The organism is Deinococcus sp., assembly GCF_025362455.1.
Taxonomy (GTDB): Bacteria; Deinococcota; Deinococci; order Deinococcales; family Deinococcaceae; genus Deinococcus.
The window spans coordinates 1-47,960 of sequence record NZ_JANYGJ010000139.1 but is presented as its reverse complement, the minus strand read 5'-3'; the positions used below and the strand labels follow the sequence as shown (position 1 = coordinate 47,960).

The 47,960-nt window shown below is 65.8% G+C and carries 38 protein-coding genes and 1 pseudogene; 16 read left to right on the top strand and 23 right to left on the bottom strand.

All coding sequences use genetic code 11. The features are described 5' to 3' along the window. Positions 1-343 precede the first annotated feature (343 nt). Positions 344-1,636, top strand: a pseudogene (locus Q0R23_RS11155) (transposase); the annotation flags it as partial. A gap of 266 nt (positions 1,637-1,902) precedes the next feature. Here Q0R23_RS11155 and Q0R23_RS11150 read toward each other — a convergent pair. From Q0R23_RS11150 to Q0R23_RS11115, 8 genes are all read right to left on the bottom strand, one after another. Beyond that, positions 1,903-2,835, bottom strand: a complete 933-nt coding sequence (locus tag Q0R23_RS11150) for an endo alpha-1,4 polygalactosaminidase (RefSeq protein ID WP_293913035.1) — start codon at positions 2,833-2,835, stop codon at positions 1,903-1,905. 2 nt (positions 2,836-2,837) lie between these two features. Continuing rightward, positions 2,838-4,979 carry a hypothetical protein gene (locus tag Q0R23_RS11145; protein ID WP_293913033.1) on the bottom strand — a complete coding sequence of 714 codons (2,142 nt, stop codon included), beginning with the start codon at positions 4,977-4,979 and terminating at the stop codon, positions 2,838-2,840. Next, positions 4,957-6,003 carry an NAD(P)-dependent oxidoreductase gene (locus tag Q0R23_RS11140; protein WP_293913031.1) on the bottom strand — a complete coding sequence of 349 codons (1,047 nt, stop codon included), beginning with the start codon at positions 6,001-6,003 and terminating at the stop codon, positions 4,957-4,959. The genes Q0R23_RS11145 and Q0R23_RS11140 overlap by 23 nt, the downstream gene beginning before the upstream one ends. Before the next feature lie 104 nt (positions 6,004-6,107). Next, the gene (locus tag Q0R23_RS11135; protein ID WP_293913030.1) at positions 6,108-6,881 is read right to left on the bottom strand and encodes a sugar phosphate nucleotidyltransferase; all 774 of its coding nucleotides are present in this window, start codon (positions 6,879-6,881) and stop codon (positions 6,108-6,110) included. A gap of 84 nt (positions 6,882-6,965) precedes the next feature. Continuing rightward, the gene (locus tag Q0R23_RS11130; RefSeq protein ID WP_293913029.1) at positions 6,966-7,961 is read right to left on the bottom strand and encodes an SDR family NAD(P)-dependent oxidoreductase; all 996 of its coding nucleotides are present in this window, start codon (positions 7,959-7,961) and stop codon (positions 6,966-6,968) included. Positions 7,962-8,047: 86 nt separating this feature from the next. Beyond that, on the bottom strand, positions 8,048-9,610 hold the full coding sequence (locus Q0R23_RS11125; RefSeq protein ID WP_293913027.1) for a hypothetical protein: 1,563 nt from the start codon (positions 9,608-9,610) through the stop codon (positions 8,048-8,050). Beyond that, positions 9,607-11,118 carry a GT4 family glycosyltransferase PelF gene (pelF, locus tag Q0R23_RS11120; protein ID WP_293913025.1) on the bottom strand — a complete coding sequence of 504 codons (1,512 nt, stop codon included), beginning with the start codon at positions 11,116-11,118 and terminating at the stop codon, positions 9,607-9,609. The genes Q0R23_RS11125 and pelF overlap by 4 nt, the downstream gene beginning before the upstream one ends. 36 nt (positions 11,119-11,154) lie before the next feature. After that, entirely contained in the window at positions 11,155-11,364 is a 210-nt protein-coding gene (locus tag Q0R23_RS11115) for a hypothetical protein (protein WP_293913023.1), read from the bottom strand. A 408-nt stretch (positions 11,365-11,772) separates the two neighbouring features. Here Q0R23_RS11115 and Q0R23_RS11110 point away from each other — a divergent pair, with 408 nt between their 5' ends. The 3 genes from Q0R23_RS11110 (at position 11,773) to Q0R23_RS11100 (ending at position 17,183) form a co-directional block, all read left to right on the top strand. Next, complete coding sequence (locus Q0R23_RS11110) at positions 11,773-11,979, top strand: hypothetical protein (RefSeq protein ID WP_293913021.1); 207 nt, start codon at positions 11,773-11,775, stop codon at positions 11,977-11,979. A 387-nt stretch (positions 11,980-12,366) separates the two neighbouring features. Then, the gene (locus tag Q0R23_RS11105; RefSeq protein ID WP_293913019.1) at positions 12,367-14,904 is read left to right on the top strand and encodes a hypothetical protein; all 2,538 of its coding nucleotides are present in this window, start codon (positions 12,367-12,369) and stop codon (positions 14,902-14,904) included. Between the two features lie 767 nt (positions 14,905-15,671). After that, positions 15,672-17,183, top strand: a complete 1,512-nt coding sequence (locus tag Q0R23_RS11100; RefSeq protein WP_293913017.1) for an endo alpha-1,4 polygalactosaminidase — start codon at positions 15,672-15,674, stop codon at positions 17,181-17,183. A 271-nt stretch (positions 17,184-17,454) separates the two neighbouring features. Here Q0R23_RS11100 and Q0R23_RS11095 read toward each other — a convergent pair whose 3' ends face one another. The 4 genes from Q0R23_RS11095 to Q0R23_RS11080 all read right to left on the bottom strand — a co-directional run bounded on the left by Q0R23_RS11095 (position 17,455) and on the right by Q0R23_RS11080 (position 21,686). Continuing rightward, a complete protein-coding gene (locus Q0R23_RS11095; RefSeq protein WP_293913016.1) occupies positions 17,455-18,651 on the bottom strand; it encodes a lipid-A-disaccharide synthase-related protein in 1,197 nt (398 codons plus the stop codon). Between the two features lie 363 nt (positions 18,652-19,014). Further along, a complete protein-coding gene (locus Q0R23_RS11090) occupies positions 19,015-19,425 on the bottom strand; it encodes a hypothetical protein (RefSeq protein ID WP_293913014.1) in 411 nt (136 codons plus the stop codon). Between the two features lie 192 nt (positions 19,426-19,617). Continuing rightward, positions 19,618-21,030 carry a HAMP domain-containing sensor histidine kinase gene (locus Q0R23_RS11085; protein ID WP_293913012.1) on the bottom strand — a complete coding sequence of 471 codons (1,413 nt, stop codon included), beginning with the start codon at positions 21,028-21,030 and terminating at the stop codon, positions 19,618-19,620. Continuing rightward, positions 21,027-21,686, bottom strand: a complete 660-nt coding sequence (locus Q0R23_RS11080) for a response regulator transcription factor (RefSeq protein WP_293913010.1) — start codon at positions 21,684-21,686, stop codon at positions 21,027-21,029. Before Q0R23_RS11080 ends, Q0R23_RS11085 begins: the two co-directional genes overlap by 4 nt. A 364-nt stretch (positions 21,687-22,050) precedes the next feature. Here Q0R23_RS11080 and Q0R23_RS11075 point away from each other — a divergent pair, with 364 nt between their 5' ends. Beyond that, positions 22,051-22,806 (top strand): Dps family protein, encoded by a 756-nt coding sequence (locus Q0R23_RS11075; protein ID WP_293913008.1) that lies wholly within the window; start codon positions 22,051-22,053, stop codon positions 22,804-22,806. Positions 22,807-22,923: 117 nt separating this feature from the next. Here Q0R23_RS11075 and Q0R23_RS11070 read toward each other — a convergent pair whose 3' ends face one another. Next, positions 22,924-24,558: a DUF4388 domain-containing protein gene (locus Q0R23_RS11070; RefSeq protein ID WP_293913006.1), complete on the bottom strand. Its 1,635-nt coding sequence runs from the start codon at positions 24,556-24,558 to the stop codon at positions 22,924-22,926. A 591-nt stretch (positions 24,559-25,149) separates the two neighbouring features. On the opposite strand from Q0R23_RS11070, the gene Q0R23_RS11065 reads away from it, so the two are divergent. Then, on the top strand, positions 25,150-26,049 hold the full coding sequence (locus Q0R23_RS11065) for an integrase (RefSeq protein WP_293913004.1): 900 nt from the start codon (positions 25,150-25,152) through the stop codon (positions 26,047-26,049). Positions 26,050-26,077: 28 nt separating this feature from the next. On the opposite strand, the gene Q0R23_RS11060 is transcribed toward Q0R23_RS11065, so the two are convergent. Continuing rightward, positions 26,078-27,196 carry a transposase gene (locus Q0R23_RS11060; protein ID WP_293913002.1) on the bottom strand — a complete coding sequence of 373 codons (1,119 nt, stop codon included), beginning with the start codon at positions 27,194-27,196 and terminating at the stop codon, positions 26,078-26,080. A gap of 434 nt (positions 27,197-27,630) precedes the next feature. Between Q0R23_RS11060 and Q0R23_RS11055 the strand changes: the two genes are divergently transcribed. The 3 genes from Q0R23_RS11055 (at position 27,631) to Q0R23_RS11045 (ending at position 29,493) form a co-directional block, all read left to right on the top strand. Next, positions 27,631-28,077: a hypothetical protein gene (locus Q0R23_RS11055; RefSeq protein WP_293913000.1), complete on the top strand. Its 447-nt coding sequence runs from the start codon at positions 27,631-27,633 to the stop codon at positions 28,075-28,077. Further along, positions 28,023-28,301 (top strand): hypothetical protein, encoded by a 279-nt coding sequence (locus Q0R23_RS11050; protein WP_293912998.1) that lies wholly within the window; start codon positions 28,023-28,025, stop codon positions 28,299-28,301. Before Q0R23_RS11055 ends, Q0R23_RS11050 begins: the two co-directional genes overlap by 55 nt. 442 nt (positions 28,302-28,743) lie before the next feature. Next, positions 28,744-29,493 (top strand): IclR family transcriptional regulator, encoded by a 750-nt coding sequence (locus Q0R23_RS11045; protein ID WP_293912996.1) that lies wholly within the window; start codon positions 28,744-28,746, stop codon positions 29,491-29,493. Positions 29,494-29,542: 49 nt separating this feature from the next. On the opposite strand, the gene Q0R23_RS11040 is transcribed toward Q0R23_RS11045, so the two are convergent. After that, a complete protein-coding gene (locus tag Q0R23_RS11040; protein WP_293912994.1) occupies positions 29,543-31,426 on the bottom strand; it encodes a glycoside hydrolase family 3 protein in 1,884 nt (627 codons plus the stop codon). Positions 31,427-31,633: 207 nt separating this feature from the next. Between Q0R23_RS11040 and Q0R23_RS11035 the strand changes: the two genes are divergently transcribed. The 4 genes from Q0R23_RS11035 (at position 31,634) to Q0R23_RS11020 (ending at position 36,504) form a co-directional block, all read left to right on the top strand. Beyond that, on the top strand, positions 31,634-33,100 hold the full coding sequence (locus tag Q0R23_RS11035) for a lyase family protein (RefSeq protein WP_293912992.1): 1,467 nt from the start codon (positions 31,634-31,636) through the stop codon (positions 33,098-33,100). A gap of 107 nt (positions 33,101-33,207) precedes the next feature. Next, positions 33,208-34,482, top strand: coding sequence for an extracellular solute-binding protein (locus Q0R23_RS11030; protein ID WP_293912991.1), 1,275 nt, complete (start codon positions 33,208-33,210; stop codon positions 34,480-34,482). 220 nt (positions 34,483-34,702) lie between these two features. Continuing rightward, complete coding sequence (locus tag Q0R23_RS11025; RefSeq protein ID WP_293912990.1) at positions 34,703-35,629, top strand: sugar ABC transporter permease; 927 nt, start codon at positions 34,703-34,705, stop codon at positions 35,627-35,629. Further along, entirely contained in the window at positions 35,626-36,504 is an 879-nt protein-coding gene (locus Q0R23_RS11020; RefSeq protein WP_293912988.1) for a carbohydrate ABC transporter permease, read from the top strand. The genes Q0R23_RS11025 and Q0R23_RS11020 overlap by 4 nt, the downstream gene beginning before the upstream one ends. A 60-nt stretch (positions 36,505-36,564) precedes the next feature. Here Q0R23_RS11020 and Q0R23_RS11015 read toward each other — a convergent pair whose 3' ends face one another. The 3 genes from Q0R23_RS11015 to Q0R23_RS11005 are packed head-to-tail and all read right to left on the bottom strand — an operon-like array spanning position 36,565 to position 41,128. Beyond that, positions 36,565-37,806 (bottom strand): VWA domain-containing protein, encoded by a 1,242-nt coding sequence (locus Q0R23_RS11015; protein ID WP_293912986.1) that lies wholly within the window; start codon positions 37,804-37,806, stop codon positions 36,565-36,567. Beyond that, positions 37,803-38,882 (bottom strand): HEAT repeat domain-containing protein, encoded by a 1,080-nt coding sequence (locus tag Q0R23_RS11010; protein ID WP_293912985.1) that lies wholly within the window; start codon positions 38,880-38,882, stop codon positions 37,803-37,805. Before Q0R23_RS11010 ends, Q0R23_RS11015 begins: the two co-directional genes overlap by 4 nt. Continuing rightward, positions 38,879-41,128: a DUF5682 family protein gene (locus Q0R23_RS11005; protein WP_293912984.1), complete on the bottom strand. Its 2,250-nt coding sequence runs from the start codon at positions 41,126-41,128 to the stop codon at positions 38,879-38,881. Before Q0R23_RS11005 ends, Q0R23_RS11010 begins: the two co-directional genes overlap by 4 nt. Before the next feature lie 18 nt (positions 41,129-41,146). On the opposite strand from Q0R23_RS11005, the gene Q0R23_RS11000 reads away from it, so the two are divergent. Then, positions 41,147-41,392: a ChpI protein gene (locus Q0R23_RS11000; protein WP_293912983.1), complete on the top strand. Its 246-nt coding sequence runs from the start codon at positions 41,147-41,149 to the stop codon at positions 41,390-41,392. Next, positions 41,389-41,736 carry a type II toxin-antitoxin system PemK/MazF family toxin gene (locus tag Q0R23_RS10995; RefSeq protein WP_293912981.1) on the top strand — a complete coding sequence of 116 codons (348 nt, stop codon included), beginning with the start codon at positions 41,389-41,391 and terminating at the stop codon, positions 41,734-41,736. Before Q0R23_RS11000 ends, Q0R23_RS10995 begins: the two co-directional genes overlap by 4 nt. A gap of 2 nt (positions 41,737-41,738) precedes the next feature. Here Q0R23_RS10995 and Q0R23_RS10990 read toward each other — a convergent pair whose 3' ends face one another. Genes Q0R23_RS10990 through Q0R23_RS10970 form a run of 5 tightly spaced genes read right to left on the bottom strand, consistent with a single transcriptional unit; the run spans position 41,739 to position 46,789 of the window. Next, positions 41,739-42,836 carry an AAA family ATPase gene (locus Q0R23_RS10990; protein ID WP_293912980.1) on the bottom strand — a complete coding sequence of 366 codons (1,098 nt, stop codon included), beginning with the start codon at positions 42,834-42,836 and terminating at the stop codon, positions 41,739-41,741. Then, positions 42,833-43,468: a hypothetical protein gene (locus tag Q0R23_RS10985; RefSeq protein ID WP_293912978.1), complete on the bottom strand. Its 636-nt coding sequence runs from the start codon at positions 43,466-43,468 to the stop codon at positions 42,833-42,835. The genes Q0R23_RS10990 and Q0R23_RS10985 overlap by 4 nt, the downstream gene beginning before the upstream one ends. Continuing rightward, positions 43,465-43,947 carry a hypothetical protein gene (locus Q0R23_RS10980; RefSeq protein WP_293912976.1) on the bottom strand — a complete coding sequence of 161 codons (483 nt, stop codon included), beginning with the start codon at positions 43,945-43,947 and terminating at the stop codon, positions 43,465-43,467. The genes Q0R23_RS10985 and Q0R23_RS10980 overlap by 4 nt, the downstream gene beginning before the upstream one ends. Beyond that, complete coding sequence (locus tag Q0R23_RS10975) at positions 43,944-45,461, bottom strand: DUF5691 domain-containing protein (RefSeq protein ID WP_293912974.1); 1,518 nt, start codon at positions 45,459-45,461, stop codon at positions 43,944-43,946. Before Q0R23_RS10975 ends, Q0R23_RS10980 begins: the two co-directional genes overlap by 4 nt. After that, positions 45,458-46,789, bottom strand: a complete 1,332-nt coding sequence (locus Q0R23_RS10970; RefSeq protein WP_293912973.1) for an SWIM zinc finger family protein — start codon at positions 46,787-46,789, stop codon at positions 45,458-45,460. The genes Q0R23_RS10975 and Q0R23_RS10970 overlap by 4 nt, the downstream gene beginning before the upstream one ends. 230 nt (positions 46,790-47,019) lie before the next feature. Between Q0R23_RS10970 and Q0R23_RS10965 the strand changes: the two genes are divergently transcribed. Then, positions 47,020-47,960: hypothetical protein (locus tag Q0R23_RS10965; RefSeq protein WP_293912972.1), on the top strand; the 941-nt coding region annotated here is incomplete at its 3' end.

Here is a 47,960-nt window from a genome sequence, read left to right as displayed (position 1 = left end):
CAGCGTCGTAGGTGGCGGCGGCCTCCACCGCCCGAACCCGCAGCGCCTGATCGGTCAGGTTGCTCAGGGCCAAAGGCGTGTGCCAGCGCTCCAGGATCATGGCACTCAGGTTAGCTCAGATCGGCGGTTTTTAACACTAACAAACATTAGTGTAGATCTGAGTTCTGACTGGCCTATCTTTGAATGCCCGCTTCTCAGGGGCATACAACACCTCTACCGACCTCCATCTTGCCCACAGAGGACCATGAGGTTTCCAGATCGCGGGGCGACAACGGGGCAAGCCCATCCAGGGTGACCTTACAGAAAAGGGTCTGGGCGGAAAGCCCACGGTTTCAACCGTGGGATGCAGAGCCCAGCCGCCCGGCAGGGCGGGGTGCTGATGCTATTCGCTAAACCGAAAGCCCTGCCGCGTTGTAATAGAGTAACAGAGCAAAACTCCGCCGCCTTTCTTGGTGGTCAGGCGCGGAGAACGGCGACACCTTTGAAGGAGGTGAACGCGAATCAAGTTTACCACGCACATAAAAGCGTTTCGCTACCGTCTGCGCCCTACGAAGGCGCAGGAAGTCGCGCTAAACGAGCAGTTGCGACTCTGCCGCAACCTCTACAACTGCGCCCTGGAAGAACGCATCGGGGCGTACAAGAAAGCGAAAAAGACGGTCACGGGATACGACCAGATGAAGGCGCTACCCGAAGTCAAGGAAGTCTTGCCAGAGTACAAGAGCGTCTACAGCCAGGTGCTTCAAGACGTTCTCAAGCGGCTAGACAAAACGTACCAGAGCTTCTTTCGGCGCGTCAAGCAGGGCGCAAAGAAGGTCGGCTTCCCGCGCTTCAAAGGTGCGGGTTGGTACGACTCGTTGACCTATCCACAGCTCGGCTTCAGCGTGACCGGGGACGTGGCGTACTTCTCGAAAATCGGCAACATTCGGCTGCGCCTGAGTCGCCCACTGGAAGGCAAGCTGAAGACAGCGACCATCACGCGGGACTGCGGCGAGTGGTACGTGAGCTACGTCTGCGAGGTGGAACCCCAGCCGCTTCCCGAAACGGGAAGCTCAGTGGGCGTAGACGTGGGGACAACGTGGTTTGCCATCACGTCAGATGGGGAATTCGTGGAAAACCCACGGTATCTCCAGGGCAGTATGAAGAAGCTCAGGGTGGTTCAGCGCTCTCTGAGCCGCAAGAAACGCGGTTCAAAGCAACGCCAGAAAGTCAAAGCGCAAGTCGCAAAGTTGCACCGCAAGGTCAGTCGGCAACGGCTGGACTTCCACCAAAGACGGCCACCAAACTCATTCGAGAAAACGATGTGGTGGCGCACGAAGAGTTGAACGTGGGTGGTTTAGGACGGGGCAATCTGGCCCGGCAGGTCCACGATGTCGGATGGTCGCAATTCTTCTCTCTCCTGTCTCAGAAGGCTGCAAGCGCCGCTCGGACTGTAGTTGCCGTGAATCCTGCGTACACCTCGCAAGCCTGCCATCAGTGCGGATATACGAGCAAAGCCAATCGGCTGAGTCAGTCTCGTTTTGTCTGCCAAAGTTGCGGGCACACAGAGAATGCGGACGTGAACGCAGCGAGAAATATCCTGGGACGGGCAGTCCCTTTAAGCCAGAACGTAGCGGCAGTCAGCGCATGCGTGGTTTAAGAATCCCACGGATGAATCCGTGGGATTGTCAACGTGGAGCAACGGGCTGACTGAAGGCGTCGTCAACACAATCGAGCCGATCAAACGACAGATGTATGGGCGTGGACCGGTTGGAACGCTCCGCCAACGGGTATTGCTCGCGGTCTAACCCCTGCACGGAATCAGCGGAAGAAGCACAAAAACGGGGCAGGCCCAGTCGGGCGCTGGCGCCCAGGCGCGGACCGTACCGGGAGGGTGACTGCTGGTGAATATGAGCTGGCTCGCGCTCAACGTGAGCCAAGAGTGCTCAACGGGCCGGAACCCAGTTCGCCGTTGCCCTCCACCTGGACTTGACCCGGCGGGCGTGACCGCAGGGCCGAGACCGCCGGGTCAGGCGGCTTCAGATTCGGCGCCACGTACCCGCCGGGCAGCGACAGGTCGCGGCTGGTGACGAAGGTGGGCAGGCCCAGCGCCGCCGCCCGGCGCAGCGCGAAGCGGCGCAGGCGCGGCGAGTCGGCGTAATCGAGCGCGTAGAGTTCCAGTTTCAGCCGCCGGGCCTGCCTGACCAGCCTCTCGGTATAGTCCAGCTCCTGACGGGAATAGGCCCGGTACTCCGGCGCCCAGGTGGTCGAACACGCCTCGATCAGTACGCCGTTGATGGTGCCGCGCAGCCGTTCGAGCAGGCCCAGACCCCGGTTGGCCAGCAGGTAGCCTGGACCGCTCCACCGGCGCACCAAGCGCATCAGTTTGAGCATGGCCCTGAACTGCCGTGGGTCGCGGCCAGCGCCGTCCAGGGTATCTAGAAAAAACCCGTCGAAGACGCTTTTATGGTGCAGAACCTGGGTCTGGATATGATCCCGCCAGTCAGGCCGCGCGACATCGACCAGGTAAGTGCCCCATTCCGGGCGGTGCTCACCCACGGCCCAGGAGACTGGGTGCGCCTGGTCGTCCGGGGCGGGCACCTCACCCAGACTCAGGTAAGCCAGCACCTGCACACCGCGCCCCTGCAACCAGGCCACCTTTTCGGGCGGAAAGTGCCCCGGCTGCACCACCACGCGCCGGTAGCGCGCCAGGGTCGGCAGCGCACCTTGGCCGTAGTAGACCGCCAGGGCGCGGCGACCCCGCTGCCCATGTTCAAGTGGCCCGATGTCCTCTGGCGCCGTGGGGCTGGATACTCTGGGGCTGGATGCTCTGGGGCTGGATACTCTGGGGCTGGGCACCATCATCTCACCGGAGCCGTGACGACCTGGCTTGCCCCCAACGTGGTCAGGCTGATGACGCCTGAGCCGTAGTTCTGGCTGTTGCCGATCAGGGCGCCGGTCACGTAGGCGCTGCCCCCGAGCGCTGAGCGCAGGGTCAGGGTGTTGGTGGCCCGGTTCCAGGTGCCGCTCAGCCCACTCTTGAGGGACGAGGTGCGGGTCTTCATGTAGGCGCCCAGATCGTCCCAGCGCAGCGTCCTGAGCGGCAGGTTGCTGTACGACGAGTATTTGCCGAGCAGCGCCGCTTCCCAGTCGTAGACCAAGCTGCGGCCCGGCGCGTACTGGCGGGCATTGTCCTGGTGCATGTAGTGCGGGTAGGCGCCGCCACTGAGGACATGCGCGAGCGCGATATCGGTTTCCTTGTCCAGAAATTCGGCGTAGCTCAGGGCGTGGTCCCAAAAGGGGAAGCTGCCGCCCGGCGCGTAAACCGAGTTGTAGGCGGCGGTGGCCTGGGCCGGGTCGGTCACGTCGTAAAACACGTTGGTGGGCCAGCGCGGCACCAAAAAGATGTTGGGGTTGAGCGGGTGGATCAGCCCGCAGTTGCTGCACGAGGCGTCCCACTGGCTGGGCACCGAATGGTTGGAGGCCAGGTACTGGGTCCCGGTGTTCTGGGCCGCCCGCAGAAACTCGACGTTGGAGGTGCCCAGGCCGTGATCGGTGAGCAGTCCGTCGCCCGCCGGGTTGTAGTAACCCAGGCCCGACATCCCGCCGCTGAGCAGGCTATGGCTGCTGAGATTCAGGTTCATCTGCACACCGATATCCAGGTTGGGTTGGAGCTGGGCGAACGAGTCGGGGTAATTCAGGAAATCCATGTAGAAATGTTCCAGGGTGTGGCTCACCCAATCGAACTCTGGAGCCAGGCAGCGCGTGACGCTGGAGAGCGGATCGGCGCTGACCACCTTGGGGTCGCAACTGACCGGTGCGGAGGGCACGGCGCCATCACCGTTGTACATCAGTGAAAGATTAAAAGCGCTCGACACCGGAAAGGCGTTTCTCAGGGCGTCTCGCTGGACGGGCAACGCCAGGGCGTCGCTGGCCGAGAGCCGGAAGGCGTCGCGCTGGAAGGTCTTGGTGGTGGCGTCGAACACGTCGCCGGGGAAAAACCAGTCGTCGATATCGAGCTGGTTGAAGCGCTGATACTCGCCCAGGTGGACGCCCCTGGTCAGCCAGTTGACCAGGCTGGACCCCAGCAGCGAGGTGTGCAGCAGATACGGATTCTGGGCGAAGGTGAGAGCCAGCCGCTCGCGTCCGTCGGCGTCCGAACGGGCCGCCAGCACCTGCCCGCCAGCGTCCGTCAGCAGCGGGGTACTCACCACGCCCGGCACGTTCACCAGGTTGGCCCGGTAGGTGTAGGCGTTGCGGATCGGCACCGCCGCGCCGGGTTTCAGGTCGCTCAGGGCAGCCTGACCATCCGCTGTCAGGCGGGCGTCGGCGCTGGCCGAGGCGCCCCCGGCGTCGCGCAGGCCGTAGTCTTCGGGCCAGGCGCTGGGATAGGTATACAGCGCGAGCTGCCGCACTTTGTAGTCGCGCTCGTACTGCCACAGCACATTCCAGCCGGTCCAGTCCAGGGCGCTTTGCCAGACGCCGGGGCTAGGCTCGTAGGCCAGGTTGCCGGTGGTGAGCAGCACGCCCTGATACTTGCCGCCGCCGCCCTCGGCCACCAGCGCGGCGGCGCTGAAGCTCCCCGGCAGCGCCGGATTGATCACGTCGTAGGGCACGCCCGACTGGTCGAGCATGGTCTTGGCGGCGCTCAGGGCGCTGTCAGTGGTGCCCGCGCTGAGAATCAGCACCTTGAGCCCCACCACAGCGGTGTTGGCATTCAGGGCCAGGGGACGCAGCAACACGGACGGCTTGGGGCCGTTAAGTTCACGCAGTGGTGTGAGGCTGCGGCCATCGGGCAGGGCGGGTGCGGCCAGGTCCACGCTGCTGCGAACGCGCTCCGTGGGGGCGCCGGTGGCCGCTTCGGCAGGCCCCGACTGGCTGACGGGCAGCGGCTGGCTGGCGCAGGCCATCAGCAGCAGCCCCGTCAGGGACAGCAGGGAGCGGCGCTTGAGGGGCACGCGAGTAAAGCTGGGCTGAGGATCAGGTCTGGAGGGCCTGTTCATGGGTCAACTCCTTGTGCGGCGCGGTCTGAGACTGGTCTGACGTAGCCGGAGCCAGCCGCGCTGTAGGGACGAGAACGGGGGCGAGTGGGTACTGGCCAGGTGGGTTCTGGTCAGGTGAGTTCTGGTCGGGTGAGTTCTGGTCGGGGGGCAGGTGACGCCACAAATCGCGCAGCGCCTCCTCGAAGGTGAAACGGGGGGACCAGCCCATCGCCCGCAGGCGCCGGGTATCTGCCGGTCGCCCGTCCAGGCTGCCGGAACGCACCGAGGGCGCTGAGGTCTCGTGAATCTGTCCGGTGAAGCCTGCCAGGTGGGCGAGCACGCTGACGACCTCGCTTGAGGTATGCGTCTGGCCCGACCCGACATTGACGATGGGCGGCGCGGCGCGGCAGCGGGCGGCCACCATCACGGCGCGGGCCACGTCGCGCACGTCCAGGTAATCGCGCCGGTTGCCCAGCGGCCCGAACGAAACCTCCCGCTGAGCACTGCGGCTGGCTTCACGCAGCAGCCTGGCCGCCCGTCCAGCCAGGCTCACCGGTCCCTGGCCGCCCCCCAGCGGGTTGAAGACGCGCAGCACCACGCCCCGCGCCGCGCGCGCCGCCAGGGCGCCGAGGACCAACTCGGTGGCCGCCTGTTTGCTCAGGCCGTAGGATGTCAGCGGCTGCCCCGGCGTGTTCTCGTGCAGCGCCTCGCCCGGCCCTCCGTCACCGTATTCCGCCGCCGAGCCCAGATGCACCAGCCAGGGGGGCAGGTACAGGCGCTTGAGGCTCCCCAGCAGCCCCGAAACCAGCCGCACATTGCTCTCGGAGAGTTCCTGCGACGTGCCGGAGACGCGGCCAGCGGCATTGATGATCACATCGGGCCTGGCCCCGCTCAGCAGCGCGTCCCAGACGCCGGGGTCCGCCGCCGCCAGATCGAGTTCGGCGCTCTGAGGCGCCAGCACCGTCACGGCGGCGGTGCGCTCCAGCAGCCGCCGGATATGCGTGCCGATAAAGCCGCTACTTCCCAGCAGTAACACGCGTTTCATAGTTTCGCCCCCCGTGCTGTACCTCTCTGGTTTGGTATCTTGGGTGCCCGCTCGCGGCGCTTGGTCAGTGAGCTCGCGGCGCTCAGTCAGTGAGCTCGCGGCGCTCAGTTGCTGGGCTGGCGCAGCGGCGTTTCGTGGGTCGTCGGCGCTTCGAGCAGCGCTGAGCCCAGCCCCGGCATCAGCATCGCAAAATGGCTGGCAAATTCGGCGTTGGCGCGGTCATAGTCGTCTGGACGGCCAATATCGAGCCAATACCCGCCGAAACCGAAGCTGGCCGGGTGCAGCCCCCGCGCCAGCAGGTCCAGAACCAGGTCGTCAAAGCCGAAGGGCTGGCCCGCCGGATACTGCTGCAACGTCCGGCGCGAGAAGCCGTAGATGCCCATGCTGACGTTGAAATCAAACACCGGCTTTTCGCGGAAGTGGGTGATCTCGCCGCGCTGAATATCGAGCACGCCGAATTCGCTGCGAACCTCGCGGGCGTAGGTCGCCACCGTCACCGGCGCCTGGGAGGCCGCGTGCTGGCGCAGCAGCTTGGCGTAGTTGAGATCGGTCAAAACGTCGCCGTTCATCACCAAAAAGTCGTCAGGCAAGCTCTCCAGTGCGCCCAGCAGCGGGCCGATGGTGCCCAACGGGGTCGTTTCCTGAAGGTAGTTGACCTTCAGCCCCCACTGGCTGCCGTCGCCGACGAAGGCGCGGATCAGTTGCCCCATGTGGCCAATCGCCAAAGTGACGCTGCGAAAGCCGTAATACGACAACTGGTGCAGCACGATTTCCAGAATCGAGTACCGGTCGCCGATGGGCACCAGCGGCTTGGGAACGCAGGTGGTGTAGGGACGTAACCGGGTGCCTTTGCCGCCTGCCAGGATCACTGCGTGCATGTGAATCAACTCCTTTGTTCAGATTGGGGGGGGGAAGGGTCTGTGGGCCGGGCCGAGACGTTGAGCGCCAGGGGAACGCGCCCGCTAGACGGCGTACATATCGGTGCGGTAGTGGGCCAGGTTGGCTCGGTCCAGAAACCAGCGGCTGGTCCGCTCCAGCCCGTCATGGAGCGGATGCTGGGGCGCCCAGCCGGTGGCGCGGCGCAGCTCGCTGCTGTCGCTGACCAGCCGCATCACCTCGGAGGCTTCGGGGCGCAGGCGCCGGTCGTCTTGCTCAATTTCTACCCGGCGGCCCATCACCTCGGCGATGGTCCCGATCAGGTCGCCCACCGAGACCTCGACGCCGGTGCCGGTATTGAAGGTGTGGCCGATGACCTTCTCGGCCTGGGCCGTGCCGACGGCCAGAAACGAGCGGGCGGTGTCGGCCACGTAATTGAAATCGCGGGTGGGCAACAGCGACCCGACCTTGATGACCTTCTCGCGGGCCGCGATCTGCGAGATGATCGCCGGGATGACGGCGCGGGCCGACTGACGCGGGCCGTAGGTATTGAAGGGGCGCAGCGTCACCACCGGCAGGCCGAAACTCAGGTGGTAACTCTCGGCCAGCTTGTCGGCCCCCACCTTCGAGGCGGCGTAGGGCGACTGGGCCTGGAGCGGGTGGCTCTCGCGGATCGGTACCTGCCGGGCGGTGCCGTAGACCTCGCTGGTCGAGGTGTGGACGACGCGCGGCGTCTGGAGCTCGCGGGCCGCCTCGAGCACGTTGAGGGTGCCCACCACGTTGGTCTGCACATACGAGTAGGGCGCCTGATACGAGTACGGAATGGCGATCAGCGCCGCCAGGTGATAGACCGTCTGGGCGCCCTGCATACAGGCGCGCACCGACACCGCATCGCGCACGTCGCCCAGCATCACCTCGACCTCGCCCAGAATCTCCGGAGCGAGCTGATCGAGCCAGCCCCACGAGTTAAACGAGTTGTAGAGCACCATCGCCCGCACTTTTGCGCCGGAGCGCACCAGCGCCTCGACCAGATGCGACCCGATAAAACCTTCTGCGCCTGTCACCGTCACTACTGAAGTCATGGAAGTTTCCTTTGATGCGCCCGCCGGTTAAGGGAGAGGGAGGCCGGGTTGCGTTCAGGCCAAATCGTGTTCGGGCCGGGTTGCGCTCAGGCCAGGTTGCGCACGTCGAGCACCGCGCGGTAGCTCAGCGCCAGCAGCAGGCTCAGGGCGGCGGCGGCGCTCAGGGCGTAACTTTGAGCGCTGGCGCCGCCCCCGACGAGCAGCGCTGCCTGCGCCGCCACGGCCAGCGCCCAGACCAGTACCACCCGGCCCAGCAGCCCGAAATTGATCAGCAACCCGCTGAGCAGCAGCCCGCTGCCCAGCTCCAGGTGCCCCAGGATCAACAGCGGCGGTGGCCGGGCAGCCCCCCACAGCGGGGCCAGTGCGCCGTTCAGGAGGTAGAGCAGCAGCAGCGCGCCCGCGTAGGCGGCGCAGCGCCTGAGCATCTGCCAGGCGGCGTGCCGGACGATGGAGCGCAGCTCGCCTGCCTCCTGCGCGGCGCGGCGCAGGGCCGCGTGAATGGCGCGTAAGCTCAGCTCCAGCACGCCCATGCTCAGCACCAGCGGCGCGACGCTCCACGACCAGCCGAGCAGGGCGGCAGCATCGACCGGGTTGTTCACCGGGTCGACCGGCCCGGTAAAGGGACGCAGCAGTACCAGTGCCAGGAAGGCCGCGCACAGCCAACCGTAGACGGCGTAGGGCCAGGCCCGGCGCCAGTCGAGGGGAGCGGCCCGTTTGATCTGAGCCCGCCGCCGAGAAGGCTGCCCCGCTGAACCAGAGACAGCCGGGCCAGAGGCCGATTTCAGGTGACGGCGGGTGACCCTCCAGGCGCTCAGCAGCGGCAGGCCCACTGCGGCGAGCAGCAAGGCCAGTTGCTGCTCGCCGGGGATGTGGCCCGGCCAGATCAGCCGGAGCAGCACCCACCCCAGCGCGGGGAGCGCACTGAGCAGCAGCGCCAGCTCCTCGCCGAGGACCAGCAGGGCGGTGGCGGCGGCCAGGTAGGCGGCGATGGCCAGCCCGATGAGGCCGACCTGCGCCAGATTCTGCCCGGAGATCCAGGCCGCCATCATCGCCAGCAGCCCGGTGGCCAGCGCCGCCAGGACGCCTGAGCGGCGCAGCGCCGCTGAGGCCGCCGCCGGACTGAGGACCAGCCCCCGGTAGCCCAGGTAGGCCACGCTCTGCATCCAGCCCCAGCCGAACAAGCTGGCGACCAGCAGCCCCAGGCTGGACGCCCAGCCCCAGCCATTCCCGCCGAGCGCAAAGGGTGACCATAGGGCCGGGAGCAGGTACAGCACGCCGCGCAGCAGGTCGCGCCAGGCCGTGAATGGCGCGTCCTGCGGGCGCCAGAAGACCAGTGGCGGGCGGTAGGGCACCAGGCCGAACAGCGCCTCGGCGCAGCCGAACACGTCGCGGTGGCCGTAGCGCTCCAGCACCAGGGCGTCGGTAAAGCCCTCGGCCTCCAGAATGGCGGCCAGTTCCTGCGGATGCAGCGCCCCCACACAGGCGGTATTCAGTTGCCGGGAGAGCTGGGCGAGGGGAGCGCTCGTGCGGCGCTCCGGCCCGAAGCGGGCCAGCGGCTGGACCAACGGCTGGGCGCTCCGGGCCGCGCGGGTGTGCCCGGAGCCCTGAACCGTAGAAGCGGCTGCGGGCGCCGATCCGGCGGCGCTCACGGTGCCCACCGCAGCGGCATCGGGCGCGTCAGCAATCGGGGATAAAGCTGGCGGTAGACCTGCAAGAAGCTCTCTAAGGTAAACTGCGAGAGGACTCGCTGCCGCGCCGCCTGCCCCAGGCTGGCCCGCAGCCCGGCGTTGCCCAGCAAGCTGAGGCTGGCCTGCGCGAAGGCGCTCACGTCGCGCGGCGCCACGACCAGGCCGGTTTCGCCCAGCGCCTCGGTCACGCCGCCCACATCGGTGGCGACGGTGGCGCGGCCCGAAGCCATGGCCTCGATCAGGGTGTAGGGAAACCCCTCGGAAATGCTGGTCAACGCCACCATATGACCGGCGTGGTAGGCGTCCACCACGTCGCTGATGTGGCCCTCGAAGGTCGCCTCGGCGCTCAGGCCGAGCTGGCCGATCAGCGCCTGGCAGTCGCTGGCGTAGCGTTCGTTGCCCCTGGGCACCGAGCCGAACATCCGCAGCCGGGCGCCGGGCAGAGCACTTTTGACCACCCCGAAGGCCCGGATCAGGGTCTCCAGGTCCTTGAGCGGATCAATGCGGCCTACCCAACTGATGGTCGGTTGGACCGGCTCGGCGCTGGAGGGCGGGAAGAAGGCCGGGTTGACGCCGTTGTAGACCGGGTGGATGCGTCCGGGGTCGGCGCCCTGGGCCAGTTGCCAGCGCTCGTTGTAGTGGGATCCCGGCGTAATCAGGTCGGCCATGCGGTAGGCGGCGCGGGTCAGCAGGCTGTAAAAGCGCAGCAGAAACGATTTGAAGGCCGGTGAGTGCCCGCTGAAGCGCAGTTCGAGGTAGCGTTCACGCAAATACACGCCGTGCTCGGTCAGCACGAAGGGCGTGCCGTAGGTCCATTTGCTGGTGAAGGCCAGCAGCGGGCTCAGGCCGTTGGAGGCGGCGTGGCAGACGTCCGCCTGCGGCGGTGGGCAAGACAGGGGCCGCAGAAAGTGTTCCAGCCAGGTGCTGGCCTGCAAGGCGTCGGCCAGGCAGGGTTGCAGCAGCACCTCGCCGGACCTGGGCTGGGCCGCCTGGGCTGCCTGGTCCTGGGCATGGCGCTGCCAGACCCGGTACAGCTCGGCAGCGTTGCGGCGGGTGGTCAAACCCCGCGTCAGGTCGCCGCACTGCGCCCAGTCGAAGAGTTTGCGCAGGGCGCCGAGCAGCAACTCTGGATCGTCGCCCCCCGCGAACAGGGCGTAGAGCAACTGATCATACGTGTCGTCCAAGGCGGCCTGCCGCTGGGCGCGGCTCTGGGCCGCTGGCCCCATGACCGCTGACCCCGCGCCGCGCCGCGCCTCACCGGGAAGCGCCCACAACGGCACGCTGACCAGCCTGCCCACATTCGGCGGCAAGGTCCAGTCCGGCAGGTTCAGCCGCTGGCCGCTGATGGCGTAGACCTGAAACTGGTGCTCAGGCAGGCCAGCGATGAGTTGATCACACCAGACGCTGACGCCGCCCTGGGTATGCGGATAGGTGCCCTCACACAGCAAGGCGATGCGCACTGAGATCACCCTGAACTTTCGGTGCGCCGACCAACCACAGGCCGCTCATGGATCGATCTCGAAATGAACGTGTGGCGGTTGGTCCGCCCAGCGGGTCGGCGTCCTGGCTTCGAGCTGGTCCAGCCGCCGGTCCTGGGCGGCGCACCGCGCCTGGAGACGGCGCAGTTCCGTCAGCAAAAACTCCAGCGTGCCGCCGTGAACCGCGCCGTACCCACCGCTCTGGGGGCCTTCTGGGAACTGTATTTCACGCATCATAGGTCTGCTCCTCACCGCTCAACATGAGAAAGAAATCTGCCGATTCAACCATGAGATCGGCGCAGGTATTACGAAACTCCCGGCTCATCCGAAGGTGTGTTGGACACTCCGGATCAATGCCTCAATCAGAACCGCGTTGTTACTTGTAAGGTTAAACACGATTGGGAACGGCTGCTTCGTCCTGCCACCTTATTCGTGAGAGAGGTCGGCCAGCGTTAAAATGCGGTAGGCCAACGCTTCACCATCGTTAAAATGTGGCGCCAGTGCGGCGAGAGCACTCAGTCAAATGGCTTATTCCGCCCCCCGTGTGAGGAATACCTGTGAGCGTCAGCACGTCCCGTCAGAGTGTGGTGCCGGTTCAGAAGATCAGAACAGAGTACGACCAAAAAAATCTGCTAGATTCCCGCTATGACTGAAAAACTGAATGATTCGACCAGTGAATTTATGACGCGTGCGCTGGAAATCGCGTCGGATTTATCGAGCATCGGGAACCTCGACCACGGTGGGAAGCAGAATGAGGCGTGGGCGCGGGCCAGGGCGACGTATATCCGCGAGCTGTTCGAGATTCTCAGTGAACCGCTCGGCGCCCATAGTCAGCCCCTAGCAGAGCGCTGAGCCGCTGCCTAGGTGCCGGGCCAGGCACTGAAGCCTGATGGACGTCGTAGACGGTCAAGTAGGCCGACACCATCCTCAAGAGAAGATGAAGGTCAGACCGGAGAAGAAAGGGGCCAACATCCGGTCCAGGCCCTGGGGGAAAAAGTTTAACAGTTCTTTGACGGCCTGCTGGTATACTGTCCCCAAAGTGAGAAGATGTAACGGATTCTCATTTGGCTACCGTTAATGACTGTTTTCGGGAGAAATAGGTTCACTTAAAAAACCAGCTCTATCTGTTGCACAGCGCCGTTCTCTCAGACAAACGCCCTGAATACTTTGCTGTGATACGGACCGGAGAGGTTGGGACCTGTGGCCTTTCAAAGAGGCGTCGAGCGTTGAGGATGGACCATGTTAACTATTCATCTCCTTGGACACAGTTACATCAGCCAGGACGGCAGGCCGGTCAAGGCGCCGATCAAGGGCCTGGCCCTGCTGGTGTACCTGACCTTGCAGCGGCGTCCACAGCACCGCGAGCACCTGGCCGAGCTGATGTGGGACACCCCGGACGCGCTGCGCAACCTGCGTGTGGAACTCAACCGCCTGCACCACCTGGGCCTGGATTTGTTTCCGGCCCGTCAGCCGCTGCTGGAGCTGAAGCTGCCCACCGATCTGGAACGCTGGACCAAGGAAGCCGACACCCTGCCTGAGTCGCGTTTGAGCGAATGGCTGTCGCTGGGCACCAGTTTGCCGCTGAGTGGCCTGGAAGACCTGGGGTCAAGTGCCTTCCGGGAGTGGATCGACAACCAGCGCTGGGTCATCAGTCAGACGGTCGAGGCGACCCTTTCGCGGGTACATGTACGGGCGCTGCAAAGTGGGCGGGTCGGGGCGGCCAGCATGATCCGCGCCCAGGCCGAGCAACTGGGGCTTGAGCTTCACGGCGCGCCCCATCTGCCCGCCTGGCAGGCTGGCGGCGGCGGGGTCCAGTTTGAGCGACGTGAGGTGCGTCAGCGCCTGGAGCACGTTTTGCAGCGGGCCAAGGTCACGCCGCAACTGGTCGTGTTGAGTGGCCGCAGCGAGTGCGGCAAGCGCGAGCTGATCGCTCAGGCGGTGGGCGGCAGCGACTGGCGGGTGATTCAGATGCAGGCGGTGGCGCCCCCGGAACTGCAACAGGCCACCTTTTTGCACCAACTGATGCGGGTGTTGCCGCCCGACTTGCAAGCCGAGGCCTGGGCACTGCTCAAGGAGCCGGGGACACCCAACGAGGACCTGATCCGGGCCTGGACGCTGGTGGCGGCCAGTGGTCAGCCGCTGTTGGTGGCCTGGTATGACCTGCACCTGCCTGCGCCCTCCCTCCTCAGCAGCCTGCGCTTTGCCATGGAGCTGCCCAGCGCGCTGATGCTGGTGGTTTCGCCACCTGGACTGGGTTCGCCGCAGGCGCTGCGCGGCGCACTGGGTTCAGTCGACCGCTCCCGGCTCCACCACCTAGACCTACCCGGATTGGCGGTTCACGAGGTGATGGACGCTTTGGCCGAGCGCCAGGCCCTGCTCAGCCGTGACCAGCGCCGCGCCTACGCCACCCGCGTGGTGCAGCAGTCCGACGGCTGGGACCTGCATGCCCGCGAACTGATCGACAGCGGCGCGGCGCTGGCTGGCCCGCATCTGCCGCTGCCCAGGACCGTGCGCGGGAGTCTGGTGGGCGAGCTGGGCCACCTCAGCCCGGCGCTGCGGCAGGCACTGGCGCGCTGGGCGGTGGCCCACAGTCCGCTCAATGTGGACCTGGCCTCGCTGCTGAGCGCCCAGAGCGCCGGTGAGCTGCCGGTTGGTGGGCTGCCAGTTGGTGGGCTGCTGGCCGAGGCCGTCGAGCGCGAGCTGCTCCGGACCGCCTCACCGCAGGAAACCATCTTGATGCCGGAACTGGACTACCAGGCCAGCGATCTCGACGACCAACTCTGCTTTGTCAGCGAGCCGCTGCGGGTCGCGCTGGCTGGCACCCTCACCACCTGGGAGCGCCGCGAGTTACGCGCCCGGCTGGCCGCCGACTGCCTGGCGGACCAGCCGGAACTTTCGCGGTATTACGCCCGGAGGGTGGTCTTGAGCAGTCTGGCGCTCCCCAGCCAGGCCAGCGCAGCCCCTACCAACGCAGCCCCTACCAACGCAGCCCCGGCTGACGTGGACCGCGCTGAGCTGAACCCACCTGAGCTGAACCCATCCGAATTCAGTCAGCCTGAAACCGGCCAGCTTCAGCTCGGCCAGATTCGGGTTAACTCGCGGGTGGCGGGCGGTCCACCCGGTCAGGCGGGGGGAATTCCGGTAACGGCGCGGGCCACCCTCCGGCTGGCCCCGGAGTTTGCTGAGGTGGAGGGCGGGCCGACCCTTCCCAGGCAGGAGCGGCGCACCGGCAACGGCTACCGGGTGGCCACCGAGCGCGGCCAGATTCAAGTGCTGCGCAACGGGCTGCACGCCGCCGCGCCGCTCCTGCGGCTGCTGTGGCCCCCGGTGCAGGCTGGCCACTGGCGGCTGGTCGCTCGCCTGGATGTGTACGGCAGCGCGCCCGAACTGAGCGCAGGACGCGTTCCCTATGCCCTTGGGCTGCGGGCAGGCTCCGGCCCCCGCCTGACCTTCAACACTGAGCCGGTATCCGAAAATGGGCTGATCTCCGGTACTGGGCTTGGGCTGACATCCGGGCAAGAGGGTGGCAGGTTTGAAGACGGGGGCGTCGTTCACAGTATCGGTGACCCGTTGCCACTGGCCATCTGGTTCGCGCTGGAAGGCTGGGGTGAGGCCGGGCCTCTGGAACTGAGCGTGCGGGCCGTCGACATCGCCCTGACCATCGCCGAGTTTCGCTGGAGCGATACGGTCTTGGTCCCCACCGAGCTGGCTGGACTGGCAGTCAGTTTCGCTGCACCGTCACCCAGCGCCAAGGAGTGGGCGAAGCCAGCGTATTAAGTGTTACGTTTCAGCGGGGGGAGACCCTTTTTAGGTCACGGACAGCATCTTATAGTTTCCTTAATGTCACCGACGTTAAATACAATTTAACTCCACATGTTCAGCGCTCACTCGCCCGGCCAGCCATCAAACCATGAGAATGTGACGGCGACCCTAATAGCAGCCGGTGTCTTTGCCCCGAAGTTCGGGAAATGGCTTGCTGCTCACCTTCGGTCTGACACCAGCCTGGGAGGAGGCACACCAGTCGGGGCGGACCCACCGTGAGATCTGATGTAAATCAAAGCGGTGAGGATTGGTTTGTTCTCATGGTTCGATGCCCGGAAAAGCAGACATCGATAGAACCTGGCCCCTGCCAATTCGGTATGTGGTCGGTTTTTTCAATAAAAGACAGTACGTGAATGAGAACTGAAGGCACCAGTGGTTCACGCTTAGATCGTAATCAGCTTTAAGAAACAGGGTGATTTAATGAAAAATCTGATAAAATTCTCCTTGTTAATGTCCTTACAGAAAGTGTAGACTAGGGTGCTAAAAATGCGGAAAACTGCCCTGACTTATATGTGTCTTGGCGAAAAACTGATGTTAAAGAGGCGGGCGACATGTTTCGAGACCATACCGGAGTGATAAACTTGTAAGAAATCACCCTGTCAACGCGACAAATCCTCGGCGTACACACGAAGTTCTCAGTTACTCACCCAACGTCAGAAAATCGTCAGAGACTGCCGAAAATCCGACAATGATGCACATTTCCCGCCTGTACGCTGCCGTTCATGAACAAAAAAAGCCTGTCTGCTCAGTTCGCTCCTTCGTTCGCTCTACTCCTCACGGTGAGCCTGCTGAGTTCATGTGGGGGTGAAGTCAGGTCCACGGCCAGTCCAGCCGAACTCCCGGCGGCGCAGCAGTGGGAGGCCGAGCGCGCTGTTCTCGGTACGGAAGACCTGCAACCGCTCTCCATCGCCGAGCCTGGGCGGCTGCGCGACGCCGAGGTGATTGACGACGCGGCGGCCAGTGGTGGTCAGGCCGTGAGTCTGGCCTCTACCGGGAGCAGTGTCCGTTTTAGTGTACCGGCCACGCTGGTGGCTGGCCGCTACACCGTGCGGGTGCAGGCCAGAGCCAGCGGCGGCCCACTGCGCCCGTTGCTTACCCTGCGGCGCAGCAAACAGGAACTTGGGCGCGGTGAACTCGGTTCGGGCAGCTACGCACCCCTGACGCTGGCCACGGTTGATCTGGCGCCCGGTGACCGGCTGAATCTGAGCCTGCTCAACGGCGACGACCTGAATGGCGGTGAGGCGGTGGTAGATTACCTGATGATCGACGCGGTGAGCACTCCGGCAGCCAATCCGGCCCCTAAACCCGCTCCGGCGCCGACCCCCCCACCCAAGCCGACTCCCACTCCGGCCCCAGCCCCCACTCCGGCCCCAGCACCCTCACCGGTTCCGACGCCAACCCCTGCACCGACGCCGCTCCCCGTACCGGCCCCAGTGCCCATGCCTGCGCCAAGCGCGCCGACTGCCTCCGGCATCAAGTTGCCGCCCAGCGGGAAGATCATCTGGGATTTGCAGCTCAGCGCCGGGACCGACGCCGAAGTGGTGGTCCCCGCCGGGGCCAAGATGATCGACGTCGACGGATTCGCCATCTCGGCGGGCAAGATCGCGCAACTCAACGCCCAGGGCCTGTATACCGTCTGTTATCTGGATGTCGGCAGTTACGAACCCTACCGGCCTGACGCCGCCCAGTACCCGGCGTACCTGAAACTTCAGCAGGACCCCGACTGGCCCGACGAGTATTTTCTGGACATCAATGACGTGTTCAAACCGAACTCGGCGCTGGCCGCCATTCTGAACAACCGGTTTCAGATGTGCAAGGACAAGGGCTTTGCCGCCATCGACCCCGACAACATGCAAAACGACCAGAATGTGCGTGGCGGCAAGATCACGACCCAGCAGCAGATCGACTTCAACGGCTGGGTCGCCGACCAGGCGCACGCGCATGGCCTGGCCATCTTCCAGAAAAACGGTCCGGACAAGATTTTGCTCAAAGATAAAACCGGCAAGGCAATGGTCGACAAGTTCGACGCTATTCTGAACGAGCAGTGCCAGCAGTACAACGAATGTGCGCCGCTGGCCGAATACGCCAAGCGGGGCAAACTGGCCCTGAACGTGGAGTACAACGTGACCCTCGACTGCACCCTGGCCAATGCTCTGAACGTCAATTTCCTGAAGCGGGATCTGGGCCTGGCGTCCGGAAGCGCTTCAGGCTACCAGCGGGAAAGCTGCAACTGAGACCGATTTGGCCGACCAGCGGCGCAGGGTACGTTCGTTCCAGCCGGTCCAGCGCAGCGGCTGAAGGTCCGGGCGTTCAGGCGCCCAGGGATGGCCAGCAGGGCGGGCAGCCCAGGTAAACCAACCCAGGTAAACCAGTCATCGGGTCTCCTTGTTTGTGTGGTCAACTGACCTCACCGTACAGGAGACCCCTGGTCGTGGCTCCACTTCACCACTGTCCGCACCATTGGTTTATCGGTACCGACAGACCTTCACGGATAAGGTGCTGACCTCACAGCGGGTAGGCTGCCCCCAGCAAGGTCTGCAATTCCCCGGCGACCACCCCCAGAGCGCCCGCCGGGCCGATGCGGCTGATGCCGTCGTGGGCGGCGCGGGCTCGCCGGGCACCGTCTGAACGCAGGGCCTGGACCGCTTCGACCAGCTTGCGTGGCTCCGTCAGGGTCAACGCCTGGCCGAGCAGCCGGGCCTGGCGGCGGGCGAAACCGGCGGTGTACTGCGGCCCCGCCGTAGCGAACCCGATCACCGGCACGCCCAGCCCGGCCAGTTGCTCGTTGGCCGTGCCGGACGTGCCGATCGCCAGATCAGCCCGCCGGGCGATGGCCCCGAAGGCGCCGCGCAGCAGCCGAACCTGGGCGCCGCCGTGTCCCGCCGTGGCCTCGTGCTCGTCGTGAACGTCCAGGGTCCATCCATGCGGCAGCGTCACCGCCTGCCAGTCGTGTGGCCAGGCGACCAGGGCGGCCAGGTCGGGCAACCTCGCGGCGGCTTCGAGCATCAGCGGCAGGCTGCCTCGGTGGTCGGCCCGCGAGCCGGGCAGCAGCGCCAGAACGGGGCGCCCGGCGAGATAAGCTTCGGGGAGGGCGCACCCGGCGGCGGGCAGCACGTCCATGGCGAAACTGCCGACCCAGCGGGCGGCCACACCCCGCGCCGCGTAGTAGTCGGCGGTGGTGTGGTCCCGCACGAAGACCGAGTGGGCACGCCGGGCCAGACTCAGCTCGTAGGGCATGGGGATGTTGGCGCCCAGCGCGTTGAGTTCGCTCAGGGCGCCGCGCAGGCCCAGGCGCTCGGTGTAGTGGGCGCTCAGCAGCGGCTGAAGGTGAATCAGGGGCGCCCCGGCCCGCGCCGCCGCCGCCCAGCCGATGCCCAGCGCGTAGGCGTCGCCCACGACCACCACCGCCGCCACCGTCCGGGCCGCCCGGAATGCCGCCGCCCACTGGCGCAGCGAGGCCGAGATCAGTCCGGCCTGCACATCCGACCTCAGATTGGCGCCGCTGCCGAACGGAAAGCCGCCGCTGGGCAACTCCAGAGGCGGGCCGACGAGCCGGGTGTCCGGCACGGAGCGGTAGGCCCTGCCTGCACCGACCAGCGGCAGCACGCTCGCCGGGCGTCCGGTCAGGCTCAGCAACCGGGCACCGATCAGGTCTTCCGCCGCGCCGTTGGAGAGCAGCAGGAGTTGGGGTGAGGCGGGCATCCAACCCCTTGTATCAGATTCGGGGGCATGCCAGCGGGCCGAAGGCGTTGGCCCCGGCCCGCTGAGACCACCAGCCCTGCTTGGTTGTCAGCAGGCCCGGTCGTTAATAAGGTGGAGACGAGCACGGGTTCAGTTGCGCTGCCTCGGCAGACAAACAGGGAACAAACCGTCGGTTGGGCGTTCGTAGAGCACCCGACCTGGGCTTCGGAACTCGGTGGGCGCCGCTCCGGGCCTGGTATCAGAGCAGTACTCCGAATTACGCCACGGGGAAAACAGCCTCCCCGCGCCTCCATTCTGCGTCCTGCTCAGTCAACACTACTCGCTCCACTCGGTCATAAAAAGGGTCTTTTTATGACATCTGCTCTAGCGCGACCGGTTGACCGGGTTGGCCACGCTTTCGCTGACGGCTAGGACCGGTCGGCGCAACCTGGTGATCGCCAGCGCCGCAAAAGCCGCCTCGGTCAGCAGCGCGGCGATGCCCGCCGGTTCGCCCCAGTTGCCGATGTCGCCCGTGGCGTGCGGCAGCCCGACGGTGCGGGTCAGCACGAAAAAGACGATGGAGCCCGCCGCGATCAGCAGCCCCAGCGCGTAGCCGCTGCGTTCCTGGGCGCTCAGCAGCCAGGCGCCCGCCGCCGCGCAGCCCGCCACCAGCAGGATGTAGAGCCAGCCCAGATAGGCCGTTTCCTGAATCTTGTCGGGCACGGCGATATAGTGAATCCAGCCAAAGGCGGCGAGCAGCAGCACACCGGTCCAGTTGCGTTGCAGATAGGTCATGTCAGTTCTCCTGTAGCAGTCGATGAGCGGAAGTTGACTGGCACTGAGTCGATTACACGACACCTGCGTTGGACCAGGGTTAAAAAGGCCACATCGACAAGAAATCTTAAGGTGGCGAATTTCTTTCACGGCTGGGCGGCAAGGGACGCCTACCCAGTACGTCCACCCAGTTGGACCCAGGCTGGAGGCCACTCAGTCGGGCGCCGCACCTTCGGCTTCAGGCCCGCTGCGGGGAAAGGCCACCACGACGTCCAGACCGCCGGGCAGGCCGCCCTCGAAGGCCAGACTGGCGCCGTGGGCGTCCACCACGCGCTGCACGATGGCCAGGCCCAGGCCGTTGCCCTCGCCGCCCCGCGCCGCGTCGAGTTGGTAAAACGGCTTGGTCAGGTGCGGCAGGGCGTCCGTGGGGACGCCTGGGCCGCTGTCGGACACCCTCAGCGTGGCCCCGGTCGGGGTGCCGGTCACGCTGACCCGCATGGCCGCGCCGCCGCCGTGGCGCAGGGCGTTGTCGAGCAGATTCTGAATCAGGTGCGTGATCAGCGAGGCGTCGCCCAGCACTGTGGTGTCACCCCGCGTGGCGAAGTCCAGCGGCGTGTCGGGAGCGCGTTCACGGGCGCGGTCCACCGCCTCGCCCACCACCCCGGCCAGCTCGAGCGGCCTGAGCCTGACGCCCTGAGCGCCGCTGGCCAGCGTCAGCAGGTGCTCGGTCAGGCGGCGCATCCGCTCGACGTCGCACAGGGCCTCGGCGATCTCCTCGCGCAGCTCGCCGGGGTCGCGCGGCCCGGCCAAGGCGCCCTGGAGCCGGGTCTTGAGCGCCGAGAGCGGCGAGCGCAGATCGTGGGCGGCGGCGCGGGTAAAACTCTCCTCGCGCTCGCGCACGTCGGCCACCTGCCCGAAGGAGGTCTGGAGTACGCGGGCGAGCTGACCGAGTTCGTCGCGGCGCCCAGCTTCCGGCAGCGGCGTGCGCAGACTCGCCCCCCGGCCCACCGCCGCCGCCGCCGCCTGCAAGCGGGCCAGCGGCCTGAGCAGCCGCCCGGCGTGCGCGAAGCTCAGCAGCGCCACCAGCACCGCCGCGACCGGCGCCGACACCGACAGGGCATTCAGGTAGGCCCGCAGCGGATCGACCACGCCCAGCACGTCGCTGGCGAGTTGCAAGGTCAGCACCGTCCCGCGCACCTCCAGGCGGCGGACCAGCACGTTGTGGTTGCCGCGCAGGGCGTAGCCGGGCGGCAGGCCCTCGCCTATCGCCGGAAACTCGCCGCTGAGCGCCACCACCCGGCCCGCCTGAATCACCCGGACATCCACACTGCGCGGCAGATTGGCGCGGGCCAGCACGGCGCTCGTGAACGTCCGTGATCCGGCAATCTGCCCCTCGATGCGGGGGATCAGCAGCTCCAGGCGTTGCCGTTCGCCCAGTGCCAGAAACGAGCTGAGGGTCAGGTACTGCACCGCCGCCACGCACAGCACCACCAGCACGGTGATGACGGCCATGCCCAGGGCCAGCCGGGCGCGGATGCTCAGATCGAGGTGCCTCAGCCCGGCGCGGCCCGGACTGGATCTGAGTGGACCGGACTGGCCCAGCCCCCACCGGCCCAGGCTGCTCACGGCACCCGGTAGCCCAGGCCGCGTGAACTGGCCAGCGCCCCTACGCACAGCTTGCGGCGCAGGTAGCTGACGTACACGTCCACCACACGCGGCTCGCCGGTAAACTCCGGCCCCCAGACCTTCGAGAGCAGTTCGTCACGGGTAAACCACCGGCCCTGCGACACCACCAGCGCTTCGAGCAGCGCGTACTCGCGGGCAGTGCAGCCGACCGCCTGACCCTGCCACCAGACCTGCCGGGTGCTGGCGTCGAGCAGCCCGGCACCCTGCGCGAAGCTGATCTGGGCGCTGCGGGCCGTCTCACCCCGGCGCACCACCGCCCGCAGGGTCGCCAGCAACTCAGGCAGCTCGAAGGGCTTGATCAGGTAGGCGTCGCCGCCGAGGTCGAGCCCCTCTACCCGGTCAGCCAGGGCGCTGCGGGCCGTCACGAAGATGATCGGGGTCGCCACCTTTTCGCGCCGCAGGGTCCGCGCCACCTCGAACCCGCCCTGACCGGGCAGCATCACGTCGAGCAGCAGGGCGTCGTAGGCTCCGGCGCGGGCGGCGGCCAGACCCCGGTGGCCGTCATTCTCGACCCGAACCTGATGCCCGGCGTCGCTCAGGGCACGCATGGTGGGGTGAGCGATGCGCGGATCGTCTTCCACCAGCAGCAGGCGCACCGGCTCAGGCGCCCGTGGCCGAGTCAGTGCTGGTCGGGCCGGTGCTGGTCGGGCCGGTGCTGATCGGGCCGGTGCTGGCTTGTAGGGGGCCGGACACAGTGAGGAATGGTCGGCTGGTCATGGCCACAGGTTACACGACCAGGCCAGACCGAATTGAAGCCGAAAGTTCCCTCCTGGCGCGGAAATGAGGACTCATTGAAGGAAGCTTTGCCGGACCTTGGCCGGGCCATCAGGTGGTCTTGAGGCAGCCGGAATTCTTGCACCCGCTTAACAAGGGGTCCGTACCTTGCACACCGGACGCGGCCCACTGGCCGCACATTGAGCAGCACATCCAGCACCACATTCAGCAACACAAGGAGCCCCCATGAAGCGCAACACCATCCAGCACCTGAGCGTCCTGTCCGCCCTGCTCCTGACCTCCGCTCTGGCAGGCGGCGCCGACGCCCAGAACGCCGCACAGGCCAGTACTGCCCAGGCCAGCGCCTCACAGATTCCGGCGACCAACATCAACAAGCCGGAATCGACCAGCGGCCAGCCCACCGCGCAGAGCACCGGCACCAACTCGCCGCTGCCCTACAACCAGGCCACCAGGCTGCCCTCGGCTGGCACCGAGAACCTGAAGGCCAGCGTCGCGGCGCTGCAAAACACCCTCACCGAGTTGCAGGCCCTTCAGCTCCAGACCAAGCAGGCCCACTGGAACGTGTCGGGCACGCTGTGGTACTCCCTGCACGAGCTGCTTCAGGACCACTACGAGCAGATCAGCAAGGACGCCGATATGGTCGCCGAGCGCCAGCTCGCCGTGGGCGCGTCGAGCGACGGGCGGGCCATCACCATCGTGGCCACCTCGCGCTTGCCGGAGATCCAGGCGGGCTTCATCGACGACTCGCAGGTGATCCAGTTCTTTACCTACCAGTACGAGACGGTGGGCCAGCGCATCCACCAGCGTATCAACGATGTGGAGAAGGTCGATCCCAGCACCTCCAATCTGCTTCAGGAAGTCGAGACCAACATCGAGAAGTTCCAGTGGCAGATGCGGGCCTTCCTCCAGAACACACCGAAAGACCCCAACAGCGGCTTTGACATCAACAACGCCAAGCCCGTGCCGTTGCGCGGCAAGTAACAAGCAAGCAAGTAACAAGTAGGTCATACGGGGCCGATTCAACACCGAGTCGGTTCATGACAAACAGGAGCCCAGGCGAGAATGTCTGGGCTCCTGCTTGGTGTCGACCGGACTTGCTCAGATTTTCAGGTCGTTGCCGATGGCCTTGAGCTTGTAGCGGGCCATCGCCAGGTTGGCGCGGTCTCTGGCCAGCACCAGGTACAGAAACAGGCTCTGGTTGGGCACCAGGTAGATGATGTGGTACTGGGTTTCGAGCGTAATCAGGATGTCCTCGATCTGGCCTTTGATGCCCAGGGAGTCCATAACCCGCATCTTGGCCCGCACCACTTCGGTGTTGCCCGCTGCGGCGACGTCGAGGTTGATGCCGGTGCCTGCGGTGCCCAGCGCCATGCCGCTTTGAAAATCGACCAGCGCCACGGCCATGCTGCCGTCGATGTCGTTGAGCAGGGAGTCCAGGGTGGTTTTTACGTTTGCCATAGTGACCTCGGAAAGTGTGTGAACGGTGGGTGGAAGGGAAGGCGGCGCAGTCACGGGCAGGCGTTCGCCCGACAAAGCTGAGGGGGAAGGTGGAGCGGGTGGAGCCCTGAGTTCTGGAGACGAGACCGGCTCGGCGGCCTCCGGCGCGGGAAAATCGATGGCGACGAGAGGATCAGGGCTTGGCGGCGGTGATTTTTTGCCCGCCGGTTTTCTGGGCCTGGACGGTGTAGCGGCGTCTGGTACGGTCGCTTCTGGTGTGACTGCTTCTGGTACGGTTGCTTCTGGTACGGTTGCATCCAAAACGGCTGCTGGCACCGGCTGAGGCAGAAGTTCAAGAGCCCCAGAGAGCTGGGCTGGCAGAGCGGTGGGTTTACGTCTGAAAAACATCTCGTCCTCCGGATCGTCGTCGTCGAGAATCAGGTCGAGGGTGTCCAGATCGTCGCGCATCCGGACCTCCTCGTCTTTTTGCTGCATGGCAGCCATCAGCAGGTGCGCCAGTGGCCGCACGACGACGCGGCGATGGTTGTGGTACGAGCGCTCCAGAAACAGCGTGACCTCCTCCCAGGACAGGATTTCCAGCGCCGCCGCCTCGCCGGTCGCCCGGCTGCGGTGCACGTAGGCGTCGAACAGTTCACCGTCGCTGAGGTGCAGGCGGCCCCAGGTGGAGTGGGCAGCGTCAGGCGCACCGGTTCCGGCTGGCCCTGAGCTGGACTGACCCGCACCGAATTGACCGGCACTCGACTGACCGGCACCCGACTGACTGACACCGGACTGGCACGAGACCAGCACCGAGACACTTTTTTTGTCCCAGTGCAGCATCTGGAGCATGCTGGGCAGCGACAGCCCGCGCAGCAGACCGAAACTCAAGCCCGACATCTCGCGCTCTACGGTCTGGCACAAAGTTCTGACGCTCGGCTGGTGCAGCACCGTCATCAGACCGAAACGCTCGATCAGGCCGGAGACGTCTGGCTCGTCGGTGACGGTGAACAGCAAAAACGCCGTGGTGGGCCAGGCCAGTTTGGCGTGCTCCAGCAGCGCCACGGCGTCGCCGAGTTGAGCGCCCAGTTCCAGGATCACCAGGTTGGGGCCGTCTTCGGCAGCCGCCTCCAGCAGCCCGGAGACGCGGCTGTGGGCCTGTACGGTCCAGTCGGCCAGCACCGACAGGTGGCGGATCAGCGCCTCGACCAGCGGCTGAGCGACCTCCGAGACCACCACCAGGCGCGGCAGATTCTGAGCGGTGAGCGCGGATGGTGTGCGCCGCCGCCCACTGTTCACCACCCGATCCCTGCCGCGTCCATAACCGTGAAATTATCGAAACCTTCCTCTCAAATCTCTTACGGCCTGCGGTCTTTGGCAGAGGATAAAAGTTGAATGAAGAAGTACCAAAAACGTACAGATACACACCAGGACCGGGCTTTTGCTTACTGAATGTTTTGGAAGTTTTCATGCCATTCAGGCGTACTTGCTCATGCTCCGTCGCGGTCACGTCAAAGAAAGACTGACCAGCCGTCAACGCCTGTTACCAGTAAACGCAACGGCGCCTCATCGTCTCCAGCCTCCAGATCAGACCTGGCTTACCAGAACTGGCCGACCGGAGTGAGACGGCAAAGTTCAGCGAGGCCGCCCACCGCGCTCCGGCTCCAGCACCTCCACGCCTACGCCGACACCCAGCAGCGTGGCGAGCAGCTCCGGAACGAGGGCCACGCGGCGTGCGGCCAGGCTACCGTTTCGGGACTGCCAGAATGGCGCTCCATGCCTCCCCTGCGGAACTCGGCGAGTCCACTCCCGCCTGGCCGTCCTTGTTCCAGAGGTGTTGAAGGTGTTGACTTGAGGGCTTGTTCCGCCAAAATCATATATATTCAAAAGATGGGAGTCCACGAGATTCGTCAGTTGCTGGCGCGGCGCGATCTGGAAGGCGTACTGGCCGCCACCGAAGCCTACTTGCCCGGCAAACCCGGCGACGCCACCCGGCGCAACAACCTCAGCGGCTGCCGGGTTTTCCTGCGCTGGGCCTTCGAGACGGGCGAGAGCGTCTCGGCGCCGACTGACAACCTGGGCGCGGCGTATCTGGCATTTTTGCAGCACAAGCACCCGGACACCCCGGCCAGCGTCATCAACCGTCTGGCACACGCCCGGAACCTGTACACCGCCCTGCAACACCCTGAGGTCGGCCTGGCGGTGAGCGACCCGTTTGCCGCCGTGGAGGCGCCCAGCAACGACCCGGCGCTGCACAAACAGGCCTACACCGTAGAGGAGATCGAACGGATGCTGATTCACGGCGGCGCCCAGGGTCAGGCGCTGGTGCTGCTCGGCGCCCACGCGGGGCTGACCGGCCCGGAGGTGGCGGCGCTGGAGTGGCGCGATATGGCCTTCGGCGGCGGCGTGCTGAGCGTGCGGGGCCGCGAGGTGCCGACCGGCGCCGCCCTCCACGCCGCGCTGGAAGCCCACGCCCACCGCCAAGGCGTGACCCGGCTTTTCGGCGGCGAGGGCCGGGTCTTCCCTGAATTGGACAACGACCACCTGATTCGCGGGGTGCTGTTCGGCATCTGCCGCCAGGCCAACGTGCCCTACCAGGCCTGGCGGGCGCTGCGCAACCACGCCGGGCTACGGATGCTGAAGTTAACCCACGACGAATCTCAGGTCGCCCGCTACCTGGGACTGAGCACCCTCAAGGCCGTCAAATTCATTCAGCGGGCCGTCGATAAGGGCATGGGCCAGTCTCCAGATGCAGCGTCTTCGGAAGCGGTGTCGCCAGCCTCCCGTTGACACTCCCACGGTTGAAACCGTGGGATTCTTAAACCACGCTTGCGCTGACTGCCGCTACGTTCTGGCTTAAAGGGACTGCCCGTCCCAAGATGTTGCGTGCTGCGTTCACATCGGCATTGTCCTGATGCCCGCAGTTGACGCACACAAAGCGCGATTGACTGACCCGGTTGGCCTTGCAGGTATGCCCGCACTGGTGGCAGGCTTGCGAGGTGTATGCCGGGTTGACTCGCGCAACTTGACGCCCAGCGTTTGCAGCTTTGGCGGCAAGGATTTGAAAGAATTGACCCCAACCCACATCGTGAATTGCTCTGGCAAGGTTGCCGCGCCCCAGACCACCCACGTTCAAATCCTCGTGGGCGATGAGGTCGTTTCCCCTGACCAGTTTTGCCGCCGTCTTGTGGTGGAAATCCAACCGCTGACGGCGAACCTTGCGGTGCAACTTGGCAACCTGTGCCTTGACCTTCTTGCGCTGACCCGAACCGCGTTTCTTGCGGCTCAGAGAGCGCTGAACCACCCTGAGCTTCTTCATGCTGCCCTGGAGATACCGTGGGTTTTCCACAAATTCCCCATCTGACGTGATGGCAAACCACGTTGTCCCCACGTCTACGCCCACTGAGCTTCCCGTTTCGGGAAGCGGCTGGGGTTCTACCTCGCAGACGTAGCTGACGTACCACTCCCCACAATCTCGCGTGATGGTCGCTGTCTTGAGCTTGCCTTCCAGCGGGCGACTCAGACGCAACCGGATGTTCCCGATTTTGGAGAAATACGCCACGTCCCCGGACACGCTGAAACCGAGCTGCGGATAGGTCAGCGAATCGTACCAACCCGCCCCCTTGAACCTGGGGAAGCCTACTTTCTTTGCGCCCTGCTTGACCCGCCGAAAAAAGCTCTGATAGGTCCTGTCCAACCGCTTCAGAACGTCCTGAAGCACCTGGGAATAGACGCCCTTGTATTCCGGCAGGGCTTCCTTGATTTCGGGCAGCGCCTTCATCTGGTCGTACCCACTGATGGTCTTTTTCTCTTTCTTGTACGCCCCGATGCGTTCTTCCAGAGCGCAGTTGTAGAGCTGGCGGCACAACCTCAGTTGCTCGGTCAGCGCGGCTTCTTGCGCCTTTGTGGGGCGCAGCCGATAGCGAAAGGCTTTCATGTGCGTGGTAGGCTTGATTTGCAGTCACCTCCTTGAAAGGTGTTGCCGTTCCCCGCGCCTGACTCCTCAGAAAGGCGGCGGGGTTTTGCTCTGCAATTCTACCACAACGCGGCAGGGCTTTCGGTCTGGCGCTTGGCATCAGCACCCCGCCCTACGGGCGGCTGGGCTATCCATCCCACAGCTAAAGCAGTGGGCTTTCCGCCCAGACCCTTTTCTGTAAGGCAAAAGCCGGTGCGCCCTGACGAACAGCGCGGTCTGGATACGGAGCTGCACAGGTACAGTGCTCTCAGCAGCCAGCTTCAGAGCGTGGGCAGCCAGTCACAGCGCCAGGACAGCTTGAGTGCTCGCTACGCCCGCTCGGCTCGGCCTTCGACCTGAGCCTCTCGGCAGGCGTGCAAAACTCAGCGGCGCCGAACGCAGCAGGCGATGACACCGTGAGCGGCCAGGTGCAGCAGGTGCTGACCTACCGGGGCAACACCACCGACCTGACCCAGAGTTACGGCGCCTCGCTCGGCGGCCTTCAGAGCACCGGTCTGTCGGGCGGCTTGCGGACGGCGGCGCCGTTCATGGTGCGCGGCGCCGTGACCGCCCGGCTCGCGCCGGGTCGCCAGTGGTACGAGCTGTCGGGTCTGACGCTGTACCGCAGCTCGTCTGTACCGCAGCCCGTCTGTACCGCAGCTCGTCTGTACCGCAGCTCGTCTGTACCGCAGCTCGTCTGTACCGCAGCTCGTCTGTACCGCAGCCCGTCTGTACCGCAGCTCGTCTGGCCGGGGCGTCGGCGCCAGCCTCAGCGGACGCTACGGCTTCGGCAGCGTGCAAGCCGACAGTGCTGGCCCGGCTGGAGAATGACGCGGCCCGCCCCGGCGAGGTGGTGCGCCTGAGCGCCCAGGTCATCGGCGCCGACAAGCTGGTGGTTCGCGCCTTCGGGCAGAGCTACACGCCCAGCATCGCCCTAGGCCGGGCCGAGCTGGAATTCATGGTGCCAGACGGCACTCCAGCGGGCACCTACGAACGGGAACTGAGCGCCACCGGCCCGGACGTGCAGAAATCGAGCGTCCTGCGCCTGACGGTGAGTGCGCCGGACGACCAAGCCGCCAGACCGTGATGAAACGCGGCGGAGAGAGCCAGCATCACGGTCCGGTTCGGTGACAGTTCAGGTGGCGTCGGCTGTAGCGACGAGCGCGTGATTTCAGGTTGTTCGTCCGTGACGCCGGGCGCGACCTGCAAGGTACCAGGTGAGGGCTTGGCGCCCGCGCCCAGTCGCGCAGGGCAAGCTGTCTGACAGTATTCCAACCTAGCTTACAATCATTCGGTGGCTCACATTTTCTTCATCCAGGCTGCGCCTACGGTTAAGCAGTCCAATGCACCATGCCGACCCTCATTTAGAGCAGTACTCCGAATTACGCCACGGGGAAAACAGCCTCCCCGCGCCTCCATTCTGCGCCTTGCTCAGTCAACACTACTCGCTCCGCTCGGTCATAAAAAGGGTCTTTTTATGACATCTGCTCTGGCCTTATGACATCTGCTCTGGCCGCCGCGCAGGCCACATGCTGAGTACCGTCGCCAAGGCGTTCCAGGTGCTCGCCCTCTTCACGCCGCTCAGACCGGTGTGGGGCGCGACCAGCGTGGCCGCCGAACTGCACCTGAAAAAGTCCACCGCGCACGACCTGCTGGCCAGCCTGGCCGAACTGGGGATGCTGCACCGGCAGGGCGGTCAGTACAGCGCCGGACTGAAACTGCTGAGCCTGGCCCGCAGCGCCGAGGGCCGTTTTCCCTGGCTGGTCGCCACCCGCCGCGAGATGGTCAGATTGGCGGCCCAGACCGGCGAGAGCATTCACCTGAGCGTCTTGCAGGGCTACCGCCTGCTCGATCTGGAGGAGGTGCAGGGCAACGGCGCCGTGCGGGTGGTGGTGGGCAGCAACCTGCCGCCGCACTGCACGGCAATGGGCAAGGTGCTGCTCTCGCAATTATCCAGCACGGAGCTGGCCCGCCTGACCGGCAACTTTCAGCTCAGCGCCCTGACGCCCAACTCGATTACCACCGCCGACGAACTGGCCACCGAACTCGCCCAGGTCGCCCGCCAGGGCTACGCCTACGACGTGGAGGAAGTCCACGAGGGCGTGTGCTGCATAGCAGTGCCGGTGCGCGGGGAACGCGGCTCGGTGCTGGCCAGCATCAGCGTCTCGGCGCCCGCCTTCCGCTTCTACAAATACAAAGACGAGCTGCGAAGTGCCGTGCTGGCCGCCGGGGAACGGCTGTCTGTGGCACTGGGCCGCCCGGCTCTGGCCAGCGACTGAGCAGTTTGGGATGCAGTTTGGGATGCCGCTCTGAATGACAGGCCGGGCCTTACCGGTCCAGCCCCGCGCCATAGGCGAACAGCGGGGCACTGGCGTCTTTCGGCTGGCCCACCGGAAGCTGATTCATGTTCTTTGGCCAGGTGACCGGCAGGCGACCCGTGAACGGCTGGGCGCCGAACAGCATGTCGGCCACGCCCGCGCCCTCGCTGCCGGGCAGCCAGGCAGCCACCAGGGCGCCCATGCTGGAAAGCTGGTCGGTCAGGATCACCGGGCGGCCCGATACCGTGACGACCACGCATTTGATGGCGGTGCAGACGGACCTGATGGCGGCGGCGTCGGCGGGACTGAGGCTCAGCGCCGAGCGGTCGCCCTTGCCCTCGGCGTAGGGCGTCTCGCCGACGACCACGACGCCCACGTCGTAGGTTTTGACGGTGGCCGGATTCAGCGAGGCGGCAGCGACCACATCGACCTTGCTGGCGCTGCCAAGCGCCGCCCTGATGCCCGCCGCGATGGTGGTGCCCACCGCGCTGTTTCCGCTCCTGCCCTGCCAGGTCAGGCTCCAGCCGCCGAGCTGGTTGCCCAGGTCGTCGGCGTTGCTGCCGGTGACCAGCAGGCGCGGCACGGTTTTGGAGATCGGCAGCACGCCGCTGTTTTTCAGCAGCACCAGCGACTCGCGCACGGCCTGGCGGGCGAGGGCACGGTGCGCCGCCGAGCCGAAGCCTGCGGCCAGCGTCCGGTCAGTCAGGGGGCGCTCGAAGAGGCCGAAGCGGAACTTCTGAATCAGGATGCGCAACGCGGCGTCGTCGATGCGGGCCTGGGACACCCGCCCGGCTTTCACCTCATCGGTCAGCGTCTGGACGAAACGGGGATAGTTATCCGGCACCATCAGCATGTCGATTCCGGCGTTGACGGCAGTGCGCACGCTCAGGTCGTACTGCGGGGAAATCTGATCGAGGCCCGCCCAGTCGGAGATGACGAACCCCTTGAAGCCGAGTTCACCCTTGAGCACGTCGGTGATGAGCTTTTTGTCGGCGTGCATCTTGAGGCCGCCCACGCTGGAAAACGACACCATCACGCTCGCCACGTTCTTCTTGACGGCGGCTTGAAACGGTGGCAGATGCAGCGCCCTGAGCTGCGCCTCGGTCAGTCGGGTGTCGCCCTGGTCGAGCAGGTACTCAGGGTTGATCGACGAGCCGTAACTGGTGCCGCCGTCACCGACGAAGTGCTTGGCGGTGGCCAGGATGCTGCTGCCCGTGCCGGGGGTGGCCTGGTAACCGTCGATCTCGGAGCTGAGCAGGCTGGCGAGTTCGGGGCGCTCACCGAAGGATTCGTAGCTGCGGCCCCAGCGGATATCGCGCACCACGCACAGGCAGGGGCTAAAAGTCCAGTGGGCGCCGGTCGCGGCGACTTCCTCGGCGGTGGCGCGGCCTATGCGGCGCACCAGATCGGCATTGCGGGTGGCGCCCAGCCCGATGTTGTGCGGATACAGCACGGCGCCCTGCACGTTGTTGTGGCCGTGAACGGCGTCCACTCCGTAGAGTAAGGGGATGGCCAGGCGGGTACTCAGCGCCCGTTTCTGGTAGCCGTCGATCATGTCGGCCCAGTTCGCCGGGGTGTTGCCTTCCGGTACGCTGCCGCCGCCCGACAGAATGCTGCCGAAGCCGTATTTGGCGATGTCGGCGCTGTCTTTGATGTTGCCGCGCTCAGCCTGGGTCATCTGCCCGATCTTCTCGGCCAGGGTCATGCGGCCTAGCAGATCGGCGGCGCGGGCTTCGGGGGACTGCCCAGCGTCTTTGTAGAGTGCAGGAGCCGTCTGAGCCTGGGACTGGGCCACGACGGGCGCCAGCAGCAGGGCAGGCAGTAGCGTGAGCAGGGGCAGCAGGTTGTGGGATGTCAGTTGGTAGGGTGTCGGGTGGTAGGGTGTCGGGCGCATGGGAAGACCTCCGAGGATCAGACGGGTTGGGCGCTGGACCTGAGATGGTGTGTAGAGTAGCGCAGATACGCGTGAACCGTTCTCAAAAAATATTCAACGATCAAAGCATTAAATTCAACGATCAAATAATTAAAAAAGTCCACCGCAACGCGGGCGCCGCGCTAGATTGACGCATGCTTCCCAGTCGCAACGCCCCGGAGACGCCCGGTGTGGCATGACACCTACCTGAGAGCCGTGCTGGCGCCCGATTACGCCTACGCCCGCGCCCACCTGCTGCCGCACCTGTTCGACGCGCTGAGCGCCCACGCCTGGATGCTGGGCGCTCAGGGCGTGCCGGGCGCCGACCGGGCACTCAACTTGCTGCGGGAGCTGCGCCGCCAGCCGTTTCCGCCGCACGACCCCAGCATCGAGGACGTGTTTTTTACCTTGGATCGGCAACTGTTGTTGTCAGACGAGGGCGCGGCGGGGGCGCTGCGCACGGCCCTGTCGCGCAACGATCTGGATATGACCATCTACCGCCTGAGCGCCCGTTCACGTCTAATGCGGGCCGCCGTGCGGCTGATTACCCTGAGATTGACGCTGCTCGACCTGGCCGGGCGCGAGGCCCAGACGCTGATCGTGGCCTACACCCACCACCAACCGGCCCAGCCGACCACGTTGGCCCATTACCTGTGCGGCCTGGAGAACGTGCTCGCCCGCGACGTGGAGCGCTTATTCTCGGCGCTGGGCCGCCTGAACCTCTGTCCGATGGGCGCGGTGGCCCTGGGCGGTACCAGTTTCCCTATCGACCGGGAGTTGACCTCGGCGCTGCTGGCCTTCGACAGACCCGTCGAAAACACCTACGACGCCGTGTCGACCAGCGACTGGCAGGTCGAGGCGGCGGGCGCGGTGACAACGGCGGCCACCACCCTGTCGCGGGCCGTCCACGACCTGCTGTTCTGGGCCTCGCGGGGGCTGATTACGCTGGCCGACGGGCTGGTGCAGGGGTCGAGCGTGATGCCGCAAAAGCGCAATCCGGTGGCGCTGGAACACGCCCGCACCAAGCTCAGCAAGGCGATAGGCGCGTGCAGCGCCGTGGTGCTCAGCGCCCACAACGTCCCGTTTGGCGACATCAACGATCCGGGGCCGGACATGCAGCCGCCGCTGCATACCATGTGGAAAGAGTTCGGGGAGGCGGTAGAGCTGCTGACGGTGACGCTGCTCTCGCCGCAGATCAACCGGGCGAAGTGGCGGGTCGAGGCCGCCAGCGGTGAGGCGGTGGTCACCGAGCTGGCCGACGCCCTGGCCCGCAGCGGACACGGCGGCGATAATAACGGGCAGGCGGGCGGCTTCCGGCAGGCGCACGCGGCGGTCAAAGCTTTGCTGGCACGGCTGCACGACACCGGGCGGAGTCTGGCCGAGGTGACGCAAGATGACCTGGCGGCGCTGAACCTCGACCTGCCGGAAGCGGCGCTCAGAGCGGCCCTCGATCCGGCGACCTTCGTGGCGCGGCGCACGACCTACGGCGGCCCAGCGCCCGACACGATCAGGGCGCACCTGAAGGTGGCGCGTGCCCGGCTGGACCTCGACAGTGAGCGGCACGAGGCCGTCACCAGCGCCTTCGCCGCCGCCCGCGCCGCCCTGGAAGGCGTGCCGGATGAAGCTTCAGCCAAGGCCAGCTCAAGTACAGCTTAAGGCCGGATACACCGCCGTAAGCCAGTCTCAGACGGCGCCCTTGCCCTATGCTGCGCCGTACATCTTGACGTCGCTCGCACGCTTTGACGCGCCCCGGAGGAACCACCATGAAACAGGTTTTTACTCGTCTTGCCCTCATGACGCTGGCGCTCGGCGCCGTATCTGCCGCTGTGTCTGGCGCTGCCGCCGCGCCCGTGACCATCACCTACTGGCAATACGACTACGCCAGCAAGGTCTCAACCGTGAACGACCTCATCAAGAAGTTCCAGGCGGCCAATCCCGACATCACCGTCAAGCAGGAGAACTTTCCCTACGACGCCTACAGCCAGAAGGTCGCCTCCAGCGTGCCCGCCGGGCAGGGGCCGGACGTGGTGAACATGTTCTACGGCTGGCTGCCGCAGTACGTGGACGCGGGCTACCTCCAGCCTCTGCCCGAAAAGGACTTCCCGTTCAAGCAGATCGAGGCCAATTACGCGCCGATGGTCAAGACCTCCAAGATCGGCGGCAAATACTACGCGCTGCCCACCGCCGTCCGGACGCTGGCGGTCTTCTACAACAAGGATCTGTTCAAAGCTGCCGGAATAGCGCAGCCGCCGCGCACCTGGGAAGACTTCATCAGTGATGCGGGCAAGATCGTCAAGGGCACGGCGCCGCGCTTCACCACGCTGGGCTTCGGCATTCAGCCGGACGGGCAGGATTACCACGTGCTGCGGGAAGTGCTGGTGCGCCAGTTCGGCGGCCAGCCCTACAGCAAGGACGGCAAGACGGTGGCCTACAACAATGAGGCCGGAACCAGGGCCATGACCTTCTACACCGACCTGGCGACCAAGTACAAGCTGGGCGTGCCCAACTTCTTCCCCGGCAACAACAGCTACCGCGACGCGTTTATTGCGGGCAAGGTCGGCATGATTATCGACGGCTCGTTCGCGGTGAACACCATCAAGACCGGCGCCAAATTTGGCTGGGGCGTCTCTCCGCTGCCGGTGCTGGCGGCCAACAAGCAGCGCGGCAACTTCGGCTCGTTCTGGGTCAACGGGATTACCAAGAACGCCACGGGTGATAAGCTGGCCGCCTCCATCAAGTTCCTGAAATTCATGACCAGCGAGGAGACCCAGCGCACCTGGCTCGCCAACGTCGGCGAGATTCCGGCCAGCCGCAAGCTGTCGGGCGACGACGCGCTGCGTAAAGATCCGGTGTTCGGGCCGTTCGTCTACAGCCTGCCGTTCGCGTCCTCGACGGTCTTCGTGGACGAGGCCGGGCAGCGCAAAGCCTGGGTGGACGCCATCAACACCGTGCTGCTTCAGGGCAACTCGCCCGCCAACGCGGTGAAGGCGGCGGCGGCCAGCGAGCAGAAGATTCTGGACGAGTATTACAAGAAGTGAGAAGTGGAAGGCTGGGTCATACGGGATTATCAAAAATCTCGCGCGTAGGGCATGAGCTGCGCTCACTCCCCTCACCCCGCTGCTTCGCAGTGCCCCTCTCCCGCAAGGGGCGAGGGGTCAGAAGCGTCGAGGCGAGGTGTCCGAGACTCAAGGTAATCCCATGTACTCAGAGGGCTAGATTGCTCACCCTCGTCCCAGCCCTCTCGTGTAGGTCTCAGTCTTGACCACCATCCCATCTATTGCACGTCTGCGCCGCCCCGGCTCGCTCCGGCGGCGGCAGACGATCACGGCGTATACGTTCCTGGCCGTGCCCCTGGTCTTCTTCCTGATCGTGCGGTTTCTGCCGACGTTCACGGCGCTGCGGCTGAGCCTGTTCGACTGGAACATCCTCAAGGAAGTGCAGCCCTACGTAGGTTTTGCCAACTACGACAAGCTGCTCCACGACGGGGTATTCGGCAGGGCGCTGGTCAACACGGCGCTGTATACCATCATCGGGGTTCCGGCGCAGATCGTGCTGGGGCTGGCCACCGCGCTGCTGCTGGGCAAGATCCGCAAGTTGCAGGGCCTCTTCCGGGCACTGTATTTCGCGCCTTATGTGACGCCCATCGTCGCCTCGGCCTGGGTCTGGCAGTGGCTGTTCAGCCCGCAGTTCGGGCCGGTCAACACGCTGCTGGTGTGGCTGCACCTGCCGCCACAGCCGTTTCTGACCTCGCCTTCGCAGGCGCTGGCCACCACGGCGGCGCTGGTCGTCTGGCAGAATCTGGGCTTTCAGGTCGTGCTGTTCCTGGCCGGGCTCGCGGCCATTCCGCGCACCTACTACGAGGCCGCCGAGATCGACGGGGCCAGCGGCTCACAGGCGTTCTGGAAAATCACCCTGCCGCTGCTCAACCCGACCATCGTGTTCAGCGTCGTAACCGGCACCATCTCGTATCTGCAACTGTTCACCCAGGTCGTGAACCTGAATTTCACCGACCAGGGCGGGCCGCTGAGCAGCACCATGACGGTGGCCCTGTATATCTACCAGCTCGCCTTCGGGCGCTTCCAGACGGGGTACGCCTCGGCCATCACGGTGGTGCTGTTCGTGATTATCCTGGCGATCACGCTGCTGCAACTGCGCTTCCTGACCCGGCGGGTGGACTACGGATGACCACTCAGCCGCGTCTGACCACTGAAACCCAACTGGTGCCCCCGGCCCGGCAGCGCGGCAGCCTGACCGTTCTCGCCTACGTCGTGCTGGCCGTCGGTGCCCTCGTTACGCTATTCCCCTTCGCCTGGATGGTGCTGACCAGCCTCAAGTCGTTTCAGGAACTGTTCAGCCTGGGCTTCTGGCCCCAGGAGCCCACCATCGCCAATTACAGCCAGGTGCTGACCCAGACCAAGTTCCTGACCTGGTTCGGCAACAGCTTGCTGGTCGCGGGCGTGAGCACCCTCAGCGTGCTGTTTTTCGATTCGCTGGTGGGCTACACGCTGGCCAAGTTCGAATTTCCCGGCAAGAACATCATCTTCGTATTGATGCTCTCCACGCTGATGATCCCCACCGAGATGCTGGTGATTCCCTGGTTCGTGGGCGTCAGCGACCTGAAGTTGCTGAACACCACGCCGGGCGCCTATTTCTCTATCTTGTTTCCGGGCCTGATGAGCGCCTTCGGGGTCTTTCTGATGCGGCAGTTCTTCGAGTCGCTGCCCACCGATCTGATCGAGGCCGCCCGCATCGACGGCATGAGCGAGTTCGGCATCTTCTGGAAAGTGGCGCTGCCGCTGGTGCGCCCGGCGCTGTCGAGCCTGGCGATCTTCAGCTTCCTGGGCAACTGGAACGCCTTTCTGTGGCCGCTAATCGTGATTCAGAAGCCGGAGTTGCGGACGCTGCCGGTGGGCACGGCGCTGTTCAACGGCGAGGCCGGAACCCAGTGGGGCCTGATTATGGCCGCGTCGAGCCTGGCGGTGATTCCGGTGCTGGTTGTTTTCGCCTTCTTCCAAAAGCAGATCATCGAGGGCGTGGTGCTGACCGGCATGAAGGGCTGAGTTGGAGGTGACGGGATCGCCGCCCTGAGATGCAGGGCGGCGGTTTTTTACTGGCCCCAGTCAGGCCCGCGCCCTCTCCTCGTCCCCCGCCCGGCTGAGCACGATACCTTGCCCCGCCGCCCAGGTCGCCACGTCGCCGCCCGCGATGGCCGTCGCCATCAGGCCCGGAAAGTGATCGGGCGTGCAGGCGAAGGTCGGGATGCCCAGGCCCGCGAAGGTGGTGGCGACCCGGTGATCGTAACCGGGGGCGCCGTCGTCGTCCAGGGCCAATAGGGCGATGACGCGCACGCCGCTGTCCACGAGCTGCCGCGCCCGCTCCAGCATCCGCTTTTCGTCACCGCCCTCGTAGAGATCGGAAATCAGTACGACGATGGTGTCTTCCGGGCGCTGCACCAGCGATTGACAATACTTGAGCGCCCGGTTGATATCGGTGCCGCCGCCGAGCTGCACGCCGAACAGCACGTCCACCGGGTCGGATAAGTGCTCGCTGAGGTCCACCACCTCGGTATCGAAAACGACCACGCGGGTACTCACGGCGGGCAGGCTGGCCAGCACGGCGCCGAAGACGCCCGCGTAGACCACGCTGCTGGCCATGCTGCCGCTCTGATCGAGGCACAGCACGATGTCCTTGAGGCTGCGCCGGGCGCGTCCGTAGCCGACCAGTCGCTCCGGAATGACGGTCTTGCGCTCCGGGTCGTAGGATTTGAGGTTCTTCAGGACCGTGCGGCCCCAGTCGATCTCGCTTGCGCGAGGCCGGGAGTTGCGCTGGGCGCGGTTGAGGCTGCCACTCACGGCGCTGCGCAGCGGCTCGGCCAGGCGGGCGGTCAGGTCGTCCACCACCTTGCGGACCACGACGCGGGCCATGTCCTTAGCGGCGGCGGGCATCACGTCTTTCAGGCTCATCAGGGTGGCGGCCATGTGAACGTCGGGCACCACGCCTTCCATCAGTTCGGGTTCGAGCAGCAGCGCTTTGAGGTTCAGGCGGTCCACCGCGTCCTGTTGCAGCACGCGCACGGTGCCCTGGGGAAACAGGTCACGCACCTCGGCCAGCCAGGTCGCCACGGCGGGGGCGCTGCCGCCCAGCCCGGCGCTGCGCTTGCCACCCTTGGCGGGCTTGCCGAATTTGGCACCGTCGTAGAGCGCGGCCAGGGCGGCGTCCAGGCGGGCGTCATGTTCGCTGAGGGCGCAGCCGGTGCCGTCGGCGCTCTGCCCACCGGAGGTCTCGCCGCCGAGCAGCAGGCGCCAGCGACGGAGACGTTCGGAGTCTGGGCGTTCGGGGTCTGGGGACGAGGGTAGGGTCATGGTTCACGCTCCTGAAGCCAGGTACTCAGGCTTTCATGGGTGGTGGGCAGGGCAAGCTGGTGTAGATACTGTCGATACCAAGATGTCAGTGGAGTGTGTCTGCCCAGGAGGTCGTTGAGCAGTGTGACGAGCAGCGGCGTCAACGGCGCGCCGGGAGCAGGGTAGGCCAGCGCCAGCGCTTCATCGAAGTAGTCCTCATCACTGTTGTCCTGAGAGTTTTCTCGAAAGTGCGACCAAAGCAACCAGGCGAAACGCTCACTCTGACCCAGTTCACGAGCGGCGTGAGCCAGTTGTCTGAGCAGAGTCGGACCTTCCAAAAGCGGCGACAGCAGCTCTTCAACATCAAGCTGGGCCAGCGCCTCTTCGAGCAGGTCACCTGCCCAGGCCGGAGCAAGGGCTTGCTGCCAGCGGGCGAGGGTGAAGGCCGCCATCAGTCGTGGCAGAAATTCCGGGTCGTTGAGCCCCTGCTTCCTGACGGCCTCCAAAGCGTCTGGGGAAGCGGAAAATCGAGCGAGTGCCTGGGCGCAAACCGCTCGCACGGCAGATTCAGCATCCGAGAGACCTCCGAGCAGCCATTCACCAGCATCCGGCACTTCGGCTGCCAGCAACGCCAACAGGTTTGCCGCCAACTCGCGGTACTCAGGATTGGGATCACTCAGAAAGCGCCGATACACCGGGACACCCCCCACAACGGCTGCCCGAACGGCTTTAACCCAGCGCAGCTCACGGGCTATCACGGCCTGATAAGCAGGATCAGCTCGCTGTGCCGGGTCGTCGTACATCTGGTGAACGTCGTGGTAACTGTAGCCCTGAGCCATGCATGCCAGCGGATGCAATACCTCGGCGTTCCCGACGTCCAGCAGGCCAATCAAAAACGGCACCGCGTAGGCCGTCGCCTGATAGACCGTGCCCTGGTGCCACAGGTTGCCGTACAAATCGGAAAACGCCTCCTGATCGCCTGCGGCCACTGCACGCAACTGGTCCGGCACGTCCTCGGCACTTCCGTAAGCGTGCTTGAGCTGCGTCCAATCCACCTCGCCCAGTTCGCTCAGCGGGCGGCCATACACCACACTCACGCCTTCACGCCCAGCAGCCGCAGCACCACCGGCACGACCAGCATCCCCAGGTCGTCGTTGACCTCGCGCACGGTTGCCACACGCTCCAGGCCGCGCAGGTCTTCCCCGATGCGGCGGCGCTCGGCAGCTTCCAGGCGCGAGAGCGAGCGCCTCAGCGGCGGCAGCACCGACTCGAACGCCTCCGGTTCGAGCGTACCGACCCAGCCGTCGAGCAGGGCCAGCAACGCCGGATCGTGCCGCAGCACGCTGGCATCCTGACCGATGAAGCCGTCGAGCCAGTCACTCACATCGGCGGGTGGGCCACCGGGAGCCAGGGCGTAAGCCAGGCGCTGTTGTACGGCAGATTCATCCAGAACTTCGGCGTCGCGCAGCCGCCGCACCGCGTCACCGTGGAGGAGTGGGTGCGCGCCGGGGGTGGCGTCCAGCCCTTGCAGAGCGCTGCGCCAGTCGGTCAGCGCCTGTGGGTCGTCGAGGAGTTGTACCGCCGCATCCGCCCCGGCAATCGCCTCTTGCAGCGTGCGGGCGGCGTCCTGCTGCATGGCCTGGACGGCGTTCGGAAGTCCAGCACCAGCGCGGAGTACCAGCGTCCGGAAAATCGGCGTGGGATCGTCGCCGCTGCGGGTGCGAACGTCGCCGTAGCGGGCCAGGCGGGCCAGCGGCGGCAGGGCTTCCAGGAGTTCGGACACCTCGGCGTTGGCGGCGCGTCGGTCCAGAATGCCCAGGGTCAGCCGGGCGGCGCCTTGCAGATTCGCCAGGCGGGTACTTTCCAGCAATCCGGACAGCTCACCCAGCGTCGCGGCTTTACGGGCACGGGAAGCCGCGAGCGTGTTGGCGGCACGGACCAGGGTGTTGCCATGCAGATTCGCCTCGACCACCCGCACGCTGAATTCCGGCTCCCAGCGCAGATTCCAGGCTTCCTTGAAGGTGCCGGAACCGCTGACGTAGCCCGCCTTGCCCCAGGGAATGCCCAGGATATTCAGGCGGTGCATCAGCCAGCTCCGCTCCAGGTCGCCGTCCCCCCGCAGATCGAGGATCAGTTCGCGGGCGGTGGCTTCGGGCCTCAGGCGCAGCCGCTTCTGGATGGCCGCCAGATCCTGCGCCAGCGGCACCGTCGGCACGCCGGAGGGCACCTCGCCCAGCGTCTCACCGACCACCAGTTGCTCACCGATCATCCGCAGCGGCAGATCGGATTCCCAGGCGAACACGGCGCGGGTGGCGTCGGTCAGCTCACCCAGGCCGGGCAGACCCAGGCCGCGAAGGCTCGCCAGCGTCTCGGCCAGGCGGGTGGCGTCGATGACCTGGGCGCTGGAGGCGTCGAGTTTGGCCCCGCGCAGCAGCCGGGCGCTGCGGGTCAACCAGGCGGCGCTGACGTGCTGGCTGGTGTCGAACAGGTGCGCGTACCAGCCGGGCGAGGCGACGCCCGCGCCGTAGCCGCTGTGCATGGTCAGGCGTCCGTGGGTCCAGGGCACGACGGTCAGACCGGCTTTGACTTTCGGCAGGGTGCGGAGCAGTGCGGCGTCGTTTTTGATTTCGCGGGCCAGCACCGCTTCGGTCAGGGCCGGGCCGTGCCAGGCGCCGCAGACCACGCCGACGGGCTGTCCACCCTGCTGCGCCTCGCGGATGCGGGTCCGCATGTGGGCCTCGCGCAAGATGTCCCGCTCGGACGTGATTTCGACTTCACGCACGGCGGTCATGACCTCGGACACGGCGTCGAAGACGGCTGCGTCGTCGCCGCGTGCCTCGACCAGTTGGTCCCACCAGCGCTCGAAATCGGGGTAGCCCGCCGCCTTTGCTAGCGCCGCCAGCGGGTCGCTGCGCAGGTCGTCGGCGGGGGCCTCAGTGGAAGCTTGAGGTTCGGGCTGGAGGTCGTCTGAAGGGGCTTCGGCTGGCTGGTGCTCCTCCGGTTTGGTCGCCCGCTGGGCCAGGGTCACACTCGCAGGCAGGTCCATGAAGGCCAGCGGCACACCGCGTTTCAGCGCCCAGCGAATCGCCACGAACTCCGGGCTGAAATGGGCCAGCGGGAAAAACACCGCCTGTTCCGGCTGACCCTGGACGTGGGCCATGATCGCCACTGGCGGCGTCAGGGCGGGGTCGGCGAAGAACGGCAGCAGGGCGTCGGCGTCGGCTGGCCCCTCGATCAGCAGCACGCCCGGCGGCGCGGCGTTCAGGGCACGCTCCAGGCTGCGGGCACTTCCGGGGCCGTGATGGCGGATGGGGTAGATGGAGTAGTGATTCTTGGTAGTCACTTGGGTTATACTCCTGGTATGAAAACGGCGATTTCGATTGAGGACGATCTGTTCGGTAAGGGAGAAGAACTCGCCAGAGAGCTGGAGATAAGCCGAAGTGAGCTTTATGCCACCGCCCTGCGCGAATACATCAAGGTGCGTCGGGATGAGGCCGTCACCAAAGCGCTCAACCGGGTGTACGGCGATCCAGCCAGTGATGATCCGGAGGCCGATGCCTTTGGGCGAGCTGCTATCAAACGGGCTCTGGCCTCGACCGAGTGGTGATTCAGCGCGGCGAGATCTGGTGGGCCGATCTGGGCGAGGTCTTGGGAAGTCGCCCGGCTGGTGTGCGGCCCGTCCTGGTCATTCAGGCAAACAGTTTTAATCAGACCCGACTGAACACAGTCATCGTCGCCATCCTGACAAAGAATTTGTTTCGAGGTGAGGCACCTGGGAACGTCGTGCTGGAACCTGTTCAGAGTGGGTTGGAGCAGCCCAGCGTGGTTAATGTGTCGCAACTCTACTCCCTCAACAAAACAGATCTGCGTGACAAGGTTCGCCTGCTCAGTCGAGACGCGATGCTGCGCGTCACAGACGGCCTGAAGCTCATCCTCGATCTGGACTCCTGATTTCAGCTCACGTCCCTACACGCCGCGTAAAACGCCTTCCATCCGTCGCGCTTTTTGATGGCCGTCTCCAGATACTCGTTCCAGACGGCCTGATCCTGTACCGGGTCTTTGATGACGGCGCCGACCAGGCTGGCGGCCACGTCGCGGGCGCTGAGGGTGCCGTCGCCGAAGTGGGTCGCCAGGGTGATGCCGTGCGTGACCACACTGATGGCCTCGGCGGTGCTGAGGCTGCCGCTGGGCGACTTGAGCTTGGTCTTGCCGTCCTCGGTCAGCCCACTTCGCAGTTCGCGGAACACCTGCACCACCCGCCGCACCTCTTCCAGCGCGGGCGGCACGTCGGGGAGGCCCAGACTGCGGCCCAGGCTCTCGACGCGGCGCGTGACGATGCTCAGCTCGTCTTCCAGGCTGTCGGGCACGGGCAAGACCACCGTGTTGAAGCGGCGTTTGAGGGCACTCGACAGGTCGTTGACGCCCTTGTCGCGGTTATTCGCGGTGGCGATCAGGTTGAAGCCCTTGACCGCCTGGACCTCGGTGTTCAGCTCCGGCACCGGCAGGGTCTTCTCCGACAGGATGGTAATCAGCGTGTCCTGCACGTCGCTCTGGACGCGGGTGAGTTCTTCCAGGCGGGCGATCTTGCCGCGCCGCATGGCGTGGAGCACCGGGCTTTCGACCAGCGCGGCCTCGCTCGGCCCCTCGGCCAGCAGGCGGGCGTAGTTCCAGCCGTAGCGGATGGCGTTCTCGTCGGTGCCTGCCGTGCCCTGCACCAGCAGGGTGCTGTCACCCGATATGGCCGCCGCCAGGTGCTCGCTGACCCAGCTCTTGGCGGTGCCGGGCACACCGATCAGCAGCAGCGCCCGGTCGGTGGCCAGGGTCGCCACCGCCACCTCCATCAGCCGGGCCTGGCCGACGTATTTAGGCGTGATTTCAACGTCTCCGGCCACGCCACCCATCAGGTAGGTCAGCACGGCGCGGGGGCTGAGGTTCCACATTGTCGGGCGCGGCAGCTTGTCATGCGCGGCCAGGGCGGCGAGCTCGTGGGCGTAGGCGTCCTCGGCGTGCAGGCGCAGGACTTCGGGGCTGGATGTGTTGGCGCTGGTCATGCGGGGCCTCCCATGAGGGTCAGAACGTGACGGCGGGGATCGGCAGCGGCTTCCTGGCGGTTCAGGAGCGGGCGTAACTTCGGTTCGAGGGCCATGAACACGGCACTCAGTTCGGGATCGTCCGGGCGGGTGGCCAGTCCAGATGAAGCCAGTTCAGATGAAGACAGTCCAGATGAAGCCAGTCCAGACGGTTCAGGCCGGAAATACCGCCGCCCCAGCCAGCACTGCAACCGGACGCGGCGGGCACGGTCTTCTTTGGATAACTCCAGCAGCTCGCGGCGCAAGGTGAGCAAGGTCTGGAAGTAGGTTGCGACACCGCCCACACGGATCCGGTGAACAGCGGCCACAAGGCGACCAACCGCCGGGCCACGCCGCTCCAGCTCAGCGGAGAGCCAGGCTTCGTCCCAGGCGCCCCAGACGCCCGCCACGCTGTGCAAGTTGGCGTGCAGCAACGGCGCCACCTCGCCCTGCCAGATGGTGACGAGTTCAGATTCCGAATACGCCGACTCGGCCAGCACCAGCGCCAGCGCGGGCAGGTCCGGGCGGCAATCGCTGTCCAGAAACAGCTCGGCCAGGGCCAGCCAGACCGGGCGGCGAGGCGCGAGCTGCGGCGGCGTCCAGAACAGCGTCACGGGTTGCCCTGTGCGGCGATGTATTGGCCCGGAACGGCCAGGCGGCGTTCGAGTTCGGTCCTGACCGGGCCGCTGAGCAGCGTCAAACTGGAGGTTCTGGCGTAGGTGACGATCACGCCGTCCGGGGCGGTGCGAATGCGGTTGATGTCGGTGAGTGGCAATTCGTAAGCGCCGAGCACATTCTGGATGTGAAGCGCTTCGTCCAGACGGTACGTCGTGACGCCGCTGACAAGAGCGGCGCGGCGCAACCGGGCGAGCGTGAACCCATGCACGAGCGGCATCAGAGCGCCCAGCAGCACGGCGGCGATCAGGAAAATGGGATTGTGCGCGGCGCCCCACTGAAACACGCCGATGACGGCCAGCAGCCCCAGCGCCAGCAGCGGCAATCGGCGAGAGCGCCAGGCGTGCAAGCTGTGAATCCGGCCCAGGGCGGCCAGGTTGGCGGGGTCGGCCCAATCGACAGTCTGAGTGGCGGTCACGGCGCCCGGCCCATGATTTCGACCACGCGGCGGCGCAGGGTCAGCACCTGGTTCAAATGGGTGTGCAGCCGCTCCAGACGGCTCAGATAGGAGTGGCGGCGGTCATAGCGCTGCTGCTCGTCTTTTTTGGCGTTCTCCGGCAGCGGCTCCTGCACCGGCAAGACTGGCATCGGCGGCAACGCCCGGTGAGGGTCGAGGTGAACAGGAAGCTGATCGAGCAGATCGAAGGCGGCGTCGCTGAGCTTGTCGGCGTCCGCGTCAGGGGCACCCAGCCGGTTCAGCAGCACCCTGGCCAGTTCGTGCAGCCGCGCCTGCTCGGCCTCCGGCAACTCCAGCGGCTCGCCCAGGGCGGCCAGCAGCGAGGCCAGCAGTTTCACCCGCCAGTGATCCAGGGCGCCCAGACTCACCGCCGCCACCATCTCCACGGCCACACGCCGGATACGCGACTGCGGCCAGCGGCCATAGTCCATCGACACGCGGCCAGGGTCCAGCGATTCGGGCAACTGCAACACCAGTTTGAACGGCAGCTCACCGCACAGCGCCTTGCTGAATTCTGATTCCAAGTAGCCAGGATCATCGCGCAAACCTATGACGAGTTGCGTGAGCGTGACATTCAGGGTCTCCAGCATCAGCGGCAGCGGCAGGGCGCCGATCATCAGCCGGGCGGCGCTGTCGGACGTATCTTTGGGGTCGAGGCTGCCCAGCGCGGCAGGCAGGTCCACGTCCAGGAACTTGATTTTGCCGCTGCGGCTGACACTGACGCTGGCCCTGAGCGCCGCCCTGACCGCTTCCTGCGCCTCGCCGGGCAGATGAGCGCTGAACTGCTGGGCGACTTGCTGAATGTCTCTGAGCTTGTCGTTGCTGGCCAGCGTCAGCAGCGGCAGATCAGCGCTGTGCAGGCTGGCGGCCACCGCATCCAGCACGGCGCGGCGCTCGTCAGCTTTGAAATCAGGCCAGCGTGTGAGAAGGTCGGCAGCGACGGTCTCAGGGTCGGCGACGTGGGCTTCGAGCACCTCCGAGCGCAACAGTCGGACTTTTACATCCCTGCTGCACTGCTCAGGGTCCAGACCGCGCCAGTCCGGGTTCTGCCGGGCCAGCCAGCGGCCCCGCTCACCCAGCACGCTCCAGAGTTTGATCGGCATATGTGAAAGGCGCAGCTCCCAGAGGTCTTGCGGCCCCAGGGTCTGACCCACCGCCGCCACGAAGCCGATCAGCTCGGTCAGCACCTTGAGGTGGGGCGCCACCTGCGGCAGCAGCTCGCTGAGTGAGGGCGGAATGGCTTTGGCGTCGGGCGGCAGCGTGAGCGGGATGTCCGCTTTCGCCTTCACCAGTGCCTGACCGGCCAGGGCATGCAACCCGGCCAGCCCGGCCCGCAGCAGCAGGGTGCTTTCGGGTGTCGGCGCCGTGATTCGCGCCAGAGCCTTCCCCAGCGGCGCGAGGCCGGGTTCCGGCAGGCTGCTGCGGGCGGTCCCGCGCCGGGCGGCGGCGGCGAGTTCACTCAGCTCGGCACTCATACCTCATCTCCACAGAAGATCGACAGCGGCGTAAACGTCTGGCCGTCCCACTCGCCGAAAAAGGTAGCCGGTCGGGTGGCGCTGTAGCTCAGCCACTGCCACAGCGTCTCGTTCTCCAGCTTGAACGGTACGGCGTAACCGCTCCCGTCGCGGAGCTGTCCGTGCTCCGGCAGCAGCCAGGCGGGGCCGAGCCAGTGGCCGCTGCGCTCCAGCCAGGGATGGCAGCCCAGGGCGGCGGCGTAGTCGGCGTGAAGCTGCGCCACCGTACCGGGCTGCCAGGTGACGCCCCCTGTGAACGCCTGGGGCTCGCTAGCCAGGACCACCCGCTGGGGAAAGGCGCCGGGGGCGAAGCGCAGATCAGCCTGAACCGTGTGCAGCAGCGGCAGGGCGGGCGGCAGGCTGTGGTTTCTGGGCGCGTAGTCAAGCAGGGCGGCGAGTTGCCCGTCCGCTTCGCGGCGCAGCCAGGTGCGGCGAACCAGGAGCTTGTCCTCTTCACCCTCGTACTTGCCCAGCACCTGCCAGCGCTCGGCGCTGCCCTCCCCGGCCCTCAGCGCCGCCAGGTCGAGTGGCTGGCCCAGCGCGGCGTCCAGATCGGCGCGTTCGTTTACGGGCAACCCGGCGCGGTGCTCCCAGGCGCGGCACAGCAGGGCCAGCCGCCCCAGGTGCGAGAGCAGCGCCTCACCGCTCTCGTCGTGCAGGTGATCGGGAATCCGGGCCACCAGCCGGGCCGCGCCGGGCGCCTGGGCGTCGATCAGGCGGGCGGCCTGGCGGTCCCACTCGCTGTAGGGCAGGCTGCGGGCAGTGGCCAGGCCGGTTCGCACCAGATCCTGCATCCACAGGTGCAAGTCGGCCAGGCCGCGTTCGACCTTGCTTTCGCGGGCGGCCTGACGTTTGGCCTGAGCGGCGGAGTCGGGCGCTTTGGATTCTTTGGGAGGCTGCGTGGCCGTCTCGGCGCGGGTCTGGCGCCCGTCGAGCCATTTTTGTAGGGCTTCAGGCGGCGCGGCGCTCTGCCAGCTCCCCTGCCCGGCCACGTCCAAGAGCAGCAGGGCCAGGCCGTGCTTGCAGGGGAATTTGCGGCTGGGGCACGAGCATTTGCTGGCGTAATCGGGTGTTCGCAGGTCCACGCCCACCAGGTACGGCTGCGGGCCGCTGCCCTGGCACTCGCCCCAGACGATACCCTCGGCCCGCGCCAGCGTCGGCCACTTGCCGGGCGTGGTCAGCTTGCGGGCGGCGGCGGCGCTGCTGGCATCGGGCGAGAGGGCCATCACGACGTCGGTGGTCAGGGTTGAGCTGAGCGTTGAGCCTGGGGCGAAGCTGGATGCGGTCAAGGGTGAAATCTCCTTTCTGATTATGTTACAGGCGTAATTGTAGCAGAGTCACAGTAAGGGGTCAAGCGGGTCGGGTCGAGTGAAGCGCGAGCTATACGCCCGGTCATCAAATCACATTCTGACGCCGCTCGTGTGCGTTGCCCAGACGCCGACGGTCCAGCGTTCGGCCAGCGCCGTGACAGAAGTTTGACGGGGCTTTGACGGCTCCCGGCGCAGCTTGGAGAGTGGAGGTGAGTCATGTTCGATTTCGCACTGCCGGGGAGTGGGCCGTGAGATCAGGCCGAAATCCAGGTTTAGTAGCACCGAGCGCCGCACTGGCGCTGCTGGGGACGCTGGGCCTGCTGGGGGGCAGCGCCGGAGCGGGCAGCGGGGACTATGTTCAGTTCAGATCCTTCGCGCCGCCGCTGAGCCTGGACGGCCTGCAATTCGATGGTCAGTACAGCGTGCGAACCGCCGCGCTGAACCTCAGTCTGCGGATTCCGGAACTCAGCTTACGGACCCAGAGCGCCAATCTGAGCCTCAGCAGCGGCGGCGCCTTCGGGGCCTTCAGCGTCAGCCGCAGCGCGGCCCGGCAAGGCGGCACGTATACGGCGCTGGTCGGCTACTCGGCGCCGGAACCGGGCCTGTTCTCCGACGCCACGCTGACCTACGTGCGGGCCGAGGACTGGCGCACCGAAGGCTATGTGCTCAACAGCGTCTCAGTCGACGCACGGGGCCGCTTCTCACCGAGCTGGAAATGGAGTGCCAGCGGCGGTTTGGACAATACCAGGATCAATGCCGCGCCCCTCGACCCCGGCACCAGCCGCAGCCTGAATTTCGGTGTGCAGGGCAAGGTGGCGAGGGTGGACCTCAAGGCCCGCACCAGATTGAGCAGCTCGGACACCGGCAAGAACCCGAATGTCCTCAAGTGGACCGGCAACCTCGACGCGGCGGCGCCGATTACCGACAAAGAACGGCTGGCCGGAGCCGTGTCGTACAACAGTCAGGGCAAGGACACCGAGAGCCTGACGCTCAGCAGCACGCGCTTCTCTCCGCTGACGCTCAGCGCAGCCGTCTCGCGGGCCGACTCGACCTTCAGTGCCCGCCTGAGCGCCGCCTACGCCCTCAGCGAGGCGCTGAACCTGGGCGCCGAGTACGGGCTGAGTTTCACCGCGCCGCTGTCGCAGGACGG

Bases quoted from the DNA above. Each gene is read 5' to 3' on its own strand.
- Q0R23_RS11145 (WP_293913033.1), bottom strand. From the start codon at position 4,979: ATGAACAGGCCCTCCAGACCTGATCCTCAGCCCAGCTTTACTCGCGTG.
- Q0R23_RS11140 (WP_293913031.1), bottom strand. From the start codon at position 6,003: ATGAAACGCGTGTTACTGCTGGGAAGTAGCGGCTTTATCGGCACGCAT.
- Q0R23_RS11135 (WP_293913030.1), bottom strand. From the start codon at position 6,881: ATGCACGCAGTGATCCTGGCAGGCGGCAAAGGCACCCGGTTACGTCCC.
- Q0R23_RS11130 (WP_293913029.1), bottom strand. From the start codon at position 7,961: ATGACTTCAGTAGTGACGGTGACAGGCGCAGAAGGTTTTATCGGGTCG.
- Q0R23_RS11115 (WP_293913023.1), bottom strand. From the start codon at position 11,364: ATGATGCGTGAAATACAGTTCCCAGAAGGCCCCCAGAGCGGTGGGTAC.
- Q0R23_RS11110 (WP_293913021.1), top strand. From the start codon at position 11,773: ATGACTGAAAAACTGAATGATTCGACCAGTGAATTTATGACGCGTGCG.
- Q0R23_RS11105 (WP_293913019.1), top strand. From the start codon at position 12,367: ATGTTAACTATTCATCTCCTTGGACACAGTTACATCAGCCAGGACGGC.
- Q0R23_RS11100 (WP_293913017.1), top strand. From the start codon at position 15,672: ATGAACAAAAAAAGCCTGTCTGCTCAGTTCGCTCCTTCGTTCGCTCTA.
- Q0R23_RS11095 (WP_293913016.1), bottom strand. From the start codon at position 18,651: ATGCCCGCCTCACCCCAACTCCTGCTGCTCTCCAACGGCGCGGCGGAA.
- Q0R23_RS11090 (WP_293913014.1), bottom strand. From the start codon at position 19,425: ATGACCTATCTGCAACGCAACTGGACCGGTGTGCTGCTGCTCGCCGCC.
- Q0R23_RS11075 (WP_293913008.1), top strand. From the start codon at position 22,051: ATGAAGCGCAACACCATCCAGCACCTGAGCGTCCTGTCCGCCCTGCTC.
- Q0R23_RS11065 (WP_293913004.1), top strand. From the start codon at position 25,150: ATGGGAGTCCACGAGATTCGTCAGTTGCTGGCGCGGCGCGATCTGGAA.
- Q0R23_RS11060 (WP_293913002.1), bottom strand. From the start codon at position 27,196: ATGAAAGCCTTTCGCTATCGGCTGCGCCCCACAAAGGCGCAAGAAGCC.
- Q0R23_RS11045 (WP_293912996.1), top strand. From the start codon at position 28,744: ATGCTGAGTACCGTCGCCAAGGCGTTCCAGGTGCTCGCCCTCTTCACG.
- Q0R23_RS11040 (WP_293912994.1), bottom strand. From the start codon at position 31,426: ATGCGCCCGACACCCTACCACCCGACACCCTACCAACTGACATCCCAC.
- Q0R23_RS11030 (WP_293912991.1), top strand. From the start codon at position 33,208: ATGAAACAGGTTTTTACTCGTCTTGCCCTCATGACGCTGGCGCTCGGC.
- Q0R23_RS11020 (WP_293912988.1), top strand. From the start codon at position 35,626: ATGACCACTCAGCCGCGTCTGACCACTGAAACCCAACTGGTGCCCCCG.
- Q0R23_RS11015 (WP_293912986.1), bottom strand. From the start codon at position 37,806: ATGACCCTACCCTCGTCCCCAGACCCCGAACGCCCAGACTCCGAACGT.
- Q0R23_RS11000 (WP_293912983.1), top strand. From the start codon at position 41,147: ATGAAAACGGCGATTTCGATTGAGGACGATCTGTTCGGTAAGGGAGAA.
- Q0R23_RS10990 (WP_293912980.1), bottom strand. From the start codon at position 42,836: ATGACCAGCGCCAACACATCCAGCCCCGAAGTCCTGCGCCTGCACGCC.
- Q0R23_RS10975 (WP_293912974.1), bottom strand. From the start codon at position 45,461: ATGAGTGCCGAGCTGAGTGAACTCGCCGCCGCCGCCCGGCGCGGGACC.